The sequence below is a fragment of the Stenotrophomonas sp. 99219_Sma genome (assembly GCF_056480785.1).
Genome location: NZ_CM151117.1, coordinates 1,685,742 through 1,740,032 on the forward strand (window position 1 = coordinate 1,685,742; position 54,291 = coordinate 1,740,032).

56 protein-coding genes, 4 tRNA genes and 1 pseudogene (2 of these 61 running past the window's edge) are annotated in these 54,291 nt (G+C 66.7%); 36 read left to right on the forward strand and 25 right to left on the reverse strand.

Features of this window, described 5'->3' with window-relative positions; genetic code table 11:
- A pseudogene (locus ACZK13_RS07740) lies at positions 1 to 1,249 on the forward strand (TonB-dependent siderophore receptor); it begins 955 nt to the left of the window's first position.
- A gap of 115 nt (positions 1,250 to 1,364) precedes the next feature.
- On the opposite strand, the gene ACZK13_RS07745 reads toward ACZK13_RS07740, so the two are convergent.
- Positions 1,365 to 2,066 (reverse strand): pirin family protein, encoded by a 702-nt coding sequence (locus ACZK13_RS07745; protein WP_012510689.1) that lies wholly within the window; start codon positions 2,064 to 2,066, stop codon positions 1,365 to 1,367.
- A 140-nt stretch (positions 2,067 to 2,206) separates the two neighbouring features.
- On the opposite strand from ACZK13_RS07745, the gene ACZK13_RS07750 reads away from it, so the two are divergent.
- Entirely contained in the window at positions 2,207 to 3,127 is a 921-nt protein-coding gene (locus ACZK13_RS07750) for a LysR family transcriptional regulator (protein ID WP_049461318.1), read from the forward strand.
- Positions 3,128 to 3,874: 747 nt separating this feature from the next.
- Here ACZK13_RS07750 and ACZK13_RS07755 read toward each other — a convergent pair.
- The 10 genes from ACZK13_RS07755 to ACZK13_RS07800 all read right to left on the reverse strand — a co-directional run bounded on the left by ACZK13_RS07755 (position 3,875) and on the right by ACZK13_RS07800 (position 9,782).
- A tRNA-Arg gene (locus ACZK13_RS07755) sits at positions 3,875 to 3,951 on the reverse strand.
- Positions 3,952 to 3,983: 32 nt separating this feature from the next.
- Positions 3,984 to 4,060 (reverse strand) — tRNA-Arg (locus ACZK13_RS07760).
- Between the two features lie 69 nt (positions 4,061 to 4,129).
- Positions 4,130 to 4,206 (reverse strand) — tRNA-Arg (locus ACZK13_RS07765).
- On the reverse strand, positions 4,197 to 5,123 hold the full coding sequence (locus ACZK13_RS07770; RefSeq protein ID WP_125895931.1) for an alpha/beta hydrolase family protein: 927 nt from the start codon (positions 5,121 to 5,123) through the stop codon (positions 4,197 to 4,199). The genes ACZK13_RS07765 and ACZK13_RS07770 overlap by 10 nt, the downstream gene beginning before the upstream one ends.
- The gene (thiD, locus tag ACZK13_RS07775) at positions 5,120 to 5,929 is read right to left on the reverse strand and encodes a bifunctional hydroxymethylpyrimidine kinase/phosphomethylpyrimidine kinase (protein WP_049400932.1); all 810 of its coding nucleotides are present in this window, start codon (positions 5,927 to 5,929) and stop codon (positions 5,120 to 5,122) included. Before thiD ends, ACZK13_RS07770 begins: the two co-directional genes overlap by 4 nt.
- A gap of 64 nt (positions 5,930 to 5,993) precedes the next feature.
- A complete protein-coding gene (locus ACZK13_RS07780; RefSeq protein ID WP_049463692.1) occupies positions 5,994 to 6,662 on the reverse strand; it encodes a YoaK family protein in 669 nt (222 codons plus the stop codon).
- Positions 6,663 to 6,674: 12 nt separating this feature from the next.
- A complete protein-coding gene (locus ACZK13_RS07785; protein WP_032128845.1) occupies positions 6,675 to 7,181 on the reverse strand; it encodes a hypothetical protein in 507 nt (168 codons plus the stop codon).
- Positions 7,178 to 8,578 (reverse strand): PhoH family protein, encoded by a 1,401-nt coding sequence (locus ACZK13_RS07790; protein WP_010484287.1) that lies wholly within the window; start codon positions 8,576 to 8,578, stop codon positions 7,178 to 7,180. The genes ACZK13_RS07785 and ACZK13_RS07790 overlap by 4 nt, the downstream gene beginning before the upstream one ends.
- Before the next feature lie 84 nt (positions 8,579 to 8,662).
- Entirely contained in the window at positions 8,663 to 9,142 is a 480-nt protein-coding gene (locus ACZK13_RS07795; RefSeq protein ID WP_032128846.1) for a peroxiredoxin, read from the reverse strand.
- A 79-nt stretch (positions 9,143 to 9,221) separates the two neighbouring features.
- Positions 9,222 to 9,782 (reverse strand): glycine cleavage system transcriptional repressor, encoded by a 561-nt coding sequence (locus ACZK13_RS07800; RefSeq protein ID WP_005409051.1) that lies wholly within the window; start codon positions 9,780 to 9,782, stop codon positions 9,222 to 9,224.
- A 164-nt stretch (positions 9,783 to 9,946) separates the two neighbouring features.
- Here ACZK13_RS07800 and dapA point away from each other — a divergent pair, with 164 nt between their 5' ends.
- The gene (gene dapA / locus ACZK13_RS07805) at positions 9,947 to 10,840 is read left to right on the forward strand and encodes a 4-hydroxy-tetrahydrodipicolinate synthase (protein ID WP_049423505.1); all 894 of its coding nucleotides are present in this window, start codon (positions 9,947 to 9,949) and stop codon (positions 10,838 to 10,840) included.
- Between the two features lie 32 nt (positions 10,841 to 10,872).
- On the forward strand, positions 10,873 to 11,388 hold the full coding sequence (locus tag ACZK13_RS07810; protein WP_006432432.1) for a hypothetical protein: 516 nt from the start codon (positions 10,873 to 10,875) through the stop codon (positions 11,386 to 11,388).
- A gap of 197 nt (positions 11,389 to 11,585) precedes the next feature.
- Here ACZK13_RS07810 and fdxA read toward each other — a convergent pair whose 3' ends face one another.
- The gene (gene fdxA / locus ACZK13_RS07815) at positions 11,586 to 11,909 is read right to left on the reverse strand and encodes a ferredoxin FdxA (RefSeq protein ID WP_004153066.1); all 324 of its coding nucleotides are present in this window, start codon (positions 11,907 to 11,909) and stop codon (positions 11,586 to 11,588) included.
- Positions 11,910 to 12,101: 192 nt separating this feature from the next.
- Between fdxA and ACZK13_RS07820 the strand changes: the two genes are divergently transcribed.
- Positions 12,102 to 13,526, forward strand: a complete 1,425-nt coding sequence (locus ACZK13_RS07820) for a sugar porter family MFS transporter (protein WP_253146058.1) — start codon at positions 12,102 to 12,104, stop codon at positions 13,524 to 13,526.
- A gap of 378 nt (positions 13,527 to 13,904) precedes the next feature.
- Here ACZK13_RS07820 and ACZK13_RS07825 read toward each other — a convergent pair.
- Positions 13,905 to 13,979: transfer RNA gene (locus tag ACZK13_RS07825), tRNA-Glu, on the reverse strand.
- A gap of 52 nt (positions 13,980 to 14,031) precedes the next feature.
- On the opposite strand from ACZK13_RS07825, the gene pcnB reads away from it, so the two are divergent.
- From pcnB to ACZK13_RS07870, 9 genes are all read left to right on the forward strand, one after another.
- Positions 14,032 to 15,411 carry a polynucleotide adenylyltransferase PcnB gene (gene pcnB, locus ACZK13_RS07830; RefSeq protein WP_032128849.1) on the forward strand — a complete coding sequence of 460 codons (1,380 nt, stop codon included), beginning with the start codon at positions 14,032 to 14,034 and terminating at the stop codon, positions 15,409 to 15,411.
- Positions 15,412 to 15,414: 3 nt separating this feature from the next.
- Entirely contained in the window at positions 15,415 to 15,900 is a 486-nt protein-coding gene (folK, locus tag ACZK13_RS07835; RefSeq protein WP_253145929.1) for a 2-amino-4-hydroxy-6-hydroxymethyldihydropteridine diphosphokinase, read from the forward strand.
- Positions 15,901 to 15,934: 34 nt separating this feature from the next.
- Positions 15,935 to 16,750: a 3-methyl-2-oxobutanoate hydroxymethyltransferase gene (gene panB, locus ACZK13_RS07840; RefSeq protein ID WP_005416119.1), complete on the forward strand. Its 816-nt coding sequence runs from the start codon at positions 15,935 to 15,937 to the stop codon at positions 16,748 to 16,750.
- Positions 16,747 to 17,586 (forward strand): pantoate--beta-alanine ligase, encoded by an 840-nt coding sequence (gene panC / locus ACZK13_RS07845; RefSeq protein ID WP_125895697.1) that lies wholly within the window; start codon positions 16,747 to 16,749, stop codon positions 17,584 to 17,586. The genes panB and panC overlap by 4 nt, the downstream gene beginning before the upstream one ends.
- A gap of 66 nt (positions 17,587 to 17,652) precedes the next feature.
- Entirely contained in the window at positions 17,653 to 18,150 is a 498-nt protein-coding gene (locus ACZK13_RS07850) for a hypothetical protein (protein ID WP_049400941.1), read from the forward strand.
- A gap of 87 nt (positions 18,151 to 18,237) precedes the next feature.
- On the forward strand, positions 18,238 to 18,618 hold the full coding sequence (panD, locus tag ACZK13_RS07855) for an aspartate 1-decarboxylase (protein ID WP_032128853.1): 381 nt from the start codon (positions 18,238 to 18,240) through the stop codon (positions 18,616 to 18,618).
- On the forward strand, positions 18,615 to 20,129 hold the full coding sequence (gene pgi, locus ACZK13_RS07860) for a glucose-6-phosphate isomerase (protein WP_125895698.1): 1,515 nt from the start codon (positions 18,615 to 18,617) through the stop codon (positions 20,127 to 20,129). Before panD ends, pgi begins: the two co-directional genes overlap by 4 nt.
- A gap of 316 nt (positions 20,130 to 20,445) precedes the next feature.
- A complete protein-coding gene (locus ACZK13_RS07865; protein WP_049400943.1) occupies positions 20,446 to 20,652 on the forward strand; it encodes a DUF6229 family protein in 207 nt (68 codons plus the stop codon).
- Positions 20,653 to 20,732: 80 nt separating this feature from the next.
- Positions 20,733 to 23,630, forward strand: coding sequence for a type 2 lanthipeptide synthetase LanM family protein (locus ACZK13_RS07870; protein ID WP_180838576.1), 2,898 nt, complete (start codon positions 20,733 to 20,735; stop codon positions 23,628 to 23,630).
- Between the two features lie 18 nt (positions 23,631 to 23,648).
- Here ACZK13_RS07870 and ACZK13_RS07875 read toward each other — a convergent pair whose 3' ends face one another.
- Entirely contained in the window at positions 23,649 to 24,218 is a 570-nt protein-coding gene (locus ACZK13_RS07875) for a response regulator transcription factor (protein WP_012510702.1), read from the reverse strand.
- Positions 24,215 to 25,441: an ATP-binding protein gene (locus ACZK13_RS07880; RefSeq protein WP_032128856.1), complete on the reverse strand. Its 1,227-nt coding sequence runs from the start codon at positions 25,439 to 25,441 to the stop codon at positions 24,215 to 24,217. Before ACZK13_RS07880 ends, ACZK13_RS07875 begins: the two co-directional genes overlap by 4 nt.
- A gap of 114 nt (positions 25,442 to 25,555) precedes the next feature.
- On the opposite strand from ACZK13_RS07880, the gene ispG reads away from it, so the two are divergent.
- The 3 genes from ispG to ACZK13_RS07895 all read left to right on the forward strand — a co-directional run bounded on the left by ispG (position 25,556) and on the right by ACZK13_RS07895 (position 28,400).
- Complete coding sequence (gene ispG, locus ACZK13_RS07885) at positions 25,556 to 26,821, forward strand: flavodoxin-dependent (E)-4-hydroxy-3-methylbut-2-enyl-diphosphate synthase (RefSeq protein WP_032128857.1); 1,266 nt, start codon at positions 25,556 to 25,558, stop codon at positions 26,819 to 26,821.
- Positions 26,802 to 27,551, forward strand: a complete 750-nt coding sequence (locus tag ACZK13_RS07890) for a phosphatase PAP2 family protein (protein WP_032128858.1) — start codon at positions 26,802 to 26,804, stop codon at positions 27,549 to 27,551. The genes ispG and ACZK13_RS07890 overlap by 20 nt, the downstream gene beginning before the upstream one ends.
- Before the next feature lie 201 nt (positions 27,552 to 27,752).
- Positions 27,753 to 28,400 (forward strand): response regulator, encoded by a 648-nt coding sequence (locus ACZK13_RS07895; RefSeq protein ID WP_004153112.1) that lies wholly within the window; start codon positions 27,753 to 27,755, stop codon positions 28,398 to 28,400.
- Positions 28,401 to 28,730: 330 nt separating this feature from the next.
- Here the strand turns inward: ACZK13_RS07895 and eda are convergent, their stop codons facing one another.
- The 5 genes from eda to zwf all read right to left on the reverse strand — a co-directional run bounded on the left by eda (position 28,731) and on the right by zwf (position 34,733).
- Positions 28,731 to 29,390 (reverse strand): bifunctional 4-hydroxy-2-oxoglutarate aldolase/2-dehydro-3-deoxy-phosphogluconate aldolase, encoded by a 660-nt coding sequence (gene eda, locus ACZK13_RS07900; protein WP_032128859.1) that lies wholly within the window; start codon positions 29,388 to 29,390, stop codon positions 28,731 to 28,733.
- Between the two features lie 205 nt (positions 29,391 to 29,595).
- The gene (gene edd / locus ACZK13_RS07905) at positions 29,596 to 31,512 is read right to left on the reverse strand and encodes a phosphogluconate dehydratase (RefSeq protein WP_125895701.1); all 1,917 of its coding nucleotides are present in this window, start codon (positions 31,510 to 31,512) and stop codon (positions 29,596 to 29,598) included.
- A 58-nt stretch (positions 31,513 to 31,570) separates the two neighbouring features.
- Positions 31,571 to 32,296, reverse strand: coding sequence for a 6-phosphogluconolactonase (pgl, locus tag ACZK13_RS07910; RefSeq protein WP_253145950.1), 726 nt, complete (start codon positions 32,294 to 32,296; stop codon positions 31,571 to 31,573).
- Positions 32,293 to 33,300, reverse strand: coding sequence for a glucokinase (gene glk, locus ACZK13_RS07915; RefSeq protein ID WP_049400948.1), 1,008 nt, complete (start codon positions 33,298 to 33,300; stop codon positions 32,293 to 32,295). Before glk ends, pgl begins: the two co-directional genes overlap by 4 nt.
- Positions 33,297 to 34,733 carry a glucose-6-phosphate dehydrogenase gene (gene zwf, locus ACZK13_RS07920; protein WP_478482410.1) on the reverse strand — a complete coding sequence of 479 codons (1,437 nt, stop codon included), beginning with the start codon at positions 34,731 to 34,733 and terminating at the stop codon, positions 33,297 to 33,299. Before zwf ends, glk begins: the two co-directional genes overlap by 4 nt.
- Before the next feature lie 352 nt (positions 34,734 to 35,085).
- Here zwf and ACZK13_RS07925 point away from each other — a divergent pair, with 352 nt between their 5' ends.
- Entirely contained in the window at positions 35,086 to 36,168 is a 1,083-nt protein-coding gene (locus ACZK13_RS07925) for an ABC transporter ATP-binding protein (protein WP_125895703.1), read from the forward strand.
- Positions 36,169 to 36,256: 88 nt separating this feature from the next.
- Here ACZK13_RS07925 and ygfZ read toward each other — a convergent pair whose 3' ends face one another.
- A complete protein-coding gene (ygfZ, locus tag ACZK13_RS07930; RefSeq protein WP_180836683.1) occupies positions 36,257 to 37,132 on the reverse strand; it encodes a CAF17-like 4Fe-4S cluster assembly/insertion protein YgfZ in 876 nt (291 codons plus the stop codon).
- Between the two features lie 39 nt (positions 37,133 to 37,171).
- Between ygfZ and ACZK13_RS07935 the strand changes: the two genes are divergently transcribed.
- The 10 genes from ACZK13_RS07935 to ACZK13_RS07980 all read left to right on the forward strand — a co-directional run bounded on the left by ACZK13_RS07935 (position 37,172) and on the right by ACZK13_RS07980 (position 44,204).
- Positions 37,172 to 37,342 (forward strand): DUF1674 domain-containing protein, encoded by a 171-nt coding sequence (locus ACZK13_RS07935; RefSeq protein WP_478445675.1) that lies wholly within the window; start codon positions 37,172 to 37,174, stop codon positions 37,340 to 37,342.
- 56 nt (positions 37,343 to 37,398) lie between these two features.
- The gene (gene sdhC / locus ACZK13_RS07940) at positions 37,399 to 37,791 is read left to right on the forward strand and encodes a succinate dehydrogenase, cytochrome b556 subunit (RefSeq protein WP_024958620.1); all 393 of its coding nucleotides are present in this window, start codon (positions 37,399 to 37,401) and stop codon (positions 37,789 to 37,791) included.
- The gene (sdhD, locus tag ACZK13_RS07945) at positions 37,788 to 38,174 is read left to right on the forward strand and encodes a succinate dehydrogenase, hydrophobic membrane anchor protein (protein WP_032128865.1); all 387 of its coding nucleotides are present in this window, start codon (positions 37,788 to 37,790) and stop codon (positions 38,172 to 38,174) included. The genes sdhC and sdhD overlap by 4 nt, the downstream gene beginning before the upstream one ends.
- A gap of 31 nt (positions 38,175 to 38,205) precedes the next feature.
- Complete coding sequence (gene sdhA, locus ACZK13_RS07950) at positions 38,206 to 39,996, forward strand: succinate dehydrogenase flavoprotein subunit (RefSeq protein WP_134951043.1); 1,791 nt, start codon at positions 38,206 to 38,208, stop codon at positions 39,994 to 39,996.
- 66 nt (positions 39,997 to 40,062) lie between these two features.
- Positions 40,063 to 40,848: a succinate dehydrogenase iron-sulfur subunit gene (locus ACZK13_RS07955; RefSeq protein ID WP_005409079.1), complete on the forward strand. Its 786-nt coding sequence runs from the start codon at positions 40,063 to 40,065 to the stop codon at positions 40,846 to 40,848.
- A gap of 98 nt (positions 40,849 to 40,946) precedes the next feature.
- Positions 40,947 to 41,195 carry an FAD assembly factor SdhE gene (locus tag ACZK13_RS07960; protein ID WP_005409080.1) on the forward strand — a complete coding sequence of 83 codons (249 nt, stop codon included), beginning with the start codon at positions 40,947 to 40,949 and terminating at the stop codon, positions 41,193 to 41,195.
- Complete coding sequence (locus tag ACZK13_RS07965) at positions 41,146 to 41,595, forward strand: hypothetical protein (protein ID WP_125895115.1); 450 nt, start codon at positions 41,146 to 41,148, stop codon at positions 41,593 to 41,595. The genes ACZK13_RS07960 and ACZK13_RS07965 overlap by 50 nt, the downstream gene beginning before the upstream one ends.
- 23 nt (positions 41,596 to 41,618) lie before the next feature.
- On the forward strand, positions 41,619 to 42,860 hold the full coding sequence (locus ACZK13_RS07970; protein WP_125895117.1) for a lipoprotein-releasing ABC transporter permease subunit: 1,242 nt from the start codon (positions 41,619 to 41,621) through the stop codon (positions 42,858 to 42,860).
- Complete coding sequence (gene lolD / locus ACZK13_RS07975; protein WP_005409083.1) at positions 42,853 to 43,566, forward strand: lipoprotein-releasing ABC transporter ATP-binding protein LolD; 714 nt, start codon at positions 42,853 to 42,855, stop codon at positions 43,564 to 43,566. Before ACZK13_RS07970 ends, lolD begins: the two co-directional genes overlap by 8 nt.
- Positions 43,567 to 43,754: 188 nt before the next feature.
- On the forward strand, positions 43,755 to 44,204 hold the full coding sequence (locus ACZK13_RS07980) for a DUF6491 family protein (protein ID WP_032128869.1): 450 nt from the start codon (positions 43,755 to 43,757) through the stop codon (positions 44,202 to 44,204).
- Positions 44,205 to 44,278: 74 nt separating this feature from the next.
- Here ACZK13_RS07980 and ACZK13_RS07985 read toward each other — a convergent pair whose 3' ends face one another.
- The 3 genes from ACZK13_RS07985 to ftsY all read right to left on the reverse strand — a co-directional run bounded on the left by ACZK13_RS07985 (position 44,279) and on the right by ftsY (position 47,089).
- A complete protein-coding gene (locus ACZK13_RS07985) occupies positions 44,279 to 44,548 on the reverse strand; it encodes an oxidative damage protection protein (protein ID WP_125895118.1) in 270 nt (89 codons plus the stop codon).
- Positions 44,549 to 44,553: 5 nt separating this feature from the next.
- A complete protein-coding gene (gene mutY, locus ACZK13_RS07990; RefSeq protein ID WP_125895120.1) occupies positions 44,554 to 45,678 on the reverse strand; it encodes an A/G-specific adenine glycosylase in 1,125 nt (374 codons plus the stop codon).
- Between the two features lie 82 nt (positions 45,679 to 45,760).
- Positions 45,761 to 47,089, reverse strand: coding sequence for a signal recognition particle-docking protein FtsY (gene ftsY, locus ACZK13_RS07995; protein ID WP_125895122.1), 1,329 nt, complete (start codon positions 47,087 to 47,089; stop codon positions 45,761 to 45,763).
- Positions 47,090 to 47,218: 129 nt separating this feature from the next.
- Between ftsY and ACZK13_RS08000 the strand changes: the two genes are divergently transcribed.
- Entirely contained in the window at positions 47,219 to 47,518 is a 300-nt protein-coding gene (locus ACZK13_RS08000) for a hypothetical protein (RefSeq protein ID WP_032128872.1), read from the forward strand.
- A 280-nt stretch (positions 47,519 to 47,798) separates the two neighbouring features.
- Here the strand turns inward: ACZK13_RS08000 and htpG are convergent, their stop codons facing one another.
- Complete coding sequence (gene htpG / locus ACZK13_RS08005; RefSeq protein ID WP_125895124.1) at positions 47,799 to 49,688, reverse strand: molecular chaperone HtpG; 1,890 nt, start codon at positions 49,686 to 49,688, stop codon at positions 47,799 to 47,801.
- A gap of 310 nt (positions 49,689 to 49,998) precedes the next feature.
- Here htpG and ACZK13_RS08010 point away from each other — a divergent pair, with 310 nt between their 5' ends.
- The 7 genes from ACZK13_RS08010 to ggt all read left to right on the forward strand — a co-directional run.
- Positions 49,999 to 50,568 (forward strand): hypothetical protein, encoded by a 570-nt coding sequence (locus tag ACZK13_RS08010; RefSeq protein WP_253143889.1) that lies wholly within the window; start codon positions 49,999 to 50,001, stop codon positions 50,566 to 50,568.
- The gene (locus ACZK13_RS08015; RefSeq protein ID WP_125895128.1) at positions 50,546 to 51,091 is read left to right on the forward strand and encodes a hypothetical protein; all 546 of its coding nucleotides are present in this window, start codon (positions 50,546 to 50,548) and stop codon (positions 51,089 to 51,091) included. Before ACZK13_RS08010 ends, ACZK13_RS08015 begins: the two co-directional genes overlap by 23 nt.
- A gap of 133 nt (positions 51,092 to 51,224) precedes the next feature.
- Positions 51,225 to 51,803, forward strand: a complete 579-nt coding sequence (gene rsmD, locus ACZK13_RS08020; protein ID WP_180836687.1) for a 16S rRNA (guanine(966)-N(2))-methyltransferase RsmD — start codon at positions 51,225 to 51,227, stop codon at positions 51,801 to 51,803.
- 26 nt (positions 51,804 to 51,829) lie between these two features.
- On the forward strand, positions 51,830 to 52,339 hold the full coding sequence (coaD, locus tag ACZK13_RS08025) for a pantetheine-phosphate adenylyltransferase (RefSeq protein ID WP_032130277.1): 510 nt from the start codon (positions 51,830 to 51,832) through the stop codon (positions 52,337 to 52,339).
- Positions 52,340 to 52,399: 60 nt separating this feature from the next.
- Positions 52,400 to 52,891 carry a hypothetical protein gene (locus tag ACZK13_RS08030; RefSeq protein WP_004153167.1) on the forward strand — a complete coding sequence of 164 codons (492 nt, stop codon included), beginning with the start codon at positions 52,400 to 52,402 and terminating at the stop codon, positions 52,889 to 52,891.
- Positions 52,892 to 53,023: 132 nt separating this feature from the next.
- Positions 53,024 to 53,305, forward strand: a complete 282-nt coding sequence (locus ACZK13_RS08035) for a YfhL family 4Fe-4S dicluster ferredoxin (RefSeq protein WP_004153175.1) — start codon at positions 53,024 to 53,026, stop codon at positions 53,303 to 53,305.
- Positions 53,302 to 54,291, forward strand: partial view of a gamma-glutamyltransferase gene (ggt, locus tag ACZK13_RS08040; RefSeq protein WP_049400410.1) — the 5' portion only. It continues 741 nt past the right edge of the window; only the first 990 of its 1,731 coding nucleotides appear in the window; it begins with the start codon at positions 53,302 to 53,304; its stop codon lies off the right edge, out of view. Before ACZK13_RS08035 ends, ggt begins: the two co-directional genes overlap by 4 nt.

Sequence of the window (54,291 nt, forward strand, 5' to 3'; positions counted from 1 at the left end):
GCTGGCGCCAGTATGTGCGCACCGGCTTCGCCACGCTCGAGCACACCTTCGCCAACGACTGGGTGGCCAAGCTGCAGCTCAACCACCAGGTCAACGGCTATGACGCGGCACTGGCCGGTGCCGCCGCCGGCAATCCCGATCCGTTGACCGGCGAGGGCGTCAGCCTGTGGCTCGGCAAGTACGTTGGCAAGACCGTCAGCAATGCGGCCGACTTCTACCTGAGCGGTCATTTCGGCCTGTTCGGCCGCGAGCATGAGCTGGTCGTCGGTGGCAGCGCCTCGCGCAAGCGCTGGACCAACACCGGCTACGGCCCGCAGGCGGGGTTCCCGGATACCGTGCCGGACTACAGAACCTGGAATGGCGACATTCCCGAGCCCGAGTGGCAGCGCAGCTACAGCAACAACGAAGTGACGCGTGAGAACGGCCTTTATGTGGTCGGCCGTTTCGACGTGGCCGATCCACTGAAGGTGATCGTGGGCAGTCGCCTGGCCAGCTACCGCTCGCCGGACACGCGCGAGACCGGCGTGTTCGTGCCGTATGCCGGTGTGGTCTACGACCTTGGCGAGCACTATTCGGTGTATGCCAGCTACAGCACCATCTTCAAGCCGCACAGCGAACGCGACGAGCAGGGCAAGGCACTGGATCCGCTGGAAGGCCGCAGCTACGAGATGGGCCTGAAGGCCGAGTTCCTCGATGGGCGCTTCAACGCCAGTGCGGCGCTGTTCCAGCTCGACCAGGACAACTTCGCCCAGCCCACCGGCGGCAAGACGCCGGACGGGCAGGATGCGTATCGCGCCCTGATGGGCGTGCGTACCAAGGGCTACGAGCTGGAAATGTCGGGCCAGCTGGCCGAGGGCTGGCAGGTGCAGGGGGGTTCTCGCACAAGATCGCCCGCCAGGCCGGTGCCAAGGTGACCACACTGGAGCCGGAAAACCAGTTCAGCCTGCACACCAGCTACCGCCTGCGTGGCGACTGGAAGGGGCTGACGCTGGGCGGTGGCGCGCGCTGGCAGGATTCCACTTTCGGTGAGATCACCAACCCGGCCACGCAGGCCAAGGTGGTGCATCGCACCCAACCCTACTGGCTGCTCGATGCAATGGCGCGCTATGAATTCAACGATCGCCTGTCGGCCACGCTCAACGTCAACAACCTGCTGGACAAGCGTTACTACACGATCTTCAGCTGGTACAGCACCTACACTTGGGGTGAGCCGCGCAACGTGCGCCTGGCGATGACGTACAAGTTCTGACGCCGGTGGTGCTGTAGAGCCGAGCCCGCGCTCGGCTGGCTGTCAAACCGCAGCCGAGCATGGCTCGGCTCTACAAATACGCCCGCGATGCTTTTCGGCATCGCGGGCGTTGTCATTACAGCGGCAGGTCGAACACCAGCACTTCGGCGTCGTTGCCGTTCTCCAGGGTCAGCTGTGCTTCGTCGCTGACCTGCAGTGCATCACCGGCTTCCAGGGTGATGCCATTGACCTGCAGCTGGCCTCGGGCCACCTGCACATAGGCGCCACGACCGTTGCCGAGGGCGTGGTGCAGCTTCTGGCCGCCATCGAGGATGGTGGCGAAGATGCGGGCATCCTGGTGGATGCGCAGCGAACCATCGGCACCGTCCGGCGAGGCGATCAGGCGCAGCTGGCCGCGCTTGGTTTCCGGTGCGAAGTGGGTCTCTTCGTACGACGGAGTAATGTTCTCCGCGTCCGGGAAGATCCAGATCTGCAGGAAATGCACGGTCTCGTCGGCGGAGTGATTGAACTCGCTGTGGCTGACACCGCTGCCGGCGCTCATGCGCTGCACGTCGCCGTAACGCAGCACCGAGCCGGTGCCCATCGAATCCTTGTGCTCCAGCGCGCCGCCCAGCACATAGGAAACGATCTCCATGTTGCTGTGGCTGTGGGTGCCGAAGCCCTGGCCGCCGATCACCTTGTCTTCGTTGATCACCCGCAGCGGTCCGAAGCTGACGTAGCGGGGGTCGTAGTAGTTGGCGAAGGAGAAGGTATGGCGCGAGGACAGCCAGCCATGCTCGGCCAGGCCACGGGTAGCGCTCTTGCGGATCTGCAGCATGATGGAATCTCCTTGTTCGATGGTTTCGATGGGGCGGGGTGGGCTGGTAGCCGCTGTGTTTCCCCGTTGGAGAGAAGTATCCGCTTGCGCCCGGGGTTTGAAAAACGGATAGTTTTGACAGCCATCATCGAAAAATTCGAATGCTCAAACTCAGTCTCGATGCCCTGCAGATCCTGGACGCCATCGACCGCCGCGGCTCGTTCGCCGGCGCCGGAAAGGCCCTGCACAAAGTGCCTTCGACCATCTCCTACACCGTGGCCAAGCTGGAGGAGGACCTGGGTGTACAGCTGTTCGACCGGGTCGGCCCGCGCGCCGAGCCGACCGAGGCTGGCCGCGCGTTGCTGGACGAGGGCCGCCACCTGCTGCGCGCAGCCCGGGAGCTGGAACTGCGGGTGCGCCGGGTGGCGTCGGGCTGGGAGACCGAACTGACCCTGGCGGTGGACTCGGTGTTCCCGACCTGGCTGCTCGGCCCGGACATCGCCGCATTTCGTGAGGCCGAGGCACCGACCCGGCTGCGATTGATCGGCGAGGCCCTGTCCGGTACCTGGGAGGCCTTGCTGGACCGCCGTGCCGACCTGCTGGTTGGTGCGCCGGGCGAGGGTCCCAGCGGCGGCGGTTACGTGGTCGAGCCGCTGGGTACGGTGGAGTTCGTGTTCGCGGTCGCGCCCGGTCATCCGTTGGCCGCAGTGCCGGGTGTGCTGGGTCGCGAGCAGCTGGTCGAACACTGCGCGATCGCGGTCTCCGATTCGGCGCGGCGGTTGCTGCCGCGCACGGTCGGTCTGTTGATGGGGCAGGAGATGCTGACGGTGCCGGACATGGCCAGCAAGCTGAAGCTGCAGTGCGAAGGCGTGGGCTTCGGTTTCCTGCCCGAGCCGTGCGCGCGCGCGGCGGTGGCGCGTGGCCAGCTGGTGATCCGCGAGGTGGAGGAGCACAAGCCGGAAGAGACCTTCTGGCTGGCTTGGCGCACCGGCGAGGATGGCGCCGCACTGCGCTGGTGGCGAGAGCGCCTGCGCAGGCCGGAGCTGCTGTCACAGTGGTGGCAGTCAATGGCCAGGGGGTAGGGGTACGGCAGGGCTGCGCCCTGCACCCGCTACGAGCTGGAGCAACAGCAACAGCAGAAGCTGGTTTCCTGTGGGGAGGCGGGGTGGGTCCGGTTGCGGGGGCCGCTGCAAGTCCCCCTCCGGGGCCCGGCCCAGCCGCTGGCGGCTGTGCGTTCGGGCGCTTGCGAAGCAATGCTTCGCAAGCAAAGCGCCCTCACCCATGTAAGCTCGGTCGCCGCTTGCTCGTGTGCGCTGTCCTGCGTACACGGCAAGACCCGGGTTGGGCGTCCTGCCCAACCCGCCCGAGGCATGCCTCGGGCCCATGCGGCTCACGCCCCCGCAACCGGACCCACCCCGCCTTCGACAGTTTTCCGCGATCTGTCGGAACGGCGTACTGCTCTGGTAGGTGTCGACCTTGATCGACACGGTAGATCCACGCCATGCGTGGATGAATTCATTCGATATCTGACAGATGTGTCGACCAAGGTCGACACCTACCAACAGCCGCGTGAACCTGTCGAAGGTGGGGCGGTGTCGGAGTGCGGGGTGTCAGCCGCATGGATGCGGCTGCCAAGCCTACAGGGACGTACTTGCGGCGTCCCCGCACTCCGACACCGCCCCGCCACCCCACGGAATGCCAGCTTTTGCTTTTGCTTTTGCTGTTGAGGTTGCCGGCCAGCGGCCGACACTACCAGGGGTGCAGGGCGCAGCCCTGCCGAAAAACACACATAAAAAAACAGCAGGCCGAGGCCTGCTGTTTCGGTGTAATGGTGCGCCCGGAGAGATTCGAACTCCCGACCGCCTGGTTCGTAGCCAGGTACTCTATCCAACTGAGCTACGGGCGCCAATTACATAAACTTGTTGTGCTGACTGTGTATGGTGCGCCCGGAGAGATTCGAACTCCCGACCGCCTGGTTCGTAGCCAGGTACTCTATCCAACTGAGCTACGGGCGCGCGGTACACAATCAACTTACTGCTTAATTTTACTGCATTTCCAGCGGCGGATGCTGAAAACCTGTCGAGTGGTGCGCCCGGAGAGATTCGAACTCCCGACCGCCTGGTTCGTAGCCAGGTACTCTATCCAACTGAGCTACGGGCGCCCTGCGACAGGAGCGGAATTATGCGGATGTCGGCGCGTACCGTCAACAGTTTTGTGAAAATTTTCATCCAACTGAATGAAAAAGCTGTCAGCTACGGCCTCCGGCGCCTTCAGCCACGCGAAATGATCGGCGCGCGTGCCCAGTTCCTGCGCGGACAGCACGCGCAGCTGCGCGTCCACATTCGGCAGCTTCGCCAGAAGCGTCTGCATCGATCCGGTGGGTGCCAACCAGTCGTGCTCCATCAATACGGCCTGTGCGCTGCCATGCACGCGCGCCATCTGCGCATCGAGGTCTTCGTTCATGCCGGCCGCGGCGTAGTGGTTGTTCAGGCCAACGCGTGCCCAGTCGGCGATCAGCCCGCGCGCTTCGGTGCCACCGAAGCCGAGGCGCCGACCATGCAGCACGCCCTGGCGTTGCGCGATCCACGGCAGGAAACGATAGACCAGTGGCAGCAGCCAGCCACGCGGTGGCGGGAAGCCGCGCCAGAACGGTGAGCCGCTGGCGGCCAGCCACAGCCGGTTGAAGTGCTGCGGGTTGCGGCCGGCATGCACGCAGGCCAGCTGCCCGCCCAGACTGTGTCCACCGATGATCCAGGGCAGGGCGTCGGCGGCGTCATCCGCTGCGGCCAGGACGGCCTGGCTGGCCGGCAGATCCTGTTCGAGTACCTCGCGATAGCCCCAGTCCTGCGTGCGCGACGGGCGCAGTGAGCTGCTGCCGTTGCCGCGCCACTCATGCAGGTAGACCGCCACGCCCTTCGCCGCCAGCGCCGATGCCAGTGGCAGGTAGTGACGCGCGGCCACGCCCAGCGCTGGCAGCCACAGCAGGCGCGCGATGGGCTGTGCAGGCACGCAGGCGATCACTTCGTAGCGATGGCCGTCGTCGCACTGCACGGCGAGGACGCTCGACGTCAGGCTCATGCGTGCGGTGCCGCGCCGAAGTGATCGAGCACCAGCACCTCGCTGCGGCCAGGCGCGTAGCCCTGCTGCAGGCCGCGCGCAACGTAGTCGATGCCGGCTTCGCAGGCATTGGCCAGGCTCAGGCCGTTGCACAGCTGCGCGGCGATGGCCGAGGCGAGCGTGCAGCCTGTGCCATGTGCGTCCAGCGGCAGGCGGGCGTGGATGAATTCTTCGCTGCTGACGCCGTCGAAGTAGCGATCGATCACGCGGTTGCCTTCCTGCAGGTGGCCACCCTTGAGCAGGACTGCGCCGGCTCCGAGATCGAGCAGGGCAGAGGCAGCCTGTTCGGCGTCATCGCCGTTGGCGATCTTCCGGCCGATCAGGAGTTCTGCTTCCGGGGTATTGGGCGTAACCAGCGTCGCCAACGGCAGCAGGCGTTCGCGCATGGCCTTGAGCGCACTTTCCTCCAGCAGGCGCGCGCCGCTGGTGGCGACCATCACCGGGTCCAGCACCACGTGCGGCGGGCGATGCTTTTCCAGTGCGTCGGCGACGGCATGGATCACCTCGGCGTTGGCCAGCATGCCGAGTTTCACGGCATGGATATCGAAGTCATCGAAGCAGGCTTCGATCTGCGCCTGCAGGAATGCGATCGGTGGCACATGCACGGCGGTGACGCCACGGGTGTTCTGTGCAGTCAGCGCGGCGAACACGGCCAGGCCATGCACGCGGTGCGCGGCGAAGGCCTTGAGATCGGCAGGGACACCGGCGCCACCGCCGGAGTCGGAGCCGGCGATGGTGAGGGCGGAAACGGGAGTGGTCGGGCTCATTCGGCGATTGTGCCGTGGTCCAGCTGGGGAAGGTAGATCCACGCCATGCGTGGATGTCCTTGATTCAATGCCGCCAACGCGCCCACTGCTGGTACACCACATAACCCAGCCCGGTCAGGCCGGTCAGCAGGGCGGGGGCGAGCAGGGCGTCGTATTGCCAGCGCATGAACAACCAGGCGCCGAGGATGCCGCCGGCGAGGAAGCCGCTGATGATCAGGCCGCTGAGGGTCAGCCGCCGTACCTGCAGCGGCAGTCCGCGCAGCAGGTGGCCCAGGCCGATGCCGAGGTCGGTGAACATGCCGCTGAGGTGGGTGGTGCGCACCACCGCGCCACTGAAGGTGGTCGCCATCGCATTCTGCAGGCCGCAGGCCATGGCGGCGGCCAGTGCACCCCAGATCTGATGCTGTTCGAACAGCGGAATGGCCACCAGCAGCAGTGCCGATTCCAGCGCCAGCGCGACACCGTAGCGGCGGCCCAGCTGCAATGCGCTGTCCTGGATCAGCAGGCCGCTGAGCATCGCGCCCAGCGAAAACGCGATCAGCAATCCCCACAGGTGGCCGACCGCGCGCCAGTCACCCTGGGCCAGCGCCATGCCCAGCTGGCTGGTGCTGCCGGTCATGTGGCTGACCGCCTGGTGCTCGAAACCGAGGAAGCCGACCACGTTGACCATGCCGGCAACGCACGAGAGCGCGACCGCGCCGATCCAGACCCAGGTGGGCAGGCGTATTCCCATCGGCGGGGCCCCTCAGGGCCCGCCGAAGCCGCCGTTGAACTGCAGCTCGCTGAAGGTGTTGCTGGCCGGGTCGAATACCGCGCCCCAGAACTGCGTGCCGCCGTCACAGACGCGGATCGCTTCCCGTGCCGGGTTGATGCCGCTGTCGTCGGGCAGATGGAAGGCGTTGATGTAGATCAGACGCTTGCCGGCGCTTTCGATGCCGACGTACTGGCGGTCGAAGTCCAGCACCTTCGGTACCTGTGATTCCAGCGACGACAGCTGCGCTTCCAGCTGGTCGATCTGCTGCCGGCTGGGCGCCCAGTAACCACTGACCCGCCCGGCCTCGCGGCCGGGACTGGGGCGCGAGCAGGTATCGAGTACCTGCGCGGCGATGATCGGGCGGGTGACCACCCAGGATTGGCCGGTACGCTCGGCGGTCGGCACGCTGGCGGGGCCGCGCGTGGTGGTGCAGGCACCCAGGACGGCTGCGAGGGCGATCGCAGCCGTGGGCAGCAGCAGGCGGGTGCAGCGGTTCACAACACCTCCGAAGCGTAATCGGCCAGGCGTGAGCGTTCGCCTCGGCGCAGGGTGATGTGCGCACTATGCGGCCAGTTTTTGAAGCGATCCACCGCGTAGGTCAGGCCCGAGGTGGTCTCGGTCAGGTACGGGGTGTCGATCTGCTCGACGTTGCCCAGGCAGACGATCTTGGTGCCGGGGCCGGCACGGGTGATCAGCGTCTTCATCTGCTTGGGGGTGAGGTTCTGCGCCTCGTCCAGGATCAGGTAGCGCGACAGGAATGTGCGGCCGCGCATGAAGTTCATCGAGCGGATCTTGATGCGGCTGGCGAGCAGGTCGTTGGTCGCCTGGCGTCCCCAGGTGCCGCCTTCCTGGTTGTGCGTGAGCACTTCCAGGTTGTCGGTCAGTGCACCCATCCACGGCGTCATCTTCTCTTCCTCGGTGCCGGGCAGGAAGCCGATGTCCTCGCCGACGCTGACCGTGGCGCGGGTCATGATGATCTCGCGGTAGCGCTGCTGGTCCATCGTCTGCGCCAGGCCGGCGGCCAGCGCCAGCAGGGTCTTGCCGGTGCCGGCGGTACCCAGCAGCGTGACGAAGTCGATCTCCGGATCCATCAGTGCGTTGAGCGCGAAGTTCTGTTCTCGGTTGCGTGCGCTGATGCCCCACACGGCGTGGCTGCCGTGGCGGAAATCATCGACCAGTGACAGCACCACCTTGCCGTCGCCGACCACGCGGCTGACGCGCAGCTCGACTTCATCTTCGCCAGGCAGGTAGACGTACTGGTTCGGGTACCACTCCTCGCCATCCTGCGCCAGGATTTCGTAATGCGTGCGGCCCTTGTCGCTCCAGCTGCGCAGGTCATCGCCGTGGCGCTTCCAGAAGTCTTCCGGCAGCTCGGTGGCGCCGGTGTAGAGCAGGCTGAAATCGTCCAGCGCACGGTCGTTCTCGTAGTCCTCGGACACGATGCCGGCGATCGCGGCCTTGATCCGCAGGTTGATGTCCTTGGAAACGAACACCACCGGCAGGTCCGGGGTTTCTTCCTTCAGCGCCAGGATCGCGCCGAGGATGGCGTTGTCCGGGATGACCTTGCCGAAGCTCTTGCCGGCGTCGAAATGGCTGGTCTGGAAGCGCAGCTTGCCGGCGCTCTGCTTGCCGCGCAGCTGCAGGCCATTGGGTCGCTGCAGCGGAATGCCGTCGGCCAGGTTGTCCAGGCCGGATTCCTGCACCAGCTCGTTGAGGAAGCGGCTCACCTGGCGGGCGTTGCGGCTCGCTTCGGAGGTGCCCTTCTTGCCGTTGTCCAGCTCCTCGATCACCTGCATGGGCAGGTAGACGTCGTGCTCCTCGAATTTGAACAGCGCGGTGGGATCGTGCATCAGCACGTTGGTATCCAGCACGTAGATGCGCTTGCCTCGGGTCATCGTCGATTCCTGGTTACGGACAGGGAAAAACCACCACGGCCTGCTGCGGGGCAGGGTGATGGCAGACACAGTAGGCAGTGGGACTCACTTGGACTGGGAGGCCTTCAGTTCGGCGAGAACGGCATCGGCATGGCCGGCAACCTTGACCTTGCGCCAGGACTGCACGATGCGGCTGTCGGGGGAAATCAAGAAGGTGCTGCGTTCGATGCCACGTACCTGCTTGCCGTACATGTTCTTCATCTTGATCACGTCGAAGGCGCCGCACAGCGCTTCGTCGCCATCGCTGACCAAGGGGAAGTTGAAGCCCTGCTTGGCACAGAAGTTGTCGTGCGACTTCACCGAGTCGCGCGAGACACCGAGTACCACCGCGCCTGCCTTCTTGAATTTGGGCAGAAGTGCGTTGAAGTCGATGCCTTCGGTGGTGCAGCCGGGGGTGCTGTCCTTGGGATAGAAGTACAGCACCAGCCAGTGGCCGGCGTAGTCGCCGAGAGTGGCCTGTTCGCCACCGGACAGCGCCAGCGGCAGGGAGAGGGTGGTGCTGTCCAGGGTATCGCCGTTGTTCATGAGGTCCTTCTGTCGAGCCTGGGTTCTTTCTACGACAATTGCATGAAACGCCACGCGCCCGTGAGAGGCGCGCGAAGAATCAGAATTTCATCGGGTCCATGATCGCGTCCAGGTTCAGGTGGTCGCAGAATTCAAGGAAATCGTCGCGCAGCGCGGCGATGTGCATGTTGGCCGGCACGCCGATGGTGACCTGCGCGCTGAACATCTCCGCACCGGTCTGCATGGCGCGGTAGCGCGTGCTCTGCAGGTTCTCGATGGTGATGCCCTGGCGGTCGAAGAAATCGGCCAGCTGGAACAGGATGCCGGGCTTGTCGGCGGCGATCACTTCGACGATGTACGGCAGCAGGTTGGACTGCGCCTGCTTGGCGGCAGTGCGGTACCAGACCAGCTTCAGGCCCTCTTCGCGCTCCAGCCGGGTCAGCATCGCTTCCAGCTTGGCCACCGAGTCCCAGGAGCCGGTGGCCAGGGCGGTGACCGAGACATCGCGGCCGACCGTGGCCAGGCGTGCGTCCACCAGATTGCAGCCGCTGTCGGCAATGCGGCGGGTGACGGACAGCAGGGGGGACTCCGGATGCGTCGTGTAGGCGTTGATCAGGAGGTGGTTTTCGCTCGGCGCGGGGCGCGGGGTGGTGTCGGTCAAGGCGATTCCGGGTAATGCATGCGTTAGTCTGAATGCCCGCCAGAGGCGGGGATCCACCGGTGTCCAGCATACTTGCCCGTGCTTTCGCGCCGCAAGTAACATTCAGGTCGCCCCCGGCCTTTCGTGGCGGGCGTTTTCCCTTTCCAGCCAAGAGCAGCACGTCCTTGTCCCTTTCCGGCCTCATCACCGCGCTGGCGACCCCGTTCCGGGCCGACGGCGCCCTCGATCCCGACGGTTGGCAGCGCCTGCTGCACCTGCAACTGGAAGGTGGCGTCCATGGCGTTGTCGTAGCCGGCTCGACCGGTGAAGCAGCGACCCTCACCGATGCCGAGTACGACCTGCTGCTGGCCAGCGCGGTCGAGCGCATCGGCGGCCGCATCCCGGTCATGGCCGGTACCGGCCTGTCGGGCACCGCCAAGACCATCGAACAGACCCGCCGTGCCGCCGCGCTTGGCGCCAGCCACGCGCTGGTGGTCACCCCGCCGTACGTGCGGCCGACCCAGGCTGGCCTGATCGCCCACTACCGCGCGGTTGCCGACCAGGGCGGGCTACCGGTCGTGCTGTACAACGTGCCCGGCCGTACCGGGTGCGACATGCAGCCGGAGACCGTGGCCGAACTGGCCAGCCATCCCAACATCGTCGGCATCAAGGAGGCGGTGGGTGACACCGGCCGGGTGCAGGCGCTGCTCGCCCTGCGCAGCCCGCAGTTTGCCGTGTTCAGTGGCGACGACGGTACGGCCGCGCGCTCGATCCAGGCCGGTATCGATGGCCTGATCTCGGTCGGCTCCAACGTGCTGCCCGGCGCCTACCGCCGGATGTGCGAGCTGGCTGCCGCCCACGACCACGAAGCCACCGGGTCCTGGGATGCGCGCCTGCAGCCGTTCCATGATTTCTGCGGCGTTGAGCCGAACCCGATTCCGGTCAAGGCGTTGCTGCGCCGTATCGGCATCGGTCACGACCTGCGCCTGCCGCTGCTGCCGCTGTCGGTGGCGCACCATCCGGCGGCCGATCACCTTGCCGGCGACATCGCCGCCCTCGAAGCCCTTTCCAGCCACTGACCTTCCGTCTTGGTCTGACCCAGGAGATTCACATGCGTCAATCCGTATCCACCGTCCGCGTGCTGTCCTACGCCCTGCTTGCGGTGGCCGTTGCCGCCGGCACCACCGGCTGCTTCAAGCGTGGCGTCAAGGGCGACTACGCCCTGGCCCCGGAAATGCGTCCGCTGGAAGTGCCGCCGGACCTGAACCTGCCCAACGCCACCAGTGACAACAAGGTGCCGACCCTTGCCTCGGCGACCAAGCCGGCGGCCCCGGTGGCTGCGGCCCCGGCCGTGGGCAACACCGGTTTCACCATCGCCGGCGGCAAGGACGAGGCTTTCGCCAAGGTCGGCACCGCGCTGGAAGGCGTGGAAGGCGTGACCATCGCCAGCCGCGCGCAGCTGCTGGGCTCGTATGACGTGGCCTACGAAGGCAGCAACTTCCTGGTCCGCGTGGTCGCCGTCGATGCCGGCGCCTACATCTCCGCGGTCGACCCGCGTGGCCTGCCGGCCACTGCAGAAGCGCCGGTGAAGCTGATCGCCGCGCTCAAGGCAAAGCTGGCCCAGTAAGGGCCGGTCGGGTGGGTGCGGGCCCAGGTCCGCACGTGCCCGGGTAGAGGCCGACCTTGGTCGGCGCTTCTGTGCCAACCAAGGTTGGCACCTACCGGATCTTGCGGTTGGCACCTATCGGATCGCGCGGATGCTATCTGCCGAGCAACGAAAAAGGGCGCCATAGGCGCCCTTTTCGTTGCCGCAAGAGGCGCTTCTCAGCGCTCCAGCAGCTTCAGCTTGTCCGGCTTGCCGTCCCATTCGCCGGCGTCGGCGGGCGGGTCCTTGCGCACGGTCAGTACCGGCCACTCCTTCGCCAGCTCGGCGTTGAGGGCGACGAAGCTCTCCTGGCCGGCAGGAACATCGTCCTCCGGGAAGATCGCGTTGACCGGGCATTCCGGTTCGCAGAGGGTGCAGTCGATGCACTCATCCGGGTCGATCACCAGGAAGTTCGGGCCTTCGTGGAAGCAATCCACGGGGCATACTTCCACGCAATCGGTGTGTTTGCACTTGATGCAGTTTTCGGTGACGACAAAGGGCATGGGCTGGGGGTGGATCGATTCCTGAACCCGCCAATTCTAGAACAGGTTGGCCCCCGGTGTCGGCGCGGGGCGGAAATCGGGCGTCTGGCAGGCGCGGCCGTGGTGGTCGTTGGCGGCAGGGTGAGGCCTGTGCGACGCTGCGGGTCAGCCGGCTGCGTTGGATGGCCGGACCCCTTCCCAGCAGGATCGTTCATGTCCCCAGCTCAGCCCTACATCGCCTCCCATGGTGGTGAGAACACCGCATTCATCGTCCTGATCAGCTGCGTGGCCACGCTGGGTGGATTCCTGTTCGGCTTCGACAGTGGTGTCATCAATGGCACGGTCGACGGCCTGCGCCAGGCCTTCAACTCCAGCGAGGCGGCGCTCGGTTTCGAAGTGGCCTCGATGCTGCTGGGCTGCGCGATCGGTGCCTTCCTGGCCGGCTGGCTGGGGGATCGCCTGGGCCGTCGTGGCGTGCTGATCGCCTCGGCACTGATGTTCCTGGTCTCGGCGCTGGGCGCCGGTGCCGCTCACGCTTCCTGGCTGTTCATCGCCGCACGCGTGCTCGGCGGCTTCGCGGTGGGCGCGGCCAGCGTGATGTCGCCGGCCTACATTGCCGAGGTGGCCTCGGCGCGCTATCGCGGGCGTTTGGCCACGGTGCAGCAGATGGCGATCATCTGCGGCCTGTTCGCCGCCTTCCTCAGCAATTACCTGCTGGCCCGAGCTGCTGGGGCGTCAACCGAGCCGCTATGGCTGGGCCATGAGGCCTGGCGCTGGATGTTCTGGATGCAGGCGCTGCCGTCCGGGCTGTTCCTGCTGTTGTTGCTGGTGATTCCGGAAAGCCCGCGCTTCCTGGTCCTGAAGGGGCGTCAGCAGCAGGCGAGGGCGGTACTGTCGCGGCTGTACGGCGAGGCGGCAGCGGCGACCAAGCAGGCCGAGATCGAAGCCAGCTTGGCCCAGGATCAGCACAAGCCGCGCTTCAGCGACCTGCGCGACACGGTCACCGGCAAGCTGCGCCCGATCCTCTGGGTAGGCATTGGCCTGGCCATGTTCCAGCAGCTGGTCGGCATCAACGTGGTGTTCTATTACGGCGCGGTGCTGTGGCAGGCGGTGGGCTTCTCGGAAAGCGACGCGCTGCTGATCAACGTGCTGTCCGGCGCGCTGAGCATCGGCGCCTGCCTGCTGACGGTGCTGTTGATCGACCGCATCGGGCGCAAGCCGCTGCTGTGGATCGGCTCGGTTGGGATGTCGGTGGCGCTGGTGCTGATGGTGGTCGCCTTCGCCAGTGGCAGCCTGGCCGATGGTCGCCTGCAGCTGTCCGACGGCATGGGCCGGCTGGCGCTGGTTGCGGCCAACGTCTACGTGGTGTTCTTCAACATGTCCTGGGGCCCGGTGATGTGGGTGATGCTGGGCGAAATGTTCCCGAACCAGATCCGCGGCCCGGCGTTGGCCGTTGCCGGTGCGGCGCAGTGGACGTCGAATTTCGCGATCACCGTGACCTTCCCGATGCTGCTGGCCGGCATCGGCCTGGCCGGTGCCTATGGCATCTATATGGTCGTGGCGATCCTTTCGATCTTCTTTGTGGTCCGCTACGTGCGCGAGACCAAGGGCAAGGAGCTGGAGCAGATGGAAGGCTGACGGCCGGCCTGTGTTTCAGCGCCTCCTTTCTCCGTGGGGAGGCTGCAGGCCAGCCGATCCAGGACACGCCGTAAACCCATCCATGGGGGCTCGATGGCGCCATCCATGGCGCCAACGGTCCTGGATCGGCTGGCCTGCAGCCTCTCGACACATTGCGGGTGGCGGACGCAGGTCTGCGCGTCGGGATTGAATTGGCTGCGGAGGAGCGAGGCTGTTCGTGCCGCCGTCGCGGGAAATCGTCTGGAGGGGGTGGCCCGCCCCCTCCCGCGCAGGAACAGGAAGGCGCTACTGCGACCAGGCCGACCGATGCCAATGCAATCCCCGGAAAACAGAAAAGCCCGCACAAAGGCGGGCTTTTTCGGTTCCTGCTGCGGCGACTGGCGCTCCCTAGGGGACTCGAACCCCTGTTTTAGCCTTGAGAGGGCCACGTCCTAACCACTAGACGAAGGGAGCGTAACTGTGTCGCTGCCGAGGCAGGAGCGCTAGTATATGCACCTCGATGCCATTGGGCAATCCCGAAACTTCAACCGGAAGCGCCAACATCATTTCCTCTGCTACATCACCGTTCAGCCTGCGCGTCATCCCGCGCGACCAGCACACGATCTCCCGCAAGGACATCAGCCCGAACGCCCTGCGCGTGCTTTATCGCCTGCGCGATGCCGGCTTCGGCGCCTACCTTGTCGGCGGCGCGGTGCGCGATCTGCTGGTCAATGGCCAACCCAAGGATTTCGACGTGGCCACCGACGCCACGCCCGAACAGGTCAAGCAGCTGTTCCGCAACTGCCGCCTGATCGGTCGCCGGTTCCGCCTCGCCCACGTCGTGTTCGGCCGCGAGATCATCGAAGTCGCCACCTTCCGTGCCAACAGCGATGACGGCAGCGGCGACCGCGAGATGGAAAACGGCATGCTCGTGCGCGACAACGTGTACGGCACCATCGAAGACGACGCCATCCGCCGCGACTTCACCTGCAACGCCCTGTACTACGCCATCGAGGACTTCTCGGTGCGCGATTACACCGGCGGCTTCGAAGACGTCCAGGCGCGCCTGATGAAGCTGATCGGCGACCCCGAGCAGCGTTATCGCGAAGATCCCGTGCGCATGCTGCGTGCGGTGCGCCTGGCGGCCAAACTCGGCTTCCAGATCGAAGAGGGCACCGCCGCGCCGATCCCGCACCTGGCGGGCCTGCTCAACGAAGCCGCACCGGCGCGCCTGTTCGAAGAAGTGCTGAAGCTGTTCCTGTCCGGGCACGGCGTGGCCAGCTTCGAAGGCCTCGAACGTTACGGCCTGCTGGACGTGCTGTTCCCGGAGAGCGCCAAGGCGCTGAAGTCCAACCGCACCGGCGCGCTGCGCCGCATGCTGGTGGAGGGCCTGGCCAACACCGATGCACGCGTGGCCAACGATGAACCAGTCTCGCCCGCGTTCCTGTTCGCGCTGCTGCTGTGGCCGGCGTTCTGCCGCGCCCAGGCAACCCTGCTCAAGCAGGGCGTGGCACCGGAAGAGGCGCAGCGCCGTGCGGCCGACCGCGTCACGGTCCAGCAGCTGAGCACCATCGCGCTGCCGCGCCGCTTCTCGCTGCCGATGCAGGAAATCTGGCTGCTGCAGTCGCGCTTCAGCTCGCGCCAGCGCAAGCGCGTGTTCCGTACCCTGACCCATCCGCGCTTCCGCGCTGCGTTCGACTTCCTCAGCCTGCGCCAGGTGGCCTCGGCCGAGCACGCCGCCGATGTCGAGTTCTGGCGTGAGGCGCAGGCGCAGTCCGGTCGCGAGCTGGAATCGTCGCTGGACGTGATGCACAGCGAAGAGGGGGATGACGAGAGCGGGGCACCGCGCAAGCGCCGCCGTCGCCGCCGTCGTCCGGGTGCCCCGGCCGGTGCGGCTGGCGAGTAAACGATGACCCTTGCCTGGATCGGCCTCGGCGCCAACCTTGGCGACGCGGCCGTCACCGTCGGCGCGGCGATTGCCGCGCTCGACGGCCTGCCCGATACCCGCCTGCGCCAAGCCTCAAGGCTGTACGCCACGCCGGCCTGGGGCAATGAAGACCAGCCGCCGTTCGTCAACGCGGTGGCTGCGGTCGAGACCACGCTGCCCGCCGATACGCTGCTGCAGGCGATGCTGGCGCTGGAGCAGCGTTTTGGTCGCGTACGCGATCCGGCGGTGCACTGGGGCCCGCGCGCGCTGGACCTGGACCTGCTGCTGTATGGCGCGCAGATGCTCGACCAGCCTGGTCTGCAGGTGCCGCATCCTTACCTGCACGAGCGTGCCTTCGTGTTGGTGCCGCTGGCCGAAATCGCGCCGGATCTGGCCATTCCCGGCCATGGCCGCGTGCGGGATGCAGTGATGCGGGTGGATGCCTGCGGGATTGCGCCGATAGGGTGATAATGCCCGGGTTATCTCCCCCGGTTATCAGCACATGAGCACCCACGCAGACAGCAAGCCCTGGACCGTTCCCGCCCTGGCCGAGGCCAAGCGCAATGGCCAGAAGCTGGTCATGTTGACCGCCTACGACGCCGGCTTCGCCCGCACTTTCGATGCCAACGGCGTCGACCTGATCCTGATCGGCGATTCGCTGGGCATGGTCGTGCAGGGCCATGATTCGACCTTGCCGGTGACCGTGGCCGACATGGTCTACCACACCCGCGCCGTGGCCCGCGTGCTGCAGCGTGCGTTGCTGGTGGCCGACCTGCCGTTCGGCGCCGATGCCACCCCGGAGCGCGCGCTGGATGCCTCGTTGCAGCTGCTGCAGGCGGGCGCGGAGATGGTCAAGATCGAAGGTGCCGGCTTCAAGGTCGACATCATCCGCTACCTGGTGGAGCGCGAGATTCCGGTCTGCGCGCATCTGGGCCTGACCCCGCAGTCGGTGCTGCGACTGGGCGGCTTCAAGATCCAGGGTCGTGGCGATGCCGCGCGCCAGCTGGTGGAAGATGCCAAGGCTGTGGCCGCTGCCGGCGCCAGCATCATGGTGCTCGAATGCGTGCCGACTCCGGTCGCCGCCGAAGTGACCGCTGCGGTGGATGTGCCGACCATCGGCATTGGCGCAGGCCCGCAGTGCGATGGCCAGGTGCTGGTGCTGCATGATTTCCTCGGCCTGGACAGTGGTCATCGCCGTCCCAAGTTCGTCAAGGATTTCCTTGCCGAAGGCGGTTCGGTGGCCGGTGCCACCCGCGCCTATGCCGACGCGGTGCGCGACGGCAGCTTCCCCGACGAACAGCACGCCTACGCCCAATGATCCAGACCTTCAACGAGCTCGGCGCACTGCGCGGGCAGATCGCCCAGTGGAAGCGCGAGGGCCTGCGGGTGGCGCTGGTGCCGACCATGGGCAACCTGCATGGAGGTCACCATTCGCTGGTGACCCTGGCCCGCCAGTACGCCGACAAGGTGGTGGCGAGCATCTTCGTCAACCCGACCCAGTTCGGGCCGAACGAGGATTTCAGCCGCTACCCGCGCACGCCAGAGGCCGATGTGGCCGGGCTGGAGCAGGCCGGCTGCGATGCGGTGTGGCTGCCCAGCGTCGAGGTGATGTACCCGCTGGGGGTGGACAAGACCACGCGCATGCACGCGCCGGGCGTGAGTGAAGTGCTGGAAGGCGCCAGCCGTCCGGGGCACTTCGATGGCGTTTGCACGGTGGTCGCGCGCCTGTTCCTGCAGGTGCAGCCGGACGTGGCCGTGTTTGGCCGCAAGGACTACCAGCAGCTGGCCGTCATCAAGCAGATGGTGGCCGAACTGTCGTTCCCGATCCAGATCGTCGGTGCGGACATCGTGCGCGACGAGGATGGCCTGGCCAAGAGTTCGCGCAACCAGTACCTGAGCGCCGAACAGCGCCCGGTCGCGACCAGCATCCACCGCACCCTGCTGGGCATGCGCGAGGGTTACGTGGCTGGCCAGTCGCGCGCGCAGATCGAGGCCGACGCAACGGCCGCGCTGCAGGCGGATGGTTTCCAGGTCGACTACGCCGTGTTGCGCACGCCGGAACTGGCCGAGCCGACCTTCGACGGCGGTGGCCGCGTGGCGCTGATCGCCGCCCGCCTAGGCAGCACGCGCCTGATCGACAACCTGGAGTTCTGAGCCGCATGCGGCTCCGGGGCGCCCGCAACGGGCGCCTCTCGACTTCCCACGGACGGGAGACCGGAAATGAAGACCCCCAGCACTGATACCGGCCGTCTTGCCCAGGCCTCGATCCTGGCGGTGCTGGCCGCCGGCATGCTGCCGGCCCAGCTGTTTGGCGGCCTGTTGTTCGCGCTTGAATTCCGGCGCACGCCGATGCCTGCGCTCACCGGCGGTGGGCTGATGTTCGTGTTGGCCGTGTGCAATGCGATCGCGGTGTTGCTGCCGATGGCGCTGATCCTGCAGTCTCAACAGCGGCTGCGCCGGACTGGATTCGTGCTGGTCGGCTTCGGACTGGGCGCGCTGGCCATGGCCACCTGCACCTGGCCGGGCGCGGACAATGGTCCGCTGCTGCAGCGCCTGCGCTATGTCGACACCTTCGACGTGATCAGCTATGCCTTGCAGGTGCTGGCCGCAGGTGGCTTCGGCCTGGTCGCCGGGCTGGCCTTCCATACGGTGTTCCGGCTGTCTCTGGAGGGCCGTTCCGGGCATGCCGCGCCGCCGCCGCCGGGGGAGGGGGCCTGAACAGCCCTCAGCGTCCTGCTGCGGCCCCCTGACGATGGCCAAGCGGGTGCTAGAATCCGCTCTTTCCTTTGCCGTTGCAGCGCCCCCATGCACCTGTCCCTGCTCAAGACCAAGATCCACCGCGCCACCGTCACCCATTCCGAGCTGAACTACGAAGGCTCGATCGCCATCGATGACAACCTGCTGGCTGCCACCGGCATCCGCGAGTTCGAGCAGGTGCACATCTGGGACGTGACCAACGGTGCGCGCTTCTCGACCTACGCCATCCGCGCCGAAGCCGGCAGCGGCGTCGTCTCGCTCAACGGTGGCGCTGCGCGTCACGTGCAGGTCGGTGACATCATCATCATCGCCGCGTTCGCCAGCATGACCGAGCAGGAAGCTGACAGCTTCAAGCCGAAGCTGGTGTACGTTGATGGCAAGAACCAGATCTCCCACACCAACGACACGATCCCGACCCAGGCCGCATGACAACGAACAACGGATTCGACTCGCTGCATTCCCACGCCCAGCGCCTGAAGGGCGCAAGCATTCCCAGCCTGCTCGCCGCCGAACCCGGCCGCGTGCAGGACCTGGCGCTGCGGGTCGGTCCGTTGTACGTCAACTTCGCGCGGCAGAAATACGATGCCGCGGCGTTGCAGGCCCTGCTCACGTTGGCCGCCGACCGTGATGTCGGTGGTGCCATCACCCGCTTGTTCCGTGGCGAGCAGGTCAACCTGACCGAAGGTCGCGCCGCGCTGCATACCGCGCTGCGCGGCGACGTGGTCGATGCGCCGGTTGCAGCCGAGGCCTATGCCACCGCGCGCGGGATCCGCCAGCGCATGGGCGTGCTGGTGCGTGCGCTGGAAGACAGCGGCGTCACTGACGTGGTCAGCGTCGGCATCGGTGGTTCCGATCTCGGTCCGCGCCTGGTCGCCGATGCGTTGCGCCCGGTCACCGGCGCGCGCCTGCGCGTGCATTTCGTATCGAACGTGGACGGCGCCGCCATGCAGCGCACGCTGGCCACGCTGGATCCGGCGAAGACCGCCGGCATCCTCATCTCCAAGACCTTCGGTACCCAGGAAACCCTGCTCAACGGCCAGATCCTGCACGACTGGCTGGGTGGCAGCGAGCGCCTGTATGCAGTCAGCGCCAATCCGGATCGCGCCGCCAAGGCCTTCGCGATCGCCGCCGATCGCGTACTGCCGATGTGGGACTGGGTCGGTGGCCGTTATTCGCTGTGGTCGGCCGTTGGTTTCCCGATCGCGCTTGCGATCGGTTTCGAGCGCTTCGAGCAGCTGCTGGAAGGCGCCGCGCAGATGGATGCGCACGCGCTGGATGCACCGCTGGAGCGCAACCTGCCGGTGCTGCACGGCCTGACCGACATCTGGAACCGCAACCTGCTGGGCCATGCCACGCACGCGGTGATGACTTACGACCAGCGCCTGGCGCTGCTGCCGGCCTACCTGCAGCAGCTGGTGATGGAAAGCCTGGGCAAGCGCGTGCAGCGTGACGGCCAGCCGGTCACCACCGACACCGTGCCGGTGTGGTGGGGCGGCGCGGGCACCGATGTGCAGCACAGCTTCTTCCAGGCACTGCATCAGGGCACCAGCATCGTTCCGGCCGACTTCATCGGCTGCGTACACAACGACGATCCCTACACGATCAATCATCAGGCCCTGCTGGCCAATCTGCTGGCGCAGACCGAAGCACTGGCCAATGGCCAGAGCAGCGACGACCCGCACCGTGATTACCCGGGCGGCCGCCCGAGCACGCTGATCCTGCTCGACGCGCTGACCCCGCAGGCGCTGGGTGCGCTGATCGCCATGTACGAACACGCCGTGTACGTGCAGTCGGTGATCTGGAACATCAACGCGTTCGACCAGTTCGGTGTCGAGTTGGGCAAGCAGCTGGCCAGTGGCCTGTTGCCGGCGCTGCAGGGTGAGGATGTGGCGATTGCCGATCCGATGACCCGCGAGATCCTGGCGCAGCTGAAGAGCTGACCCGGCCTGCGGATGTGCCGGCGCCGGCCGGCCATCCCATGTCTCTCCGGTTGCCTTCGATCCGGTCGCGCATGAATGTCTGCGCGGCCACTCATTCCGTGTCGTTACCGTGCTGCGCATGCAGCGCATCCGCGTGCCTGCCGCAGCGCAGCTTGACTGTGCATCGCGTGCCAATGCAGTGTGCACAGGCGGCTGTACCTGTCATCCAGTATCGCTCGCAGCATGATGTTGATGCCAGGGACTGGCCGTATCCGAAGGGACGTGGAATCGATCCATGTCCTCAACGCCTCATGTTGTGAATGACAGGAGATTGCGAATGGATCTGAACGACGATGTTGTGTCCGGCTGGCTCAATGGCTCGGACGATGTGGATGGATGCGCCAACCCTGCGGGTTCGCTGTTCATCTATGGCGCTGGGGCCACCGAGTCCGCGCTCACGTCGGCCTCCGACACCCTGATCACCGGTGGCGGTACCGAGTGCACCACCACGATGTCGGTGGTCAATCACTGCCTGTGCTGTTGATGTAGCCCGAGCCGGCACGCAGCGGCTTGCGCTGCGTGCCGGCGACTGGAACAGACTCTGGACACTTTGCAGGGGGCGTAATGACCGCTTCTCCGGCTGCGGCCGCGTTTGCGCGCATCACCGAACATTTTCTTGTCGACGCGCGCACAGCGTTGGCGGCTGGCCTGCATGACCCCGCCATCGATCTGCGGCCAGACGAGCGCGCACTCCTGCATGAGCAGGGCGATGCGGCGCTTCGTGAACATGCCCAGCTCAAGCTCAACCGCGTACTGCTGCTGGAACTGCATGCGGCCGCGCGCGGTGGTGACATCGGCCCGCTTGAGGGCGCCGGTGCGCTGGACGAATTCGTAACCCTCGCCACCAGCGAGGGCTTCCATGAGCATCTGCAGCGACGCTACCCGGTGCTGCTGCCGCGGCTGTCGCGCATGCTCGAAGGACAATGTGCGGCTGTGGTGGAGCTGGCCGCGCGCATCGGCCGTGATCGTGCGCTGCTGACGGACCTGCTCGGCAGTCCGGCAGGATCGCTGCGTGCCGTGTCGCTGGGGCGCGGTGACCTGCACGGTGGCGGCCGGACCGTGGCGCGGTTGCAGTTCGACGGCGGTACGCTGATGTACAAGCCGCGCTCGCTGCGCATCGATGCCACGCTTGATGGCCTGCTTGAAGCCGTCTTCGGCGAGGGCCCTGGCCGGGTACGCGTGCCGCGCGTGGTGGATCGTGGCAGCCACGGCTGGGCTGCATTTGCTGAGCACCGTTATTGTTCCGGTGACGAAGAGCTGCGCGCCTACTACCGCGGTCTCGGTCACTGGCTGGCCATCCTGCGCCTGGTGGGCGGGACCGACATCCATCTGGAGAACCTGATCGCGGTCGGGCCGGTGCCGGTGGTGGTCGACGCCGAAAGCGTGTTCTCGCAGGTCATCGACGTCGAACCATCCGGTCTGGGCGATGCCTATGACACGGCAGTCAAGCTGATGCGCAATTCGGTGCTGCGCACCGGTATCGTGCCGTTCCGCACCACCGGCCTCGGCATGGAAGGCGTGGACCTGTCCGCCGCCGGCGCACTGCCGGGCGAGCAGCCGCGCGTGCAGGTGCCGGTGATCATCGAAGACGGGACGGCGCCGGCGCGGCTGGGCTTGGTCGAGGCAGAGGTCGCCATCGCACAGAACCATCCGAGCCCGCAGCCCGATGTGTCGTTGTACTGGGATCACATCAGCGAGGGTTTCGTCGATGCCAGCGGGCGCCTGCGTGCGCTGGATGCCAGGGGCGAACTGATGCCGTTGCTGGCCGGTTTCGAGGGCTGCCAGGTGCGCGATGTGCGGCGGCCGACCATGGCCTACGCCGAGCTCGGGCGGATGCTCTGGCATCCGGCATCGCTGCACAAGGAAGCCCAGGCGGTTGAACGCGCGATCGACCTGCTGGTGCGCAATGCGGCGGTGTCACCGGCCGCGCCATCGGACCTGGAGACCGTGCGCGGCGAAGTGGACGACCTGCGCCACGGTGACATTCCGATCTTCGCATCGCAGCTGGACGCGGCCCGCATCCGCTCCATCACCGACAACTGGCGTGCGATGCGCATCGACCTGGAAGACGTGACCATCCGCAGCACGCTGGTAGCCACCGACCTGAACCAGCATGCGCTGGCCCGCGCCGAGGCTAGATCCGGCCACAGCTATGCAGCACAGCATCCGCGTGCGGACGACCTGGATGCACGCCGTCGCACGCTGGCCGCGCGCGCGGTGGAGAGCCTGCTGCGGCTGGCGGTGCACGGCGAAGACGGTTCGATGACCTGGATCACACCCGAGGTGACCCGTACCGGGTGGACCGTCCAGCCGGTGCAGCCCGACCTGTATTTCGGGCTGGGAGGCATTGCGTTCGCGCTGGCGGCCTACCGCCGGGAAGTGGAGCAGGGACGTGCCGATCCGGTGGCTGGGTTGGATCCGGCCATCGAAGGCGCCATTGCGGTGTTCCAGACCATGTGCGAGCGCCATCCCGCCGGGATCGATGGTGGTTTCGTCGGCTCGGGCTCGCAGATCTGGACCCTGCTGGCATTGCATGATCTGCTGCAGCGCCCCGCACTGCTCGCGCTGGCCGAGCGCTGTGCGGAAGGAGTGGAACGTCGTGGTTTCCAGGGGCCGGTGAAATTCGAACTGATTGATGGCGTGTCCGGCATGATCCTGCCGTTGCTGGCGCTGGCCGAGGCCACCGGCAGATCGCGCTGGCTGGAGTTGGCGGCTGCAGCCGGGCGCCGCATGCAGGAAGCAGCGATCGTCGATGCCGACGGCGCACGCTGGCCGACGCCACAGTTCCGCGAGCCGATCGGTGGCTTTGGCCACGGCGCGATGGGCATGGGCTGGGCGCTGGCACGGCTGGCGCGTTCGGATGCCGGCAGCGTGCCTGAGCGGGCCGCCTGGCGGCAGCTGGCCGAAGGAGCCTTTGCGTTCCAGGCGGCGCTGTTCGAGCCGCATACCGGGCGCTGGCGCGATATCCACCTGGAGGACGGGCAGAAGAATTTCCCGACCTGGTGCCATGGCAGTGTTGGCATCGGTCTGGCGGCGGCGGATCTGTATGCCCGCACCGGCGATCCCGCGCAGTTGCGTGACATGCGGCGGGCTGTGGCCGACGCGCGCGGCAAATGGGGGTTCAGCCACACCCTGTGCCATGGCGATGTGTCCACCCGGGAGTTGCTGGTGCTGGCGGCTGCGTTGGATCCGGAGGGGTGTCCCTATCCGCAGGACGAGGCCGCCATCGAGATCGTTTCTTCGATCGAGGAGCACCAGGGCATGGTCGGCGGGCTGACCCGCGCGGCCTTTACTCCGGGCCTGATGATCGGTCTGGCAGGGACGATCTATGGCTTCCTGCGCATGCATCCGGCCTGCACGCTGCCGTCGCCGCTGCTGCAGGAGACGGTAGCGGCGCGGGTCGATGCGTCGGCGTCGCGCTCCAGCGCCGCGCAGGACCGAGCAGTGCTGGCCGAGGTCTGAGCCGGACGGGTCCGGTGATCAACGGCTGGGATCGCGTTCCGGGCTTGGCCGCTTGGCCAGCTTGCGCTGCAGCGAACGCCGGTGCATGCCGAGCAGGCGGGCGGCTGCGGACACGTTGCCGCCGGTCTCGTGCATCGCCTGCTGGATGTGTTCCCACTGCAGGCGGCTGATCGGCGTCATCGCGTCGGGCACTTCCATCTCGCCATCGTCGGCCGGACCATCGTCTTCCTCGCCGAGGGCGCGCAGGATCATCGGCACCGTGGCCGGCTTCGGCAGGTAGTCGTCGGCACCAAGCTTGATCGCCTCCACGGCGGTGGCGATGCTCGCGTAGCCGGTCACCAGCAGGATGCGCATGTCCGCGCGCAGGGCACGCAGCGGCTGGATCAGTGCCAGGCCGGAATCGCTGCCCAGCTTCAGGTCGATCAGCGCGAACGCCGGCGGATGCTGGCGGGCCAGCGCCAGCGCACTGGCGGCATCCTGTGCGGTCTGTGTTTCAAGCCCCTTGCGGGCCAGGCTGCGCTGCAGGGTGCGCAGGTACAGCTCGTCGTCGTCGACCAGCAGGCCCAGGGTGGAGTGATGAAGGCTCATGGGGTGTCCTCACGTGGGGTCAGCGGCAGGCGGAAGCCGACGCGGCTGCCGGCCCCCTGGGCCGGGCGCATCCACATCTCGCCGTCGAGGCGTTCGATGGTGGCATGGGACAGGGCCAGGCCGACGCCCATGCCCTCGCTTTTGCTGCTGCCGAACAGCTTGCCCGGCAGCACCGCAGCACGGGCGTCGAAGCCGTGGCCGTAGTCGCGGACTTCGCCGATCAGGTCGTCGCCTTCGATGCGCAGGTCCAGGTCCACGCGCGGCCGGCCGGCCTGCTCGCCGGCATCGGCGGCATTGTTGAGCAGGACCATCAGCAGATGGCCCACGCCCGGGTCGAGTGGCAGCCGCAGCGGCGCATCGTCATTGCGATGCAGGTCGATGGTCGGCCGCACCAGGCGCCACTGTTCCAGTACCTGCTGGGCGCTGGAGTGGCTGCGACCCGGTGCATCGGCCGAGGCCGGTGCGGCCAGCGCCAGCACGCGCTCGCGGCACTGCACCAGCAGCTCGCGCAGGGTTTCCATGTCTTCGCGTACTTCGGGCTCTTCGCTGCGCTCGGCGACGTCATCGGCGAGCAGGGTCATGGTCGCCAGCGGCGTGTTCAGTTCATGCGCCACCGAGGCGGCATGGGTGGCCAGGGCGACGATGCCCTCGTTGCGGGCGAAGCGTTCGCGCAGGGCCGACAGTTCCAGTTCGCGCTGGCGCAGCGCCAGTGCCAGGCGGGTGGAAAAGGTCAGCACGACCGCTGCGGAAATCAGGAAATTGGCGACCACGCCCCAGCGGTTGAGGTCCTGCGCGCGGAAATAGCCATCCGGCAGCGACTGGCCGAAGATGCCGCTGGCGGCGTAGCCGAGCAGGCAGGCCAGCGCCACCGCCAGTGCCCAGCGCAGGGGCAGGGCGAACGCGGCGAGCGCGATCAGGATCAGGAACAGCGAACTGAACGGGTTGGCCATGCCGCCACTCCAGCCCACCATCCAGGTCAGGATGATCACGTCCACCAGAATGTGGCCGAATGCGGTCAGTGGCGCGGTGTCGGCCGCCTCCGGGCGCAGCTGGGTGTAGATGTTGAACAGGGTCAGCACGGCCACGCCCGCCCACAATGGCAGTTGCGGCAACGGCAGGCCCAGCACCCAGGTGGCAACCAGGATGGTGGCGGCCTGGCCACCTACGGCAAGCCAGCGCAGGCTGCACAGGGTTCGGAGAAACGGGGCGTCGGGACCGGTCATTCACGCTCATCGTATGCGTTCACGCGTGACCGTGCCTGCGACAATCGGCCGCAGCCGTGCCGCCGGCTGAATGCGAGTCACCCGGAATGCGGAGGCGGGCGGTAGAATGCGCCCATGCACGACGCCGTTACCCGCCCGACGCCCCCTTCCGATGCCACTGCCTGGCCCCGCCGCCAGACCCATGCCGTCCAGATCGGCGGGGTCACCGTAGGCGGAGGCAAGCCGGTCGTGGTGCAGTCGATGACCAACACCGATACCTCCGACGTGGCCTCCAGCGTGAAGCAGGTGGCCGAGTTGTGGCGTGCGGGTTCGGAAATGGTGCGGCTGACCGTCAATACCGTGGAAGCGGCTGCGGCGATCCCGCGCATTGTCGACAAGCTGGCGATGATGGGCATCGACGTGCCGCTGATCGGTGACTTCCATTACAACGGCCATCAGCTGCTGACCGCCGAACCGGCCTGTGCCGAAGCGCTGGCCAAGTACCGCATCAACCCGGGCAATGTCGGCTTCGGCAAGAAGAAGGACCTGCAGTTCGCCCAGCTGATCGAGTTCGCGATCCGCTACAACAAGCCGGTGCGCATCGGTGCCAACTGGGGCTCGCTGGACCAGGCCCTGGCGGCAAAGCTGATGGACGAGAACAACCTGCGTGAGCAGCCCTGGGACGCCGGCCGCGTGCTGCGCGAGGCGCTGATCCGCTCGGCGCTGGATTCGGCAGAGCAGGCGGTGGAGCTCGGCCTGCCGCGCGACCGCATCGTGCTGTCGGCCAAGGTCAGTGGCGTGCAGGAGCTGATCGCGGTGTACCGCGACCTGGCCCAGCGCTCGGATTTCGCCCTGCACCTGGGCCTGACCGAGGCCGGAATTGGCAGCAAGGGCATCGTCGCCTCGTCCGCGGCGCTGAGCGTGCTGCTGCAGGAGGGCATCGGTGACACCATCCGCATCTCGCTGACCCCGGAACCGGGCCAGTCGCGTACGCAGGAAGTGATCGTCGCCCAGGAGCTGCTGCAGACCACCGGCCAGCGCGCCTTCACGCCGCTGGTCACGGCCTGCCCGGGCTGCGGCCGCACCACCTCCGAGTTCTTCCAGGAGCTGGCCAAGGTGGTACAGAACCACGTGCGCGAGAAGATGCCGCTGTGGAAGATCCACCACCCGGGTGCGGAGAACATGACCCTGGCGGTGATGGGCTGCATCGTCAACGGGCCGGGTGAGTCGCGCCATGCCAATATCGGCATCTCGCTGCCCGGCACGGGTGAAACGCCTGCAGCGCCGGTGTTCGTCGATGGCGAAAAGAAGGTGACCCTGCGTGGCGAGAACATCGCCCAGGAATTCGTCGCCCTGATCGACGATTACGTCGAACACAAGTATGTCCGAAGCGCCGGATAAGCCTGCGATCCTCGCTGCACCGGAGTCCGCCTCCGGCTTCCGCCACTGGATGGCGCGCAATGCCTGGCGCCTGGTCCTGCTGTTCGGTGGCGTGCTGCTGCCGCTGGCCGGCTTCGTCGCCCTGGCTGACGAGGTGCACGAGTTTGAATCGTTCCATTTCGATGCGCCGCTGCTGTGGCAGATGCATGGCCTGCATTCGCCGCTGCTGGACCGCTTCTTCGTGCTCATTTCCAGACTGGGCTACGAATGGTTCCTGATCCCGGCCGACGTGCTGATCATCGGCGTGCTGCTGGGCTACCGGCGTTGGCGCGAGGCGACCTTCGTGGCGGTCAGCTTCGTCGGCTCGGCGCTGCTGAACATGGGCAGCAAGCACTTCTTCCAGCGCCAGCGCCCCAGCCTGTGGGAATCGATCGCGCCGGAATCGACGTTCAGCTTCCCCAGCGGCCATGCGATGGGCTCGATGACCCTGGCAGTGACCCTGGTACTGCTGGCCTGGAACACCCGCTGGCGCTGGCCGGTGCTGCTGCTGGCACCGGCATTCAGCCTGCTGGTCAGCGTGTCCCGGGTCTACCTGGGGGTGCATTACCCCTCCGATATCCTGGCCGGATGGTGTGCCGCGCTGGTTTGGGTGGTAGGGTGCTATCTGGTCATGTTCAGTCGCCGGCACCCATGGCGACGTCACGGCTCGCCGCCAGCGAAGGCCAGCGAAGCATCATCACAGGGGGATTGACGTGGATGGCCCTTGAGGGACGTCTACGTGATAGATCAGTTGTTTCGTTGCAGCAGGTTCTGCAAGACAGGGGGCAAGCACAACGCGCGGTAGTGTGATGCGCAAGGCAGATTGCCGGGGTCGCATTCCGAACGCGCTTGCAGGGGTATCGGCACCCTGCCTAGCTTGACCTGCAATGGCCGCATTCGAAGAGGTACGTGAATGACGATTCGAGTCTACCTGGTGGATGACCATGCGCTGGTCCGCACCGGGATGAAGATGATTCTGTCGGGGGAAACCGACATCGAGGTGGTGGGCGAAGCCGAGACCGGCGAAGACGCGCTGCGTGAAGTCCGCCAGCTGCTGCCGGACGTGGTGTTGTGCGATCTGCACCTGCCGGGCGTAAGCGGCATGGAAGTGACCGAGCGCATCGTCCGCAGCCACCGCAACACCCGCGTGGTGATCGTGTCGGTGCTGGAAGACGGCCCGCTGCCGAAGCGCCTGCTGGAAGCCGGTGCTGCCGGGTACATCGGCAAGGGCTGCGATGCGCAGGAACTGCTGCGCGCAGTGCGCGACGTCGCCGGTGGCCGCCGCTACCTGGGCACCAGCATCGCGCAGAACCTGGCGTTGTCGACGGTGGAGGGCAACGGTTCGCCGTTCGACAGCCTGTCACCGCGCGAGCTGGAAGTGGCACTGCTGCTGACCCAGGGCCTGCGCCAGGAAGACATCGCGCGGCGGCTGAGCCTGAGTGCGAAGACGGTGAACACGCACAAGGCGCGGTTGTTCGAGAAGATGGGAATCCACGACAACATCGCGCTGGCGCGGATGGCCAGCCAGTATGGGCTGGTGGATCCGGCACGGCCGCTGTAAGGGTTTCGGCCAACGGCTGAGCCCCTCGCGGTGTGCGGCAGGATTCGTGGGGTTGGCCCTGCGGAGGGATTGCGCAGGGGACGCCGTGGATCCATCCCTGGAGGCTCGGGCGCGCCATCCATGGCGCTTACGCCCCTGCGCAATCCCTCCGCATGGCCACGGACAGGTTCCGTACGCGTCCACCGCGGAATGAAGAAGGAAGAGCAGGAGCGGGTCGCGCGCTGTGCGCGCTCGTCGCCTGGGGTCGGATCCCTTTCCCGGTGGGAAAGGGCTCTGACCCTTGATGATGCCGGAGCCGAGCGTGGGCGCGGCTCTACACCTTTGTCGGGCTCAGTGGCCGCGCACGCGCTTGATGATCTTTGCCGCGTCTGCGGCGCTGGCGCGCACCTTGTCCCATTCGCCGTCGGCGATCCAGTTGCCCGGCACCATCCACGAACCACCGATGCAGACCACGTTCTTCTGCTCGAGGTATTCGGCGGCGGTGTTTTCGGTGATGCCACCGGTCGGGCACAGTTTGAGGTCGGCAACCGGGCCGGCCAGGCCCTTGATCATCGCCAGCCCGCCCACGGCCGTGGCCGGGAACAGCTTGCACACGCGGAAGCCGCGCGCGTACAGCGACAGCAGCTCGGTCGGGGTTGCCGCACCCGGCACCACCGGCAGCGGCGCAGCGGCCAGTGCATCAGCCAGCGCCGGCGGCGTACCCGGGGTCACCAGGAAATCCGCACCCGCATCGATGGACTGCTGCATCTGCTCCACGGTCAGCACCGTACCGGCACCCACCACCACGTCCGGCAGCTCGCGCTTGAGCATCGCCAGCGCTTCCATCGCCACCGGCGTGCGCAGCGTCAGCTCGATGGCCGGCAAGCCACCTTCCAGCAGCGCCGCGCTGACCGCACGCGCCTGGTCCAGCGTATGAATCGTCACCACCGGCAGGATGCCCGCCGCACGCAACAGCTCCGCCGCCTTCACCTGATGTTGTTCGATACCCATGCTTTTGCCCTTGCCTTTGCTCTTCTTGATTCAGTGGCCGCAGCGCAAATGACGCGCCGGGAATTGTCCAAGGGCAGTAGAGCGCCCTGGCCGGGACCGTGAGCGGCATGGATGCCGCGATCGAGCCCCCATGGATGGGTTTACGGCGTGTCCCGGCCAGGGCGCTCTACTGCCCAAGCCGGGAAGCCTGCCGCGGCTTTTCGCTTCAGGCGTCTTTCGCCTCATGCGGCGCCGCCGCCGCCGCGGCATCGTGCCCCAGCTCATACTCCGCGTCGTACTCCCACGGCCCACCATCAGCCGCCGCCGGCCCGCACGAAATCGAAATCGCACCCTGGTCGGCCGGACCCACCACACGACGGTTGATCGCGAACAGGTTGCGGCCCAGATCATGCGCGGCAGGCGCGGTGTTCGGCGCCAGCGGACGTGCAGCCCATTCGGCTGCGTCCACCAGCACTTCCAGCGTGCCGGCCTCGCCATCGAGGCGGATCATGTCGCCCTCGCGAACCTTGGCCAGCGGACCACCCCGCGCCGCTTCCGGCGTCACATGGATCGCCGCAGGGATCTTGCCCGAGGCGCCGGACAGGCGGCCGTCGGTGACCAGCGCCACGCGCCGGCCCTGGTTCTGCAGCAGGCCCAGCAGCGGCGCCAGCGAATGCAGTTCCGGCATGCCGTTCGCACGCGGGCCCTGGTAACGCACCACCGCCACGAAATGCTCGGGCAACAGGCCGCCGGCATGCAGCTTGTTCAACACCTGCGGCGCATCGACCACCACCGCCGGTGCTTCGATCGTGCGGTATTGCGGCTTCACCGCCGACAGCTTGATCAGCGACTTGCCGAGGTTGCCGCGCAGCAGGCGCAGGCCACCCTGGTGCTCGAACGGATTGTCGACGCCACGCACCACCTCTTCGTCGGCGCTGCGTTCCAGACCCGGCAGGTAGACCAGCTTGCCGTCGCGCAGCTGTGGTTCGCGCGCATAGTCGGCCATGCCGCCGCGCGCCACGCTGACCAGGTCGCCATGCATCAGGCCGGCCTTGATCAGTTCGCCGAACACGAAGGCCGGGCCGCCTGCTGCGGCGAAGCGGTTTACATCGGCTTCGCCGTTCGGGTAGACGCGGGCCAGCAGCGGAATCAGCTGCGACAGCTCGTCGAAGTCGTCCCAGGTCAGCACGATGCCAGCCGCGCGTGCCACCGCGATCCAGTGGATGGTGTGGTTGGTCGAGCCGCCGGTCGCCATCAGCGCAATGACCGCATTGATGATCGCGCGCTCGTCGATGATCCGGCCGAGCGGACGGAAATCGTCGCCCAGTGCGGTGATGTCGAGCGCGCGCTCGGTGGCTTCACGGGTGAGGGCGTCGCGCAACGGCGTGCCTGGATTGACGAACGATGCGCCCGGCAGCTGCACGCCCATCGCTTCCAGCAGCACCTGGTTGGAGTTGGCGGTGCCGTAGAAGGTGCAGGTGCCCGCACCGTGGTAAGAGGCCGATTCCGCTTCCAGCAGTTCCTCGCGGGTGGCCTCGCCGGCGGCGTAGCGCTCGCGCACTTCGGCCTTCTGCTTGTTCGGGATGCCCGGGGTCATCGGGCCGGCCGGCACGAACACCGCCGGCAGATGGCCGAAGGCCAGCGCACCGATCAGCAGGCCCGGCACGATCTTGTCGCACACACCGAGGTAGACGGTGGTGTCGAACATATCGTGGCTGAGCCCGATCGCGGTGGCCTGCGCGATCACATCGCGCGAGAACAGTGACAGTTCCATGCCGCCGCGGCCCTGGGTGACGCCGTCGCACATCGCCGGCACGCCGCCGGCCACCTGTGCGGTGGCGCCCAGCTCGCGGGCGATCTCGCGGATCTGCTCGGGATAGGTCTCGAACGGCTGGTGCGCCGACAGCATGTCGTTGTAGGCGGTGATGATGCCGAGGTTCGGCGTCACGCCGCCGCGCAGGCGGCTCTTGTCGGTGCCGCCGCAGGCGGCGAACCCGTGGGCGAGGTTGCCGCAGCTCAGGCGGCTGCGGAACGGGCCTTCACGCAGGGAGGCGTCGATCGCGGCCAGGTAGGCGGCGCGTGAGGCGGCGCTGCGGCGGATGACACGCTCAGTGATGGCTTGCAGTTGCGGATGGAGGCTCATTGGCTACCGGCGTTCGTGGTGGCGAGAGGCAAGCGGCGGCACGGCGCCGCCGCCAACATCAATCAGCCCAGTGGACGCGCAGGCGCGCGCCTTCCAGGTTGATCGCATTGAGGATGGGGTAATGCTGGGCGTCATTGCTGTCCAGCGCCTGGCGCAGTACCTGCAGCTTCTGCTTGCCGCGCAGCAGCAGCAGGCGCTGGCGGCACTGGCGCAGGCCATGCGGGGTCAGCGTGATGCGCAGCGGCCACTGGTTCGCGCCCGGGCAGCCGGTGGCATCCAGCGCCGCGTAGGGCAGGGTGCTTTCCAGTGCGCGGGCCAGGTCCTTCGAGCCGGGGAACAGCGAGGCGGTGTGGCCGTCGTTGCCCATGCCCAGCGCCACCAGGCTCGGCGGTTGGCTGTGCTGCGCCTGCAGGTTGGCGGTGTACACGCATTCCGGAAGCGGCTTGCCGATGCGCACCAGCGGATCGAAATGCGCACCTTCGGCGCGCTTGAGCAGATTCTCGCGCACCAGCCAGGCATTGCTGTCGCGATCCTGCGGCGACAGCCAGCGCTCATCGGCCAGGCTCACTTCCACGCGGTCCCAGTGCACGTCCAGTTCGGCCAGCGCCTGGTACACCGGTGCCGGCGTGGTGCCGCCAGACAACAGGATGCGGGCGCGGCCCACTTCGTTGATGTCGTGGTTGAGGGTCTGCGCCATCTCAGCGGCCACCGCCTCGATCCAGCCATCGGCATCGCCGTGCTGGATGAACTCGATGCGGTCGTCGTGGAAGGTGGTGGGGCTCATGCGGCAACTCCAGGTGCGTCACGTTCGGCGTCGGCGGCGTAGGCGGCGGCGCCCAGCAGTCCGGCGTGGGGATGCATCACGGCCAACGAGGGCACCCGCGCCATGATCGAAGAGAAGCGGCCTTTGTGTTCGAAGCGCTGGCGGAAACCAGAGTGCTGCAGCGAATCGAGCATCTTCGGGGTCAGCCCGCCGGTCAGGAACACGCCGTCCCACGCGCCCTGGGTCAGCACCAGGTCGCCTGCGATGGCGCCGAACACGGCGCAGAACACATCGACGGTGCGCATCGCCTGCGGGTCACCGTGCAGGGCGCGGGCGGTCACGTCCACCGGCTGCAGTTGGCCCGGATCGATGCCGGCCATCTCGCATACGGCGCGATGGATGTTGACCAGGCCAGGGCCGCAGATCAGGCGCTCGTTGGAGACGCGGCCGAACTGTTCGGACAGGATCTCCAGGATGCGGATCTCCTCCGGGGTTCCCGGCGGGAAGCTGACATGGCCGCCTTCGGTTTCCAGCGGGTAGCAGCGGCCGTGGCGCAGGATCAGGCCACCGACACCCAGGCCCGTACCCGGCCCGATCACCGCGTAGTTGCGCGGCTGGCCGGGTTTGCCCGGCACCCAGGCGGCACCGCCGACCTGGACCACGTCATCGGGCTGCAGCAGCGAAATCGCCATCGCCTGTGCGGCGAAGTCGTTGATCAGGTGCAGTTCGTTGAAGCCGAGCATGGCGGCGGTGCGGCTGCGCGAGATCACCCACGGGTGGTTGGTGATGCGCGCTTCGTCACCGTCGACGCGACCGGCCACCGCGAACACGCCGCGGCTGGCCGTGGCGCCGATCTGTTCCAGATGGTGGCGCGCGGCATCACCCAGCGACGGGAACTCCGCCACCGCGTACTCGCGGATGCTGTCCTTCTGCAGTGGTGCGTCCTGCGAAGTGTCAGCCAGGGCGAAGCGGGCATTGGTGCCACCGATGTCGGCGACCAGCACCGGCTGCGAGCTGGCGCTCATGCCGACGCTCCGCTGTCCGGCGCGTCCACGCCCTGCGGCAGGAACTCGCCGGCATTGCTCGGCCCCCATTGGCCGGCGGGGTAGGGCTCCAGCGGCAGCTTGGCGTCCTTCCAGGCGTCGGCGACGCTGTCGATCCAGGCCCACGCTGCGCGCACTTCGTCGTCGCGCACGAACAGCGTGTGGTTGCCGTTGAAGGCATCCAGGAACAGGCGTTCGTAGGCGATGCGGCGGTGCAGGCCAGTCGGCACCGACAGTTCCAGTTCCAGCGGATGCAGCTCCAGCGCGCCCCATTCCGGGCCGGCCAGGCTGCTCATCAGGCCCAGTTCGATGTTTTCCTGCGGCTGCAGCTGGAACACCAGGCGGTTCGGTGCGGCCTGCGCGCGCTGCGGGCGCTCGAACAGCCAGTGGGTGACCGGCTTCAGCGTGACCACCACGCGGGTGGTGCGTTCGGGCAGGCGCTTGCCGGTGACCAGGTGGAACGGCACGCCGCTCCAGCGCCAGTTGTCGATATGCGCGGTGACCCCGGCGAAGGTCTCCACGTCGCTGCCTTCCGGCGGCTGGTAGGCCTGGGCCGGCTGGCCGTTGATGGTACCGGCGGTGTAGCGGCCACGGATGCTGTCACGCGCGGCGTGCTTGGCATCGAGCGGGCGCAGGGCGCGCAGCACCTTGACCTTCTCGTCGCGGATGCGGTCGGCTTCCAGCGAGGCTGGCGGCTCCATCGCCACCATGCACAGCAGCTGCAGGATATGGCTCTGCACCATGTCGCGCAGCGCGCCGGAGCGGGCGTAGTAGGCGTCGCGGCCATCCACGCCTTCGCTTTCGGCGACCAGGATGTGCACCGATTCGATGTAGTTGCGGTTCCACACCGCTTCCAGCAGCGTGTTGCCGAAGCGCAGCGCGATCAGGTTCTGCACCGCCGCCTTGCCCAGGTAGTGGTCGAGGCGGAACACACGATCCTCGTCGATCCACTGGCCGATGGTGCTGATGATTTCCTCGGCGCTTTCGCTGTCGCTGCCGATCGGCTTCTCCAGCATCAGGCGTGCCGGTGCGGCGAGGGCGCCACCCTTGGCCAGGCCTTCGCAGGTGGAGATGTACAGGCCCGGCGGAATGGCCAGGTAGCTGACGCACTTGCGGTGCACCAGGTCGGAGACTGCGGCGGCAACCGAGTCGACGTCGCGCAGGTCCACCGAACGATAGTCGATGCGGCGCAGCAGGGCGCTGATGTCGTCCTGCGTGGCCATCGGCATGGCCTGCTGCAGGCGCGGCCGCAGGATGTCATGGAAGGTTTCGGTGTCATGCCCGGACAGGGCCAGCGCACGGATGCGGAAGTCCTCCGGCAGCAGGCCGTCGCCAAGCAGGCGAAGCAGCGAAGGGAACAGGTAGCGCTGGGCCAGATCACCTGTGGCACCGAACAGGAAGAGGGTGTCGTGCATCGCTCGAGTTTCAGATCCGGGTGACATCGTTGTCAATCGCTTCATGGCTGGGTTCGGGGGACATCCGCGCAACTGCCTGTCCGAGGTTCGTCAGGGGCGATCTCCGGGGTAGCGGAAGACCGTTCCATTCGAAACCACTGCCTCGGCGGAACCTTCGTTCAACCGCCGACGCAGATCGGTGCGCACCGATCATCGGATAGTGCCACGTGAAAACGTTTACATGGCAGAATGGGCAACTGTATTCGATTGCAGTGCTCGCCGTCATGCGGCAGGCGCGCAATCATCACTGCCATCGGGAGGGCCGAGGCAGTCCCAAAAGACAGCCCGGCTTCGGGCGGACCGGATAGGTGATATGGCAAAAGTGCAGTTGCAGGGTGTGCGCAAGGTCTATGACAACGGCCAGGTCGCGGTGAAGGACGCCAGCTTCGAGGTCGCCGATGGCGAGCTGATGGTGCTGGTCGGTCCGTCCGGCTGTGGCAAGTCGACCCTGCTGCGGATGGTGGCTGGCCTGGAGGAGATCAGCGGCGGCACGCTGACCATCGGTGATCGCGTGGTCAACGACGTGGCGCCGAAGGACCGCGACATCGCCATGGTGTTCCAGAGCTACGCGCTGTACCCGCACATGACCGTGGCCGAGAACCTGGCCTTCGGCCTGAAGCTGCGCGGGCATGACAAGGCGACCATCGACAAGCGCATCGCCGAAGCAGCGCAGACCCTGGGCCTGACCGAGATGATGGACAAGCTGCCCAAGGCGATGTCCGGTGGCCAGCGCCAGCGTGTTGCGCTGGGCCGTGCACTGGTGCGCGAGCCGGCGGTGTTCCTGCTGGACGAGCCGCTGTCCAACCTCGACGCCAAGCTGCGCCACAGCGTGCGTACCGAGATCGCGCAGCTGCATCGCAAGCTGGGCACCACCATGATCTACGTGACGCACGACCAGGTCGAAGCGATGACCCTGGGCCAGCGCATCGTGGTGCTGAAGGACGGCATCATCCAGCAGATCGATACGCCGATGGCGCTGTACGACCGCCCGGCCAATCTGTTCGTGGCCGGTTTCCTCGGCAGCCCGGCGATGAACGTGCTGCGTGGCACGCTGCAGGGCGATGCCGGCGGCGTGACCGTGGTCGACGGCGAATGGCGTGCACCGCTGGGCCAGGCCACGATCGATCCGGCGTGGCTGCAGAAGCCGATCGCGGTGGGCGTGCGCCCGGAACACCTGCAGCCGGCCCGTGCCGATGATGCGCATGCATTTGCCGCACGCATTGAAGGCATCGAACCGGTCGGTAACGAGATCTTCGTCAACCTGAGCAGTGGCCAGCATGCGCTGACCATGCGCGTAGCGCCGCAGTCGCTGCCGGCGGTGGGCGAGCAGATCCGTGTGGCGATCCACCCGCAGGGCCTGCACTTCTTCAACCCGGAAACCGGCGAGCGCCTGTAACGGGTAGTGCCGGCCGCTGGCCGGCAACTTCAACCATGCGTGGTTGCCGGCCAGCGGCCGGCACTACCATTCCTTGCATCCACCGGATTCAGCGCGCCAGGCCATCCAGCAACGGCATGCGCTGCGCGATGGCATCACCCACCTGCAGATCAGCGTCGCTGGCCTCCAGCGGCAGCACCGCCAGTGCCAGGTCGCCGGCCACGCAGGCAATCGTGCCCAGCGCTGCGCCGTCCTGCTGCACGCCATCGCCTGCCTGCGCCGGTGCCGCGGTATGCAGCAGCTGCACCGCACGCTTGGCCTTGCCGAGGAAGTGGGTGCGGGCGACGATCTCCTGGCCCGGATAGCAGCCCTTCTTCACGCTGTAGCCGTTCAGGCGGTCCAACCCCAGCTGCTGCGGGGTCCACACTTCGCGCTGGCTTTCTTGCAGCCGGGGCAGGCCGTAGCGCAGGTCGGCCTGGCGCCAGGCCAGCGCGAAAGCGGTCTCATCGGCTTCACTGCTGGCTGCAAAGGCATCGGCGGCGCCAATGCGCAGGGTCCGCGGCAGGGCGTCGCTGCCCAGGTCCAGCTCCCAGCCGTCACCTGCGGTCTGCGCAATCGCAGCGCCGCTGGCGGCTTCGGGCGCAGTGAACGCGCCGGCCACGGCCAGATCGCTGCGCACCAGTACCTTCACCTTGCGGCGGAACACGAAGCGCTGCAGTTGCGACGCAATCGCATCGGCATCGCCGTCGGCCAGCACCAGCATCACGTGGTCGTCCGCTAGCCGAAGCAGCTGGAACACCGCCAGGGTGCGGCCCTTGGCGCTCAGCCAGGCGCTCCACTGCCAGTGCTGCAGGGGCAGGGCGGTGACATCGCTGCTGAACTGGGCGTGGGCAAAGACAGCTGCATCCGGGCCTTGCAGGCTCAGCAGCTGGTGGCCGGGCAGGCGCGGATATCCGACGAAAGCAGGGGGCAGGTTGTCAGGCACGTGAACGAGGTCTAAAATTTGTGCGTTGCGAGACCGAACATGATAGGCCAAACAACCCCCACTCCCGACGACGAATCTGAAGCCCCGCTGGACCCCGCGGCACCCGTGCCCGTGGAACAGGAAAAAGCAGAGGAATTCGGCGGCCGCGGCGGACTTGATCCGGTGCGGTATGGCGATTGGGAGAAAAACGGACGCTGCATCGATTTCTGATCAGCATTGAGCCAACGCGGCCGTGTGCCGCCCAGCCGAGACAACGAGCCCAGCGAATGGCGACCAGACAACGCCCACTTTCCCCGCACCTTCAGGTGTATCGCTGGCAGATTCAGATGGCCACCTCGATCCTGCATCGAGCCACTGGCGTCTTTCTGTCTGTTGGTGCCCTCATCATCGCCGCCGGCCTGCTGGCCCTGATGATGGGGCCCGAGTCCTGGAACTGCTTCACCGGCCACGCCGGGGCCTGGTATGGCCGCGTGTTCCTGTTCGCGTGGACATGGTCGTTCGCCTATCACCTGTGCAATGGCATCCGCCATGTGGTGCAGGACTTCGCCATCGGCTTCAGCATCCCCGCCTTCATCCGCAGCAGCTGGCTGTCGGTCATCGGCAGCCTGGTGATCACCCTGCTGGTGTGGGCCTATGTGATGTTCGGAGGTGCCGCGTGAGCAAGTTCCGTACCCCGTTGAAGAGCGTACGCGGCCTCGGTTCGGCCAAGACCGGCACCGAGCACTTCGTGCACCAGCGCCTGACTGCCGCCGCCCTGGTGGCCCTGGGCATCTGGTTCCTGGTCTTCGTGCTGGGCCTGCTGGGCTCGGACTACGCGACCGCCGCCGCCGCCGTGGCCAAGCCGTGGAACGCGGTGCCGCTGATCGGCCTGCTGATCGCCATGTTCTGGCACGCGCAGCTCGGCATGCAGGTCGTGCTGGAAGATTACATCCACGAATCGCTGCTGGCCCTGGTGCTGCAGACCGCGGTGAAGTTCGTCGCCGTGCTCGGCATGATCGTCAGTGTGTTTGCGGTGGGCCGCATCGCCCTCGGCGTTGCCTGAGCCCAGGCACCTACACAGGAATCCAGATTAGATGTCCGCTTACAAGATCACCGAACACAAGTACGACATGGTCGTGGTGGGCGCCGGCGGCGCCGGCCTGCGCGCCACGTTCGGCCTGGCCGCCAAGGGCCTGCAGACCGTGTGCCTGACCAAGGTCTTCCCGACCCGTTCGCACACCGTTGCCGCCCAGGGCGGTATCTCGGCCGCACTCGCCAACATGGGCGAGGACGACTGGCGCTACCACTTCTTCGACACCATCAAGGGTTCGGACTGGCTGGGCGACCAGGACGCCATCGAATACATGTGCCGTGAGGCCATCCCGGCCATCATCGAGCTCGAACACTACGGCGTGCCGTTCTCGCGCACCGCCGAAGGCAAGATCTACCAGCGTCCGTTCGGTGGCATGACCACCAAGTACGGCGAAGGCCCGGCGGCGCAGCGTACCTGCGCGGCGGCCGACCGTACCGGCCACGCGATGCTGCACACCCTGTACCAGCAGTCGCTGAAGCACGACGCGCGCTTCATGATCGAGTACTTCGCACTCGACCTGATCTTCGATGACGAAGGCGCCTGCCGCGGCGTGCTGGCTCTGGACATGTCCGACGGCACCCTGCACCTGTTCCGCGCCCAGGGCGTGGTGCTGGCCACCGGCGGTTACGGCCGTGCCTACTTCAGCGCCACCTCGGCGCACACCTGCACCGGCGACGGTGGCGGCCTGGCCATGCGTGCCGGCATCGCCATGCAGGACATGGAGTTCGTGCAGTTCCACCCGACCGGCATCTATGGCGCCGGCTGCCTGATCACCGAGGGTGTCCGCGGTGAAGGCGGCATCCTGCGCAACAGCAGCGGCGAGCGCTTCATGGAGCGCTACGCGCCGCACTACAAGGACCTGGCCTCGCGCGACGTGGTCAGCCGTTCGATGACCATCGAGATCCGCGAAGGCCGCGGCGTCGGCGAGCACAAGGACCACATCCTGCTCGACCTGACCCACCTTGGCCCGGGCGTGATCGACGAGAAGCTGCCGGGCATTGCCGAGAGCGCCCGCATCTTCGCCGGCGTCGACGTGCACAAGCAGCCGATCCCGGTGATCCCGACCGTGCACTACAACATGGGCGGCATTCCGACCAATTACCACGGCGAAGTGGTGCGCAAGGATGGCGACAACCCCGATGCGGTGATCCCGGGCCTGTACGCGATCGGCGAAGCCGCCTGCGTGTCGGTGCACGGTGCCAACCGCCTCGGCTCGAACTCGCTGCTGGACCTGGTGGTGTTCGGTCGTGCGGTGGCCAACCGCTGCGCCGAGACCATCAAGCCGGGCGCGTCGCACAAGCCGCTGCCGGCCGATGCCTGCGACAAGGCGCTGGGCCTGCTGGACAAGCTGCGCCACGCCAACGGCGATACCCCGACCTCGGTCATCCGCGATCGCATGCAGCGCACCATGCAGGCCGACGCGGCGGTCTTCCGCACCAGCCAGACGCTGAAGGAAGGCTGCGAGAAGATGGACAAGATCTTCGACTCGTTCCAGGACGTGAAGGTCTCCGACCGTTCGCTGGTCTGGAACTCGGACCTGATCGAGACCTACGAGCTGAACAACCTGCTGCTCAACGCCGTGGCGACGATCAACTCGGCCGAACAGCGCAAGGAAAGCCGCGGCGCGCATGCGCACGAGGACTATCCGGACCGCGACGACGTCAACTGGCAGAAGCACACCCTGGTCAGCGTCGACGAGAAGGGCAAGTGCAGCTTCGACTACCGTCCGGTGCACATGTACACGTTGACCGACGACGTGTCCGTAGTGCCGCCGAAGCCGCGCGTGTACTGATCCGACCCCGCCTACCATGCAATCCGCGCCCACGGGCGCGGGCCGCCTGAGCCAACGAGAGCAGCCATGGCCGAGTTTTCACTCCCCAAGAATTCCAAGATCACGAAGGGCAAGCACTTCCCCGTCAAGAACGGCGGCAAGAACGTGCGCACCTTCAAGATCTACCGCTGGAGTCCGGACGACGACAGCAACCCGCGCACCGATACCTATGAAGTCGATCTGGACGCCTGTGGCCCGATGGTCCTGGACGCCCTGATCAAGATCAAGAACGAGATCGACCCGACCCTGACCTTCCGCCGCTCCTGCCGCGAAGGTATCTGTGGTTCGTGCGCGATGAACATCGACGGCACCAACACCCTGGCCTGCACCCGAGCCATCTCGGACTGCGGCAAGAAGGAAGTGCCGATCTACCCGCTGCCGCACATGAACGTGGTCAAGGATCTGGTTCCGGACCTGACCCACTTCTACGCGCAGTACGCCTCGATCAAGCCGTGGATCCGCACCCAGACTCCGGCACCGCCGGATCGTGAGCGCCTGCAGTCGCCGGAAGACCGCAAGAAGCTGGACGGCCTGTACGAGTGCATCCTGTGCGCCTGCTGCTCGACCAGCTGCCCGAGCTACTGGTGGAACGGCGAGCGTTACCTGGGCCCGGCGATCCTGCTGCAGGCCTACCGCTGGATCATCGACTCGCGCGATGAGGACACCGGTGCGCGCCTGGACGATCTGGAAGATCCGTTCAAGCTGTACCGCTGCCACACCATCATGAACTGCGCCCGGACCTGCCCGAAGGGCCTGAACCCGGCGCTGGCGATCGCCGAGATCAAGAAGCTGATGATGGAACGCCGCGCCTGATCAGGCCTGGCTGTACCCGGTAGAGCCACGCCACGCGTGGCTGTGCCACCCCAGTAGAGCCACGCCATGCGTGGCTTTGCTGTATCTGGAGAAACATGATGGAAGAAGACGTTCTGCTGAAGAAGCTGCGCTGGCGTTGCCGCCGCGGCATGCGTGAGCTGGACCAGCTGTTCGGTCGCTACCTGGACCACGAATGGAGCACTGCGCCGACCGAAGAGCGCGAGGTTTTCCTGTTCCTGCTCGACTGCGAGGACGATAAGTTGTGGCGCTGGTTCATGGGCTATGAGGCCTGTCCACATGCGCACGCGATCCCCCTCATGCAGAAGATCCTCGCCCTCAAGCCTTGAGTGGCGCCCCTCGCGGCTGCAGGCTGCCGCCCAGTTGGCGGTGCTGCTGGCTGCGCCCTGGCTGCTGCGTGCATCGGATCTGCCTTCACGGCTGCTGATGCCCGCGGTGGTGCTGGCCTGGGTCATCGGGTTGGCCGAACTGGCCTGGCGCCAGCGCAGGCCACGCGTGCAGGTGCTTCTGCCGCTACCACCTGAGCCGCTGCAGGTGGCCGGGCAGGACGCCGATGCACCCCAGCTGGTCGTGCGTGGCCCATGGCTGTTGTTGCTCTGGCGTGAGGATCGGCGCCGCCGGCGCCTGCTGTTCTGGCCGGATGTGCTCGATTCCGGGCAGCGACGTGAACTGCGACTGGCCGTGGCCGCACGTGGCGTTTCCCGTAGGCCCCGGTCGATGGCACCATAAGCTGAATTGACCGGCGTGCCTGCATGTTCAAACCCATTCCCGTGGCCATTGGCCTGCGCTACCTGCGCGCCAAGCGCCGCAACGGCTTCATCTCCTTCATCTCGATGGCATCGATCCTGGGCATCGCGCTCGGCGTCACGGTGCTGATCACCACCTTGGCGGTGATGAGCGGTTTCCAGAAGGAAATCCGCAGCCGCCTGCTGCAGATGACCGCGCACACCACCATCAGCCGCGACGGCGAGCCGATGCCGGACTGGATGCGCGTGGTCGACGTGGCCAGCAAGGACCCACGCGTGGCCGGTGCTGCGCCGTACATCGAGATCCAGTCGATGATCAGCGGCCCGCGCGTGCAGGGCGCGATCATCCAGGGCATCGACCCGGCGCTGGAGCCGAAGGTATCGGTGATCGACAAGAAGGTCACCAAGGGGAGCTATGGCAGCCTCACGCCGGGCAGCTTCAACCTGCTTCTGGGCAAGGAACTGGCGATCTGGCTGGGCGTTGATGTCGGCGACCAGGTGCTGGTGACCTTCGCCGAAGTGCAGGGCACGCCTGCCGGTGCGGTGCCACGGATGAAACGCTTTACCGTGAGCGGCCTCTTCGAGGCCGGCTACAACGAGGTCGACCGAGGTGTCGGCTTCGCCAACATGAAGGACCTGGAGCGCGTGCTGCGTTCCGATGGTGCTACCGGCGTGCGGCTGAAACTGCACGACATGGACCGTTCGCTGGAAGTGGGCGTGGATCTGGCGCAGAGCCTTGGCGGCGCTTACCGCGTGAGTGACTGGACCCAGCAGAACGCCAACCTCTACCACTCGCTGCGCATGGAGAAGGTGGTGATGGGCATCCTGCTGTCGCTGATCATCGCCATGGGCGCGTTCAACCTGGTGTCCTCGCAGGTGATGCTGGTCACTGACAAGCAGGCCGACATCGCCATCCTGCGCACGCTCGGCCTGACCCCGGGCGGGGTGATGCAGGTGTTCATGGTGCAGGGTTCGCTGATCGGCATCTTCGGCACGCTGGCCGGCCTGATCGGTGGCATCACCCTCACACTCAACCTGGAGCGCATCCTCGGTGCCATCGAGAGCGTGTTCAACGTCAAGCTGATGCCGGAGGATGTGTACTACATCACCGGCCTGCCGACCGACATGCAGACCGGCGACGTGGTGGCGATCACCGTGGTCGCGCTGCTGATGAGCTTCCTGGCCACCCTGTATCCCGCCTGGCGGGCAGCACGCACCCAGCCGGCGGAGGCCCTGCGTTATGAATAAGGTCTTCAACCGCGGCGATGAAGTGATCCGCGCCGAAGCACTGGGCAAGACCTACGCCGAAGGGCGCATGCAGACCCCGGTGTTCGATGGCCTGGACCTGACCGTGACCGCCGGCGAAACGGTCGCGATCATCGGTGCCTCCGGCGCCGGCAAGAGCACGCTGCTGCACCTGCTGGGTGGCCTGGACATTCCGACCGCCGGCGAGGTCTATGTGACCGGCCAGCGCATGTCAGCGCTGTCCGATACCGCGCGCGGCCTGCTGCGCAACCAGGCGCTGGGCTTCGTCTATCAGTTCCACCACCTGCTGCCTGAGTTCACCGCGCTGGAAAACGTGATGATGCCGGTGCTGCTGGCCGGTACTGCAGTGGCCGAGGCGAGCAGCCGGGCCACCACGCTGCTGGAAGCGGTCGGCCTTGGCCATCGCCTGGACCACAAGCCCGGCGAACTGTCCGGTGGCGAACGCCAGCGTGCCGCAGTGGCGCGTGCGCTGGTCAATCATCCGGCCTGCGTGCTCGGGGACGAGCCGACCGGCAACCTCGATGACCGCACCGCGGCGACGGTGTTCGAGCTGATGCTGGAACTGAATCGTGCGCGGCATACCAGTCTGGTGCTGGTGACCCACGACCGCAGCCTGGCACGGCGCCTGGACCGGGTGCTGGAGCTGCGCGAGGGGCGCCTGCACGCACTGGCCCACGCCGACGTCTGAGGCGCTGGGCACGCTTTGGTGGAAGCCGACCTTGGTCGGCTGCTCCTGCAGGGCAAGCGCCAACCAAGGTTGGCGACTGCCGTGGTCCGGCCAGGAGCCGCCGACCGGCTGCTGAATGGGGCACTGGCTTTCGCGCCGGCGTTGTCTGCGCAGGCGCATGATGGCGACAGTTCCCCGAGGAGATCGCCATGAAGACCCCGATCCTGATGGCCGGACTCTGCCTGGCGCTGGCCGCCTGCGCGACCACCGGCCGGCTCAGCTCTGCCGAGAAACTTGACCTGTACCGTGCCCATGCCGGCGCGCCGCAGAACGACATGCAGTTCTTCGGCAGCCTCAACGGCTGGACCGAACTGGGTGATAGCGCGCTGGCGGTGTGGACGCGTCCCAGCGAGGCCTATCTGCTGGAATTGAGGGGGCCCTGCCAGGACCTGCCGTATGCCACCGCCATCGGCCTGACCAGCCAGATGAACCGTGTTTCGGCGCGTTTCGACAAGGTGCTGGTGCGCGACCCCACCGGCGGCCCGCGCATGCCGTGCTTCATCGACAGCATCCGCAAGCTGGACGTGAAGGCGCTGCGTGCCTCCGAGCAGGAGCTGCGCCAGGCGCAGGTGCAGGAGCGCGAGGAAAGCACGAAATAGCGTGGTAGTGCCGGCCGCTGGCCGGCATCGCGCAGATGCCAGGTTGCCGGCCAGCGGCCGGCACTACCTGTGTGTCAGGCTTCCGGGGTGAAGCCGGCCGGCTTTTCCGCGTCCTTCTCGAACAGGAACTTGATCAGTTCGCCTTCAAGGAACGCGCGATGCTCCGCCGTGCGCGGCGACAGGCGGTTCTCGTTGATCAGCATGGTCTGGTGCGCCAGCCACGCAGCCCAGGCCTGCTTGCCGATGTTGTTGAAGATGCGCTGGCCCAGTTCGCCGGGGTAGGGCACGAAGTCCAGGCCCTCGGCATCGCGTTGTTCGTACTGGCAGAAGACGGTTCGGGACATGGCATTCACTCGTGGTTGCGGGGTTTCTTGGAATTTCGTTTCGGCGTCTTGATCGTTGCGCCGTCGAGCAGTTTGCGGATCGGTGCCGGCAGGCCCAGCGCGTGCAGTTCGTCGCTGGCGACCCAGCGCAGCGTGGGTTCTTCCACGTGCAGGCCGTGTACCTGCCGCGACAATACCTGCAGATGCAGCTTGTAGTGGCTGAAGGTGTGCTGCAGCACCGGCAGCTCTTCGGCCTCTTCCAGCGAGCCGTCGACGTGCACGTCGAACCAGTCCTGCAGCACGCTGCCGGCATCGGCCTGCGGCAGCGTCCACAGCTGCGCCCAGATGCCGGTGTCCGGCCGCTTCTGCAGCAGCACACGCTGCTGGGCGTCGCGCAGCAGCAGCGCAACGGCCTCGCGCTCGGGCAGGGTCTTGCTGGGCTTGGGCGTGGGTAGTTCAGCCGTGCGGCCTTCGCGCCGTGCCACGCAGTCATCCTGCAACGGGCAGATCACGCAGGCCGGTTTGGCACGGCTGCACACCGTCGCGCCCAGGTCCATCTGCGCCTGCGTGTAGTCGGCCATGCGCCCGGCCGGCACCTGCATCACATGCGCCTCGGCGATCGCCCACAGCTGCTTCTCGATGGCCGGCAGCCCGGGGAAACCATCGATGCCGTGGTAACGGCTGAGCACCCGCTTGACGTTGCCATCGAGGATCGCGAACGGGTCGTTCCAGGCCTGGCTGAGGATCGCACCGGCGGTGCTGCGGCCGATGCCGGGCAGGGCATGCAATGCATCGAAATCACGCGGCAGGTCGCCGTCGTGCAGTTCCACGCAGCGCTTCGCAGCGGCATGCAGGTTGCGTGCGCGGGCGTAGTAGCCGAGCCCGGCCCACTGCGCCATCACCGCGTCGTTGCTGGCGGCGGCAAGGTCGGGCAGGGTCGGGAAGTGCTGCAGGAACCGCTGGAAATACGGGATGACCGTGGCCACCTGGGTTTGCTGCAGCATGATTTCCGACAGCCAGACCCGGTAGGGACTGCGCGGGTGCTGCCAGGGCAGGTCGTGGCGGCCGTGGTCGTCGAACCAGTGCAGCAGGCGGGCGACGAAACCGTCTTCCCGGGCAGTCTTGGCGCTGGCGTGCGGCTGGCGGGGCATCGGTGTTCCAGAGAGGCAGCCACCCGTGGGGTGGCTCTACTGGATTGCAGTAGAGCCACGCCATGCGTGGCTGCACGGTGTATCAGGCGCCCAGCGCTTCGGGCAGCAGGGCGTCGACGAAAGCTTCCGGGTCGAACACGCGCAGGTCTTCCGGGCGCTCGCCGATGCCGGCGAATCGGATCGGAATGCCGAACTCGCGGGCCAGTGCGAACACCACGCCGCCCTTGGCGGTGCCGTCCAGCTTGGTCACTACCAGGCCGGTCACGTTCACTGCGGCATTGAACTGGCGCAGCTGCGACAGCGCGTTCTGGCCAGTGGTGCCGTCGATCACCATCAGCACTTCGTGCGGGGCGGTGGGGTCGATCTTGCCGAGCACGCGGCGGATCTTGCCCAGCTCGTTCATCAGGCCGGATTGGGTGTGCAGGCGGCCCGCGGTATCGGCGATCAGCACCGAGGTGCCACGGGCCTTGCCGGCCTGCAGCGCGTCGAATGCCACCGAAGCGGCATCGGCGTTCTGCCCCTGCGCGACCACGGCCACGCCGTTGCGCTCGCCCCAGGCCTGCAGCTGGGCCACGGCAGCGGCGCGGAAGGTGTCACCGGCGGCCAGCATCAGGCTGTGGCCATCGTCCTTGAAGCGCTTGGCCAGCTTGCCGATGGTGGTGGTCTTGCCGACGCCGTTGACGCCGACGGTGAGCACCACGAAGGGCTTGGCGTTGCGGTCGATCAACAGCGGCTTGGCCACCGGCTGCAGGATTGCGATCAGCTCGGCGCGCAGCGCGGCCAGCAGCGCATTGGCGTCGGCGAATTCGCGCGATTTCATGCGCTTGCGCAGGCCCTCGACCAGGTCGGTGGTGGCGCCCACGCCGACGTCGGCGGTGATCAGTGCGGTTTCCAGCTCGTCCAGCAGGTCGTCGTCAAGCTTGGGGTTGCGCGAGAACAGGCCACCAAAGCTGCGCGCGATGACGCTGTTGCGCAGGCGCTCGCGCCAGCCGGGCTTGCCAGCCGGCGCCGGAACGGCGTCGATCGAGGCGGCGGCAGGCAGGTCGTCGGTGACCGGTGCCGGTGTCGGTGCCGGGGTGGGCTCAGGCAGCGGTACGGGGGCCGGTTCGATGGCCGGGGTCGCGATGGGGGCGACGTCGATCTGAGCCGACGGTGCAGGAGCTGCCGGAACCGGTGCGGCTGGGGCCGGAATAACCGGGGTGGGCTCGACAGCGACCGGAACGGCGGTTGCTGGGGGCGGCTCGACCGGTACAGGCTCGGCCGGTACTGCTACCGGCGCCGGCTCCTTGTCCTCGACCGGCGCGGCCGACGGGAATGCCGCCGCCAGCTCTTCAGCCGAGTAGTGCTGGGTCTTGGGCGCCTCCGTTGCGGGGGCATCCTGGGGCTTCTTGCGGCGGAAAAAACTGAGCATTGGCAAAAGGCGCTGAAATCAGAGGGATATGCTACCACTCGGGCCTGTCGGGCCGATGTGGACTCAAGGTTGCGGCCCACCGGCCGTTAACCGGTCCGGAGGGCTGCGTCGTGCGGCCCGGAGACCGCCATGGACAACGTGATGGGAATCGCCCTCAGCGGGATGCGTGCGGCCCAGCAGGGCGTGCAGGTGGCCGCGCACAACGTGGCCAACCTGGCGACCCCGGATGCCCAGCACCTGCAGTTGCAGCGCATTACCACCGAGCAGGGTGGGGTGCAGGCTTCGGTGGCGTCCATCGGCGCCGATGCCGGCGCGCCGCTGGGTGATCTGCTGGCCGCGAAAGCCGAGGTCGTGGCCTTTGCCGCCAATGCCACGGTGATCCGTCGCCAGGACCAGATGCTGGGCTCACTGCTGGATCGGGACGCCTGAACCCCCTCGGCAGCTGCCAACCGCCACCCCTGGTGGGTGCCAACCTTGGTTGGCACGCTCGACCCGCCTTGGTAGGTGCCAACCTTGGTTGGCACGCTCGACCCGCCCTGGTAGGTGCCAACCTTGGTTGGCACGCTTTTGGGGCGCCAACCAAGGTTGGCCTCTACCAGGGCAGCAGTGCCAACCAAGGTTGGCACCTACCAAAGCAGGAATGCCAACCAAGGTTGGCATCCACCAGCACCCGGTAGCGCCGGGCCATGCCCGGCGACCACCGCCTCGATCAGACCGACAGCTCCAGCAGCAGCTTGTTCAGGCGCGCCACATAGGCACCCGGATCCTTCAGGCTGTCACCGGCGGCCAACGCAGCCTGGTCGAACAGCACCCGGCCGAGGTCGTCGAAGCGCGCGCCATCGGCTTCGGCATCAAGCTTGGCGATCAGTGGGTGGCCCGGGTTGATCTCCAGCACCGGCTTGCTGTCCGGCACCTTCTGCCCGCTGGCCTCCAGGATCTGGCGCATCTGCAGGCCCAGGTCCTGTTCGCCGATGGCCAGCACAGCCGGCGAATCGGTCAGGCGGTGCGAGACGCGCACTTCGGCCACGTCATCGCCCAGCACCGTCTTCAGGCGCTCGACCAGGCCCTGCTTGTCCTTCGCCGCCGCTTCCTGTTCCTGCTTGTCCGCTTCGGTTTCCAGGGCGCCCAGGTCGAGGTCGCCACGGGCGATGTCGACGAAGCCCTTGCCGTCGAAATCGGTCAGGTAGCCCATCAGCCACTCGTCGATGCGGTCGGTCAGCAGCAGCACTTCCACACCCTTCTTACGGAACACTTCCAGGTGCGGGCTGTTGCGGACCTGGCTGTAGCTCTCGCCGGTCAGGTAATAGATCTTGTCCTGGCCTTCGGTCATGCGGCCGAGGTAATCGGCCAGCGACACGCTCTGCGCATCGCCGTCGCCACGGGTGGAGGCGAAGCGCAGCAGGCCGGCCACCTTCTCGCGGTTGTTGTAGTCCTCGGCCGGGCCTTCCTTCAGCACTTGGCCGAATTCCTTCCAGAACGTGGTGTACTGCTCCGGCTTGTCAGCGGCCAGCTTTTCCAGCATGTCCAGCGAGCGCTTGGTCAGCGCCGCCTTCATCGAATCGATGACCGGGCCGGACTGCAGGATCTCGCGCGAGACGTTCAGCGACAAGTCGTTGGAGTCGACCACACCCTTGATGAAGCGCAGGTACAGCGGCAGGAACTGCTCGGCCTGGTCCATCACGAACACGCGCTGCACGTACAGCTTCAGGCCCTTGGGTGCATCGCGGTGATACAGGTCGAACGGTGCGCGGCCGGGCACATACAGCAGCGAGGTGTACTCCAGCTTGCCCTCGACCTTGTTGTGGCTCCACGCCAGCGGATCGCTGTGGTCGTGTGCCACGTGCTTGTAGAACTCGGTGTACTCGGCGTCGCTGATCTCAGTGCGCGGGCGGGTCCACAGCGCGCTGGCGCGGTTGACGGTCTCCCACTCGCCGGCAGCGCCGTCTTCGCCCTCCTTGGGCATCTGGATCGGCAGGCCGATGTGGTCCGAATACTTCTTGAGAATGCTGCGCAGGCGCCAGCCATCGGCGAAGTCGTGCTCGCCGTCCTTCAGGTGCAGCACGATGCGGGTGCCGCGCTCGGCCTTGTCGACCGTGGCGACTTCGAAATCGCCTTCGCCGCGCGAGGTCCAGCGCACGCCTTCGCCTGCAGCCAGGCCAGCGCGGCGCGAGGTCACTTCCACTTCGTCGGCGACGATGAAGGCACTGTAGAAGCCGACGCCGAACTGGCCGATCAGCTGCGAATCCTTCTTCTGGTCGCCGGACAGCTGGCGCAGGAAATCGCCGGTGCCGGACTTTGCAATCGTGCCGAGGTGGGCGATGGCTTCGGCGCGGCTCATGCCGATGCCGTTGTCTTCGATGGTGATGGTGTGGGCGGTGGGGTCGAAGCTGACGCGCACGCGCAGTTCGCTGTCGCCTTCCAGCAGGGCCGGCTGGGTCAGGGCCTCGAAACGCAGCTTGTCGGCGGCGTCGGCGGCGTTGGAGACCAGCTCGCGGAGGAAGATTTCCTTGTTGGAGTACAGCGAGTGGATCATCAGTTGCAGCAGCTGCTTGACTTCGGTCTGGAAGCCAAGGGTTTCGGTCTGGGTGGTCTCGGTCATCGATAAGGCTCCGTGTGCAATGCCGCGCCAGCGCGTGCGGCCTCGCCAAGGGGTATGGCTGATTGTCCCGAAATCAAGGGGGCGAGCGGGGGGGGGCGTGAATCCCGTTGGATTGCCTTGACCGTTCGCTGCCATCACTCGCGTGGGTCGCATTTGGCCCTGCTCAAGGCGGTCGGTCAGCCCCAGGGTCGCGTCAGCCAGGCACACGATGGGCTGATCCAAGGGGGGGCGCCCAGATTGTCGTATTCAATCTCTTGTCTTGCCCAGGAAAGCCGGTCAGGGTCGTGAGACAATTCAGCGGGGCGGTTCGATGGCGATAATCACCATGACAAGGCATCTGGATTTCGATCAGTTCCTCAGGGAGCAGAATGCAGGGAAGGCCGAACGCGGCAACTTGGTTGACCGCAAGGCTCAATGGCTGGAGAAAATCCAGATTCTCTATGCGACTGTCCAGGAAATTCTTTTTCCGTACATAGAGCGCGGCGCCATGGGGGTCCGTGTGTCCAGCATGGAGCTCCGTGAAGAGTTGCTGGGTAGTTACGAAGTGCCGAGTCTGAACATCGACCTGGGAAACAGCAGCGTACGCTTCGTTCCGGTAGGGACGATCCTGCTGGGGTCGCCTGGGCGTGTGGACCTCGTGGGGCCGCACGGCAAAGTCCGCTTCGTGCTGACCTTGCCGGATGCAGATCGACCGATACTTGTCGGGTCGACCGCTTCCGAAGGGGCTCGCCCCGACAAGCAGCCGAAACCGATGGATCTGGCTGCGTACGTCTGGAAAGTGTCCACGTCTCCGCCCCTGATCCGCTACAGCGCTCTGGATCCGGAAGCACTGCAGTCGGCCATCATGGATGTTGCCCGTGGCCAATCCGCTCGTCGTTAATCCCGATCTTCCCAATTACATGCACGTGATGGGACATCACGCCACCACACGCGCAGCGATCGACCTGCTCTTTTCCGAAGACAATCCTGACAACTCGGACCTATCCCGGCAGGAGCTCGAAAAGCGCCGCAAGGCATGCGTCCAAGTCCAGCAAAATCGGGACATGATGGCGTTGCTGGCCTTTCTGGAAGCATGTTTCCGATTGGACTACGCAAACAGAAAGCGTCTGAAGCTCAAGGATGGACTGTCCAGGGTCCTCATCAGGTTGTTCAATCGCAAGCGCAACAAGGCCGCGCTCATGGACGACATCGTCAAGGCCTGGCTGCAGCAGGGTGTGCTGACCCATCACCAGTACGACCGTATCAACAGCGCATTCCAGCTTCGGCACTGGATTGCCCATGGACAGTATTGGTCCCCAGCGAAGATCAAGCCTCATGATCTTTGGGAAGTGGCCGAGTTCGTAGAGAGTCTGGTCAATGCGCGGATGTTTCAGAGCGATGGAGTCGACCTGGCTGGGGCGTGATCCCGACATTGGAGTCCCATGCCCCCCAGGTGACCTGCGGTGACCGTTGATTCGACGCATCCCCGGGCGCTGCCCGGACGACTACAATCCCGCTCATGCTGAAATTCTCGAATACCTCCCGCCGGGGGCGCCGATGAGCGGCCGTGGCGGCAATGACGGCCAGGTCCGCATCATCGGCGGGCGCTGGCGCAATACCCGCCTGCCGGTGCCGACCCTGCCGGGGCTGCGGCCCAGCAGCGACCGCGTGCGCGAGACCCTGTTCAACTGGCTGATGCCCAGGCTCGGTGGGGCCCGCGTGCTGGACCTGTTCGCCGGCAGTGGCGCACTGGGCCTGGAGGCGGTCTCGCGCGGTGCCGCACACGCCACCCTGGTCGAACGCGACGCGCAGCTGGGACGCAATCTGACCGCTGCCGTGACCAAGCTGCAGGCCAGCGACCAGATCAGCGTCGTGCAGGCCGATGCCCTGCGCTGGCTGCAGGGCGCGCCGGCGCAGCAGGCCGATCTGGTCTTCGTCGACCCGCCGTTCGCCGACGGCCTGTGGCAGGACGTGCTGGCCCAGCTCCCGCGGCATCTGGCCGCCGATGCCTGGCTGTACCTGGAATCGCCGGCCGGCCACGTGCCGGTGCTGCCGCCGGACTGGCTGCTGCACCGCGAGGGCGGCACCCGCGAGGTGCGCTTTGCCCTGTACCGCCGCGCCACTGCTACACTTTGACCTCATCTGAACATCTGCAACCGCCCATGACCGTGGCCAATCGCCGCATCGCCGTTTACCCCGGCACGTTCGACCCCATCACCAATGGTCATATCGACCTGGTGAGCCGGGCCGCGCCGCTGTTCGAAAAGGTCGTGGTCGGCGTGGCGCAGAGCCCGTCCAAGGGCCCGGCGCTGCCGCTGGAGCAGCGCGTGCAGCTGGCGCGTGGCGCGCTGGCCCACCACAGCAACGTCGAGGTCATCGGCTTCGATACCCTGCTGGCGCATTTCGTACGTTCGGTCCAGGGCGGGGTGCTGCTGCGCGGCCTGCGCGCGGTGTCCGACTTCGAGTACGAGTTCCAGATGGCCAGCATGAACCGGCACCTGATCCCCGAGGTCGAGACCCTGTTCCTGACCCCGGCCGAGCAGCACAGCTTCATTTCGTCCTCGCTGGTCCGCGAGATCGCGCGCCTGGGCGGCGACGTGTCCGGCTTCGTGCCGGCCGCGGTGCTCGAAGCCCTGCGCAAGGTCCGCGAAGCGAAGTCGGCACAGTCGTAAGCCCCGCTGTACCCGCACCCCATTACGTACAACACCACGCACCATTCCGGGAGGAAACCCATGAACACCACCATGCGCGCGATGCTGATCGCTTCGTTGGCCCTGGCCTTCACCGCCTGCAAGAAGGAAGAGGCCGCTCCGGTCGACGAGGCCAAGCAGGCCCTGGTCGCTCCGTCCAAGGACGACGATGCAGGCTGGAAGAAGTACCTGCAGGAAGTGGCGATCCAGAACATGGGCAACATCACCAACAGCCCGTTCCTGTACTACCTCTCGCCGGAATCGGACCCGGACTTCCAGGCCAAGTACGAGCGCCAGACCGAGAGCGCGACCCAGGCCGTGGCCCGTGGCGTGCAGCCGGGCAACATGCTGGCCTTCGGTTCGTCGGCCTCGGGCAAGATGGCTGACATGATCCAGGCCGTGTTCAAGGACGTGTCGCCGGATTCGATGAAGGGCGTGCGCGTCGTCTTCATCGGCCAGTCGGCCGACAACGCCCGCGTACAGGCTGCGATCCAGCCGACCGGTGCCGAGTACATTTTCGTCGAAGCCAAGTAATACCGAGCCATGGCGGCCATGCTCCGGCATGGCCCGGGCGGCGTCCTGCAAGGGCGCCGCTGATGACCTGACCGGCCCGCGCGCCCGCGCTGGCCGGTCCTTTGTCCCAGGGCGCGGGCGAGGAGTATCGCCGTGTCGCTGAAAATCAACGAGCTCTGCGTCAACTGCGACGTATGCGAGCCGGCCTGCCCGAACCAGGCCATTGCGATGGGTGAAACCATCTACGTGATCGACCCTGCGCGCTGCACCGAATGCGTGGGTCATTTCGACGAGCCACAGTGCGTGGTCGTCTGCCCGGTCGAGTGCATCGACCCGGACCCGGAGATCGTGGAAACGGAAGACCAGCTGCTGGCCAAGCTGCGCCAGCTGCAGCACGATCACCCCGAACTCTACGCGGAGCCCCCATCCGAATGAAGACGCTGATCGTCCGCCCCCTGTTGCTGCTCGGCCTGCTGCTGAGCCCGATTGCCTGGGCCGACAGCCCGGCCCGTGCCGAGCGCCCCGATGGCGCGGCCATTGCCAGCGGCCATGCGCTGGCCACCCAGGCGGGCATCGACATCCTGGCGCAGGGCGGCAACGCCTTCGATGCCGCGGTGGCGGTATCGTCCACGCTGGCGGTGGTCGAGCCGATCAGTTCCGGCCTGGGCGGCGGTGGCTTCTTCCTGCTGCACGACGCGGCTACCGGCAAGGATGTGATGCTGGATGCGCGCGAGACCGCACCGGCCGCTGCGACCCCGCAGGCCTTCCTCGACAAGCAGGGCAACCTCGACCGTGATCGTTCGGTCAATGGCGCCTGGTCGGCCGGTATCCCGGGCCTGCCTGCGGCGCTGGTTGAACTGTCGGCAAAGCACGGCAAGCTGCCATTGGCGACCTCGCTGCAGCCGGCCATCCGCATCGCGCGCGAAGGCTTCCCGGTGTACGACCGCATGGCCAAGGGCTATGCCTCGCGCCGTGAAGTGATGGAGCGCTATCCCGGAACGCGCGAGGTCTACCTGCGCAACGGCAAGCCGATCGCCAGCGGTGACCTGTTCAAGCAGCCGGAGCTGGCACAGACGCTGGAGCGCCTGGCCGCAGGTGGCTTCGATGGCTTCTACAAGGGCCAGACCGGAACGCTGTTGCTGGCCGGCGTGAAGCAGGCCGGCGGCAAGTGGACCGCTGAAGAGCTGGCCGGTTACCGCGTGAAGCAGCGCGAGCCGATCGTGTTCAACTACAACGGCTGGAAGATCACCACTGCGCCGCCGCCGTCGTCCGGTGGCATCGCGCTGGCCAGCATGCTGCAGATCCTGGAAGGCTGGGATATCAGGAAAATGGACCCGGCGCACCGCACCCATCTGGTGGTGGAGTCGATGCGTCGCGCCTACCGCGACCGCACCTTCTTCCTCGGCGATCCGGACTTCGTG

What these genes read in the sequence shown, in the direction of transcription:
- ACZK13_RS07925 (WP_125895703.1), top strand. Translation starts at nt 35,086, where the DNA reads ATGGCAAAAGTGCAGTTGCAGGGTGTGCGCAAGGTCTATGACAACGGC.
- folK (WP_253145929.1), top strand. Translation starts at nt 15,415, where the DNA reads ATGACCCTTGCCTGGATCGGCCTCGGCGCCAACCTTGGCGACGCGGCC.
- ACZK13_RS07970 (WP_125895117.1), top strand. Translation starts at nt 41,619, where the DNA reads ATGTTCAAACCCATTCCCGTGGCCATTGGCCTGCGCTACCTGCGCGCC.
- ACZK13_RS07960 (WP_005409080.1), top strand. Translation starts at nt 40,947, where the DNA reads ATGGAAGAAGACGTTCTGCTGAAGAAGCTGCGCTGGCGTTGCCGCCGC.
- ACZK13_RS07795 (WP_032128846.1), bottom strand. Translation starts at nt 9,142, where the DNA reads ATGAACAACGGCGATACCCTGGACAGCACCACCCTCTCCCTGCCGCTG.
- ACZK13_RS07935 (WP_478445675.1), top strand. Translation starts at nt 37,172, where the DNA reads ATGATAGGCCAAACAACCCCCACTCCCGACGACGAATCTGAAGCCCCG.
- mutY (WP_125895120.1), bottom strand. Translation starts at nt 45,678, where the DNA reads ATGCCCCGCCAGCCGCACGCCAGCGCCAAGACTGCCCGGGAAGACGGT.
- glk (WP_049400948.1), bottom strand. Translation starts at nt 33,300, where the DNA reads ATGAGCGCCAGCTCGCAGCCGGTGCTGGTCGCCGACATCGGTGGCACC.
- pgi (WP_125895698.1), top strand. Translation starts at nt 18,615, where the DNA reads ATGACAACGAACAACGGATTCGACTCGCTGCATTCCCACGCCCAGCGC.
- fdxA (WP_004153066.1), bottom strand. Translation starts at nt 11,909, where the DNA reads ATGCCCTTTGTCGTCACCGAAAACTGCATCAAGTGCAAACACACCGAT.
- ACZK13_RS07985 (WP_125895118.1), bottom strand. Translation starts at nt 44,548, where the DNA reads ATGTCCCGAACCGTCTTCTGCCAGTACGAACAACGCGATGCCGAGGGC.
- sdhA (WP_134951043.1), top strand. Translation starts at nt 38,206, where the DNA reads ATGTCCGCTTACAAGATCACCGAACACAAGTACGACATGGTCGTGGTG.
- ACZK13_RS07820 (WP_253146058.1), top strand. Translation starts at nt 12,102, where the DNA reads ATGTCCCCAGCTCAGCCCTACATCGCCTCCCATGGTGGTGAGAACACC.
- panB (WP_005416119.1), top strand. Translation starts at nt 15,935, where the DNA reads ATGAGCACCCACGCAGACAGCAAGCCCTGGACCGTTCCCGCCCTGGCC.
- ACZK13_RS07850 (WP_049400941.1), top strand. Translation starts at nt 17,653, where the DNA reads ATGAAGACCCCCAGCACTGATACCGGCCGTCTTGCCCAGGCCTCGATC.
- ACZK13_RS07980 (WP_032128869.1), top strand. Translation starts at nt 43,755, where the DNA reads ATGAAGACCCCGATCCTGATGGCCGGACTCTGCCTGGCGCTGGCCGCC.
- ACZK13_RS07745 (WP_012510689.1), bottom strand. Translation starts at nt 2,066, where the DNA reads ATGCTGCAGATCCGCAAGAGCGCTACCCGTGGCCTGGCCGAGCATGGC.
- ACZK13_RS08000 (WP_032128872.1), top strand. Translation starts at nt 47,219, where the DNA reads ATGGACAACGTGATGGGAATCGCCCTCAGCGGGATGCGTGCGGCCCAG.
- eda (WP_032128859.1), bottom strand. Translation starts at nt 29,390, where the DNA reads ATGGGTATCGAACAACATCAGGTGAAGGCGGCGGAGCTGTTGCGTGCG.
- ftsY (WP_125895122.1), bottom strand. Translation starts at nt 47,089, where the DNA reads ATGCTCAGTTTTTTCCGCCGCAAGAAGCCCCAGGATGCCCCCGCAACG.
- zwf (WP_478482410.1), bottom strand. Translation starts at nt 34,733, where the DNA reads ATGCACGACACCCTCTTCCTGTTCGGTGCCACAGGTGATCTGGCCCAG.
- ACZK13_RS07790 (WP_010484287.1), bottom strand. Translation starts at nt 8,578, where the DNA reads ATGACCCGAGGCAAGCGCATCTACGTGCTGGATACCAACGTGCTGATG.
- panD (WP_032128853.1), top strand. Translation starts at nt 18,238, where the DNA reads ATGCACCTGTCCCTGCTCAAGACCAAGATCCACCGCGCCACCGTCACC.
- ACZK13_RS07865 (WP_049400943.1), top strand. Translation starts at nt 20,446, where the DNA reads ATGGATCTGAACGACGATGTTGTGTCCGGCTGGCTCAATGGCTCGGAC.
- ACZK13_RS07955 (WP_005409079.1), top strand. Translation starts at nt 40,063, where the DNA reads ATGGCCGAGTTTTCACTCCCCAAGAATTCCAAGATCACGAAGGGCAAG.
- ACZK13_RS07770 (WP_125895931.1), bottom strand. Translation starts at nt 5,123, where the DNA reads ATGAGCCTGACGTCGAGCGTCCTCGCCGTGCAGTGCGACGACGGCCAT.
- panC (WP_125895697.1), top strand. Translation starts at nt 16,747, where the DNA reads ATGATCCAGACCTTCAACGAGCTCGGCGCACTGCGCGGGCAGATCGCC.
- ACZK13_RS08010 (WP_253143889.1), top strand. Translation starts at nt 49,999, where the DNA reads ATGGCGATAATCACCATGACAAGGCATCTGGATTTCGATCAGTTCCTC.
- htpG (WP_125895124.1), bottom strand. Translation starts at nt 49,688, where the DNA reads ATGACCGAGACCACCCAGACCGAAACCCTTGGCTTCCAGACCGAAGTC.
- sdhC (WP_024958620.1), top strand. Translation starts at nt 37,399, where the DNA reads ATGGCGACCAGACAACGCCCACTTTCCCCGCACCTTCAGGTGTATCGC.
- thiD (WP_049400932.1), bottom strand. Translation starts at nt 5,929, where the DNA reads ATGAGCCCGACCACTCCCGTTTCCGCCCTCACCATCGCCGGCTCCGAC.
- edd (WP_125895701.1), bottom strand. Translation starts at nt 31,512, where the DNA reads ATGAGCCTCCATCCGCAACTGCAAGCCATCACTGAGCGTGTCATCCGC.
- ACZK13_RS07750 (WP_049461318.1), top strand. Translation starts at nt 2,207, where the DNA reads ATGCTCAAACTCAGTCTCGATGCCCTGCAGATCCTGGACGCCATCGAC.
- ACZK13_RS07810 (WP_006432432.1), top strand. Translation starts at nt 10,873, where the DNA reads ATGCGTCAATCCGTATCCACCGTCCGCGTGCTGTCCTACGCCCTGCTT.
- ACZK13_RS07780 (WP_049463692.1), bottom strand. Translation starts at nt 6,662, where the DNA reads ATGGGAATACGCCTGCCCACCTGGGTCTGGATCGGCGCGGTCGCGCTC.
- pgl (WP_253145950.1), bottom strand. Translation starts at nt 32,296, where the DNA reads ATGAGCCCCACCACCTTCCACGACGACCGCATCGAGTTCATCCAGCAC.
- ACZK13_RS07890 (WP_032128858.1), top strand. Translation starts at nt 26,802, where the DNA reads ATGTCCGAAGCGCCGGATAAGCCTGCGATCCTCGCTGCACCGGAGTCC.
- ACZK13_RS07880 (WP_032128856.1), bottom strand. Translation starts at nt 25,441, where the DNA reads ATGACCGGTCCCGACGCCCCGTTTCTCCGAACCCTGTGCAGCCTGCGC.
- coaD (WP_032130277.1), top strand. Translation starts at nt 51,830, where the DNA reads ATGACCGTGGCCAATCGCCGCATCGCCGTTTACCCCGGCACGTTCGAC.
- ACZK13_RS07875 (WP_012510702.1), bottom strand. Translation starts at nt 24,218, where the DNA reads ATGAGCCTTCATCACTCCACCCTGGGCCTGCTGGTCGACGACGACGAG.
- rsmD (WP_180836687.1), top strand. Translation starts at nt 51,225, where the DNA reads ATGAGCGGCCGTGGCGGCAATGACGGCCAGGTCCGCATCATCGGCGGG.
- ACZK13_RS07870 (WP_180838576.1), top strand. Translation starts at nt 20,733, where the DNA reads ATGACCGCTTCTCCGGCTGCGGCCGCGTTTGCGCGCATCACCGAACAT.
- lolD (WP_005409083.1), top strand. Translation starts at nt 42,853, where the DNA reads ATGAATAAGGTCTTCAACCGCGGCGATGAAGTGATCCGCGCCGAAGCA.
- ACZK13_RS08030 (WP_004153167.1), top strand. Translation starts at nt 52,400, where the DNA reads ATGAACACCACCATGCGCGCGATGCTGATCGCTTCGTTGGCCCTGGCC.
- ACZK13_RS07895 (WP_004153112.1), top strand. Translation starts at nt 27,753, where the DNA reads ATGACGATTCGAGTCTACCTGGTGGATGACCATGCGCTGGTCCGCACC.
- ACZK13_RS07965 (WP_125895115.1), top strand. Translation starts at nt 41,146, where the DNA reads ATGCGCACGCGATCCCCCTCATGCAGAAGATCCTCGCCCTCAAGCCTT.
- ispG (WP_032128857.1), top strand. Translation starts at nt 25,556, where the DNA reads ATGCACGACGCCGTTACCCGCCCGACGCCCCCTTCCGATGCCACTGCC.